At 50.3% G+C, this 57,671-nt stretch carries 42 protein-coding genes, 5 tRNA genes, 5 rRNA genes, 1 pseudogene and 1 riboswitch (2 of these 54 only partly in view); of the genes and pseudogenes, 20 read left to right on the top strand and 33 right to left on the bottom strand.

From position 1 onward, the window contains the following. The 3 genes from EO763_RS01250 to EO763_RS01240 form a co-directional block, all read right to left on the bottom strand. Positions 1-64, bottom strand: partial view of a prepilin peptidase gene (locus EO763_RS01250; protein ID WP_161527831.1) — the 5' end (the start) only. Its footprint begins 371 nt before the window's first position; the window shows 64 of its 435 coding nt (coding positions 1-64); it begins with the start codon at positions 62-64; the stop codon falls past the left edge of the window. Positions 65-140: 76 nt separating this feature from the next. Continuing rightward, positions 141-368: a Flp family type IVb pilin gene (locus tag EO763_RS01245; RefSeq protein WP_161527830.1), complete on the bottom strand. Its 228-nt coding sequence runs from the start codon at positions 366-368 to the stop codon at positions 141-143. A gap of 167 nt (positions 369-535) precedes the next feature. Beyond that, positions 536-1,111 carry a winged helix-turn-helix domain-containing protein gene (locus EO763_RS01240; RefSeq protein WP_161527829.1) on the bottom strand — a complete coding sequence of 192 codons (576 nt, stop codon included), beginning with the start codon at positions 1,109-1,111 and terminating at the stop codon, positions 536-538. A 1,275-nt stretch (positions 1,112-2,386) separates the two neighbouring features. Between EO763_RS01240 and EO763_RS01235 the strand changes: the two are divergent. The 7 genes and pseudogenes from EO763_RS01235 to EO763_RS01205 all read left to right on the top strand — a co-directional run bounded on the left by EO763_RS01235 (position 2,387) and on the right by EO763_RS01205 (position 9,735). Beyond that, positions 2,387-3,160, top strand: a pseudogene (locus EO763_RS01235) (IS30 family transposase). A 259-nt stretch (positions 3,161-3,419) separates the two neighbouring features. Next, the gene (locus EO763_RS01230) at positions 3,420-4,187 is read left to right on the top strand and encodes an amino acid ABC transporter substrate-binding protein (protein WP_039470294.1); all 768 of its coding nucleotides are present in this window, start codon (positions 3,420-3,422) and stop codon (positions 4,185-4,187) included. Positions 4,188-4,542: 355 nt separating this feature from the next. Then, positions 4,543-5,208, top strand: coding sequence for an amino acid ABC transporter permease (locus EO763_RS01225; protein ID WP_010300238.1), 666 nt, complete (start codon positions 4,543-4,545; stop codon positions 5,206-5,208). Between the two features lie 383 nt (positions 5,209-5,591). Then, positions 5,592-6,617, top strand: a complete 1,026-nt coding sequence (locus tag EO763_RS01220; RefSeq protein WP_039507240.1) for an amino acid ABC transporter substrate-binding protein — start codon at positions 5,592-5,594, stop codon at positions 6,615-6,617. A gap of 65 nt (positions 6,618-6,682) precedes the next feature. Beyond that, a complete protein-coding gene (locus tag EO763_RS01215; RefSeq protein WP_161527828.1) occupies positions 6,683-7,861 on the top strand; it encodes an amino acid ABC transporter permease in 1,179 nt (392 codons plus the stop codon). Positions 7,862-7,870: 9 nt separating this feature from the next. Then, a complete protein-coding gene (locus EO763_RS01210) occupies positions 7,871-8,965 on the top strand; it encodes an amino acid ABC transporter permease (RefSeq protein ID WP_161527827.1) in 1,095 nt (364 codons plus the stop codon). Between the two features lie 8 nt (positions 8,966-8,973). Continuing rightward, entirely contained in the window at positions 8,974-9,735 is a 762-nt protein-coding gene (locus EO763_RS01205) for an amino acid ABC transporter ATP-binding protein (protein ID WP_161527826.1), read from the top strand. Positions 9,736-10,077: 342 nt separating this feature from the next. Here EO763_RS01205 and rrf (EO763_RS01200) read toward each other — a convergent pair. From rrf (EO763_RS01200) to EO763_RS01185, 4 genes are all read right to left on the bottom strand, one after another. Continuing rightward, a 5S ribosomal RNA gene (gene rrf, locus EO763_RS01200) occupies positions 10,078-10,193 on the bottom strand. A gap of 129 nt (positions 10,194-10,322) precedes the next feature. After that, positions 10,323-13,229, bottom strand: a 23S ribosomal RNA gene (locus EO763_RS01195). Positions 13,230-13,465: 236 nt separating this feature from the next. Then, a tRNA-Glu gene (locus tag EO763_RS01190) sits at positions 13,466-13,541 on the bottom strand. Positions 13,542-13,681: 140 nt separating this feature from the next. Beyond that, positions 13,682-15,223: ribosomal RNA gene (locus EO763_RS01185) — 16S ribosomal RNA — on the bottom strand. Together the 16S, 23S and 5S rRNA genes with 1 tRNA gene alongside form the textbook arrangement of a ribosomal RNA operon. A 605-nt stretch (positions 15,224-15,828) precedes the next feature. Between EO763_RS01185 and purH the strand changes: the two genes are divergently transcribed. After that, the gene (purH, locus tag EO763_RS01180; RefSeq protein ID WP_010285525.1) at positions 15,829-17,418 is read left to right on the top strand and encodes a bifunctional phosphoribosylaminoimidazolecarboxamide formyltransferase/IMP cyclohydrolase; all 1,590 of its coding nucleotides are present in this window, start codon (positions 15,829-15,831) and stop codon (positions 17,416-17,418) included. Between the two features lie 17 nt (positions 17,419-17,435). Further along, positions 17,436-18,722, top strand: coding sequence for a phosphoribosylamine--glycine ligase (purD, locus tag EO763_RS01175; protein ID WP_161527825.1), 1,287 nt, complete (start codon positions 17,436-17,438; stop codon positions 18,720-18,722). A gap of 87 nt (positions 18,723-18,809) precedes the next feature. Here purD and EO763_RS01170 read toward each other — a convergent pair whose 3' ends face one another. The 6 genes from EO763_RS01170 to nudC form a co-directional block, all read right to left on the bottom strand. Continuing rightward, on the bottom strand, positions 18,810-19,496 hold the full coding sequence (locus EO763_RS01170) for a DUF1481 domain-containing protein (protein WP_161527824.1): 687 nt from the start codon (positions 19,494-19,496) through the stop codon (positions 18,810-18,812). A gap of 4 nt (positions 19,497-19,500) precedes the next feature. Beyond that, positions 19,501-19,773, bottom strand: a complete 273-nt coding sequence (hupA, locus tag EO763_RS01165; protein WP_005970302.1) for a nucleoid-associated protein HU-alpha — start codon at positions 19,771-19,773, stop codon at positions 19,501-19,503. Between the two features lie 204 nt (positions 19,774-19,977). Further along, complete coding sequence (locus EO763_RS01160) at positions 19,978-20,568, bottom strand: YjaG family protein (RefSeq protein WP_161527823.1); 591 nt, start codon at positions 20,566-20,568, stop codon at positions 19,978-19,980. Positions 20,569-20,645: 77 nt separating this feature from the next. After that, complete coding sequence (gene nfi, locus EO763_RS01155; protein ID WP_161527822.1) at positions 20,646-21,335, bottom strand: deoxyribonuclease V; 690 nt, start codon at positions 21,333-21,335, stop codon at positions 20,646-20,648. Positions 21,336-21,350: 15 nt separating this feature from the next. Continuing rightward, positions 21,351-22,415, bottom strand: coding sequence for a uroporphyrinogen decarboxylase (gene hemE / locus EO763_RS01150; protein ID WP_039494829.1), 1,065 nt, complete (start codon positions 22,413-22,415; stop codon positions 21,351-21,353). 99 nt (positions 22,416-22,514) lie between these two features. After that, positions 22,515-23,297, bottom strand: a complete 783-nt coding sequence (nudC, locus tag EO763_RS01145; protein ID WP_161527821.1) for an NAD(+) diphosphatase — start codon at positions 23,295-23,297, stop codon at positions 22,515-22,517. 108 nt (positions 23,298-23,405) lie between these two features. Between nudC and EO763_RS01140 the strand changes: the two genes are divergently transcribed. The 7 genes from EO763_RS01140 (at position 23,406) to thiH (ending at position 29,756) form a co-directional block, all read left to right on the top strand. Beyond that, entirely contained in the window at positions 23,406-23,867 is a 462-nt protein-coding gene (locus tag EO763_RS01140) for an Rsd/AlgQ family anti-sigma factor (protein ID WP_010301755.1), read from the top strand. A 121-nt stretch (positions 23,868-23,988) separates the two neighbouring features. Then, a riboswitch (TPP riboswitch) is annotated at positions 23,989-24,143 on the top strand. A 113-nt stretch (positions 24,144-24,256) separates the two neighbouring features. Continuing rightward, positions 24,257-26,236: a phosphomethylpyrimidine synthase ThiC gene (thiC, locus tag EO763_RS01135; protein WP_161527820.1), complete on the top strand. Its 1,980-nt coding sequence runs from the start codon at positions 24,257-24,259 to the stop codon at positions 26,234-26,236. Beyond that, positions 26,233-26,874 carry a thiamine phosphate synthase gene (thiE, locus tag EO763_RS01130; RefSeq protein ID WP_161527819.1) on the top strand — a complete coding sequence of 214 codons (642 nt, stop codon included), beginning with the start codon at positions 26,233-26,235 and terminating at the stop codon, positions 26,872-26,874. The genes thiC and thiE overlap by 4 nt, the downstream gene beginning before the upstream one ends. A gap of 1 nt (position 26,875) precedes the next feature. Then, the gene (locus tag EO763_RS01125) at positions 26,876-27,670 is read left to right on the top strand and encodes a HesA/MoeB/ThiF family protein (protein ID WP_161527818.1); all 795 of its coding nucleotides are present in this window, start codon (positions 26,876-26,878) and stop codon (positions 27,668-27,670) included. Then, on the top strand, positions 27,651-27,851 hold the full coding sequence (thiS, locus tag EO763_RS01120) for a sulfur carrier protein ThiS (protein ID WP_039494840.1): 201 nt from the start codon (positions 27,651-27,653) through the stop codon (positions 27,849-27,851). The genes EO763_RS01125 and thiS overlap by 20 nt, the downstream gene beginning before the upstream one ends. A gap of 1 nt (position 27,852) precedes the next feature. After that, positions 27,853-28,638, top strand: coding sequence for a thiazole synthase (locus EO763_RS01115; RefSeq protein ID WP_138256298.1), 786 nt, complete (start codon positions 27,853-27,855; stop codon positions 28,636-28,638). Next, entirely contained in the window at positions 28,635-29,756 is a 1,122-nt protein-coding gene (gene thiH, locus EO763_RS01110; protein WP_161527817.1) for a 2-iminoacetate synthase ThiH, read from the top strand. Before EO763_RS01115 ends, thiH begins: the two co-directional genes overlap by 4 nt. Positions 29,757-30,150: 394 nt before the next feature. On the opposite strand, the gene EO763_RS01105 is transcribed toward thiH, so the two are convergent. Continuing rightward, entirely contained in the window at positions 30,151-31,587 is a 1,437-nt protein-coding gene (locus tag EO763_RS01105) for an aminotransferase-like domain-containing protein (RefSeq protein WP_161527816.1), read from the bottom strand. 173 nt (positions 31,588-31,760) lie between these two features. Here EO763_RS01105 and EO763_RS01100 point away from each other — a divergent pair, with 173 nt between their 5' ends. Continuing rightward, complete coding sequence (locus EO763_RS01100) at positions 31,761-31,952, top strand: DUF1127 domain-containing protein (protein ID WP_010301731.1); 192 nt, start codon at positions 31,761-31,763, stop codon at positions 31,950-31,952. Between the two features lie 94 nt (positions 31,953-32,046). Here EO763_RS01100 and shiA read toward each other — a convergent pair whose 3' ends face one another. The 15 genes from shiA to EO763_RS01025 all read right to left on the bottom strand — a co-directional run bounded on the left by shiA (position 32,047) and on the right by EO763_RS01025 (position 49,291). Continuing rightward, the gene (shiA, locus tag EO763_RS01095) at positions 32,047-33,444 is read right to left on the bottom strand and encodes a shikimate transporter (protein ID WP_161527815.1); all 1,398 of its coding nucleotides are present in this window, start codon (positions 33,442-33,444) and stop codon (positions 32,047-32,049) included. Positions 33,445-33,980: 536 nt separating this feature from the next. Continuing rightward, positions 33,981-34,985 carry an IS110 family RNA-guided transposase gene (locus EO763_RS01090; protein WP_039494846.1) on the bottom strand — a complete coding sequence of 335 codons (1,005 nt, stop codon included), beginning with the start codon at positions 34,983-34,985 and terminating at the stop codon, positions 33,981-33,983. Positions 34,986-35,118: 133 nt separating this feature from the next. Then, a complete protein-coding gene (rpoC, locus tag EO763_RS01085) occupies positions 35,119-39,342 on the bottom strand; it encodes a DNA-directed RNA polymerase subunit beta' (protein ID WP_161527814.1) in 4,224 nt (1,407 codons plus the stop codon). Between the two features lie 124 nt (positions 39,343-39,466). Further along, positions 39,467-43,495 (bottom strand): DNA-directed RNA polymerase subunit beta, encoded by a 4,029-nt coding sequence (gene rpoB / locus EO763_RS01080; RefSeq protein WP_039494848.1) that lies wholly within the window; start codon positions 43,493-43,495, stop codon positions 39,467-39,469. Between the two features lie 326 nt (positions 43,496-43,821). Next, positions 43,822-44,187 carry a 50S ribosomal protein L7/L12 gene (gene rplL, locus EO763_RS01075; RefSeq protein ID WP_010285496.1) on the bottom strand — a complete coding sequence of 122 codons (366 nt, stop codon included), beginning with the start codon at positions 44,185-44,187 and terminating at the stop codon, positions 43,822-43,824. Between the two features lie 66 nt (positions 44,188-44,253). After that, positions 44,254-44,751 carry a 50S ribosomal protein L10 gene (gene rplJ, locus EO763_RS01070; protein ID WP_010285495.1) on the bottom strand — a complete coding sequence of 166 codons (498 nt, stop codon included), beginning with the start codon at positions 44,749-44,751 and terminating at the stop codon, positions 44,254-44,256. Positions 44,752-45,068: 317 nt separating this feature from the next. After that, a complete protein-coding gene (gene rplA, locus EO763_RS01065) occupies positions 45,069-45,773 on the bottom strand; it encodes a 50S ribosomal protein L1 (RefSeq protein ID WP_039494851.1) in 705 nt (234 codons plus the stop codon). 3 nt (positions 45,774-45,776) lie between these two features. After that, the gene (gene rplK, locus EO763_RS01060) at positions 45,777-46,205 is read right to left on the bottom strand and encodes a 50S ribosomal protein L11 (protein ID WP_039348150.1); all 429 of its coding nucleotides are present in this window, start codon (positions 46,203-46,205) and stop codon (positions 45,777-45,779) included. A gap of 162 nt (positions 46,206-46,367) precedes the next feature. Further along, entirely contained in the window at positions 46,368-46,913 is a 546-nt protein-coding gene (nusG, locus tag EO763_RS01055; protein WP_005970339.1) for a transcription termination/antitermination protein NusG, read from the bottom strand. 1 nt (position 46,914) lies between these two features. After that, positions 46,915-47,298 (bottom strand): preprotein translocase subunit SecE, encoded by a 384-nt coding sequence (secE, locus tag EO763_RS01050; RefSeq protein ID WP_010285488.1) that lies wholly within the window; start codon positions 47,296-47,298, stop codon positions 46,915-46,917. 237 nt (positions 47,299-47,535) lie between these two features. Further along, complete coding sequence (gene tuf / locus EO763_RS01045; protein ID WP_010277443.1) at positions 47,536-48,720, bottom strand: elongation factor Tu; 1,185 nt, start codon at positions 48,718-48,720, stop codon at positions 47,536-47,538. 107 nt (positions 48,721-48,827) lie between these two features. Beyond that, positions 48,828-48,903 (bottom strand) — tRNA-Thr (locus EO763_RS01040). A gap of 6 nt (positions 48,904-48,909) precedes the next feature. Beyond that, positions 48,910-48,984 (bottom strand) — tRNA-Gly (locus EO763_RS01035). Between the two features lie 131 nt (positions 48,985-49,115). Beyond that, a tRNA-Tyr gene (locus EO763_RS01030) sits at positions 49,116-49,200 on the bottom strand. Positions 49,201-49,215: 15 nt separating this feature from the next. Continuing rightward, positions 49,216-49,291, bottom strand: a tRNA-Thr gene (locus tag EO763_RS01025). A gap of 331 nt (positions 49,292-49,622) precedes the next feature. Here EO763_RS01025 and EO763_RS01020 point away from each other — a divergent pair. From EO763_RS01020 to coaA, 3 genes are all read left to right on the top strand, one after another. Then, positions 49,623-50,198 carry a GNAT family N-acetyltransferase gene (locus EO763_RS01020; protein ID WP_161527813.1) on the top strand — a complete coding sequence of 192 codons (576 nt, stop codon included), beginning with the start codon at positions 49,623-49,625 and terminating at the stop codon, positions 50,196-50,198. Positions 50,199-50,215: 17 nt separating this feature from the next. Beyond that, positions 50,216-51,441, top strand: a protein-coding gene (locus EO763_RS01015) for an IS3 family transposase (RefSeq protein WP_244321988.1) whose coding sequence is annotated in 2 segments (ribosomal slippage) — positions 50,216-50,558 and positions 50,558-51,441 — 1,227 coding nt in all. Because the reading frame shifts where the segments join, the coding sequence is not laid out codon by codon here. 257 nt (positions 51,442-51,698) lie between these two features. Continuing rightward, positions 51,699-52,649: a type I pantothenate kinase gene (gene coaA, locus EO763_RS01010; RefSeq protein WP_103183820.1), complete on the top strand. Its 951-nt coding sequence runs from the start codon at positions 51,699-51,701 to the stop codon at positions 52,647-52,649. 37 nt (positions 52,650-52,686) lie between these two features. On the opposite strand, the gene birA is transcribed toward coaA, so the two are convergent. The 4 genes from birA to EO763_RS00990 all read right to left on the bottom strand — a co-directional run. Next, positions 52,687-53,646: a bifunctional biotin--[acetyl-CoA-carboxylase] ligase/biotin operon repressor BirA gene (gene birA, locus EO763_RS01005; protein ID WP_161527811.1), complete on the bottom strand. Its 960-nt coding sequence runs from the start codon at positions 53,644-53,646 to the stop codon at positions 52,687-52,689. Further along, positions 53,643-54,680: a UDP-N-acetylmuramate dehydrogenase gene (murB, locus tag EO763_RS01000; protein WP_161530312.1), complete on the bottom strand. Its 1,038-nt coding sequence runs from the start codon at positions 54,678-54,680 to the stop codon at positions 53,643-53,645. The genes birA and murB overlap by 4 nt, the downstream gene beginning before the upstream one ends. 155 nt (positions 54,681-54,835) lie before the next feature. Continuing rightward, positions 54,836-54,951, bottom strand: a 5S ribosomal RNA gene (gene rrf, locus EO763_RS00995). A 129-nt stretch (positions 54,952-55,080) separates the two neighbouring features. Continuing rightward, positions 55,081-57,671: ribosomal RNA gene (locus EO763_RS00990) — 23S ribosomal RNA — on the bottom strand (it continues 315 nt past the right edge of the window).

Genomic DNA, 57,671 nt, shown 5'->3' with positions numbered 1-57,671 from the left:
GAAAAGATATAAACCCCAGCACTAAAAAAAACAATAAAAAGTGAATAGATGCCCAATTTTCCATGGCTATCAACATTTATAGAGTGAATGTTAAAAGTGCAAGTAACTTTATCCCTTGCACTTTGTAGTAGTAGAAAATATTATTTAGACACCGTCACAGTTTTAATTGCCTCAGATATTTTATCAAATGTACTTTTCAGCGAACCGAGGAAGCCAGAATTCTGGTCACCCAATACAAAAGCCAGCAACGTTGCCATCGCAACACCAATCAATGCATACTCAATAGCCGTCACACCACGAGTATCTTTAAAGAACTTCTCCATGCTAAGTTGAGCCGCGATAAAATATTTAGTAGTTAACTGGTTCATAAACAATTCCTCAATAAAATAGATTAATCTTCTGCTAAAAAGACACATACACAATGTAACATAGATGTATAAACCAGAGATTGGTTTATACATCTAATGCTACTTTACAAATCATGTAATTGTCCTTTTTGCTTTCACATTAAATTTTAATAATTATCATCTAAACATTATTTATGAAAAAGAAGAATAAAAAAAACAGTCAATGTCGTAAGCCAACATACTGATGATATTGCCAGAATACTTATTATTTTGTTCCAGGTTGGCGAGTTGCACCATTCAGATAATTTCTTCTTTTTAGGAGAAGTACTGTGATTCTCTAAAGAAAACACCTTTGATCTTACTGGTGAAACCACTGTCATCTCATCAGGAAGAGGATGTTCGATAAGATATTCATCCAACGATCCCTCTTGTACAGCTTTCCCTAGGAAAATAACGCCTTTTCGGGGAACCGTCTTGATCAACTCACCAGATAGACCAACAAGCTCAAGGGCTTTTCTGAGGATATATATCTGGCCATAGTAGCTGCTATCCGTCACCAAGCCACGCTGTTCATGCCAGACCTGACTAATAATCTCCTGCTTATCAGTTTCCCCCGTTACTAATAAAACAAGAAACCGATAGCTATTTTCAGACAAACTGGCAACGATCCCTGACTCGCTAATAACACAACGTTTTCCAGGCATAAACCGTACTCCGTTATCAAGAGTAAAAATAACATCATCGTATTTCTTTAACTGCCACATCTTATACGGCTCCATGTTTTCTCATGTGATTGAGTTTGTTCATTGAGTAAGGACTGGTGTCAGTTCTAATGGGCATTAGATCTAATGATACGCATACTTTACTCTTGGTAAAAACAGAAAACCCTCATTTAGTCCCAAGAAAACTCATTAATAGAAAATATAAGCATTCCGAGACAAAATTAAACCACCGTTTTAAATATATGGATGATATCGAAATGAAATAAAAATCAATAATATAACCAAATAACAAATGAGATAGAGAATACAACGATGTCACAATCACAATAATAAAGAGGATTGTAAGACCACCTTCAATATCGTGTGCTACGGTAAATACGTTTATATAATCACTACAGTTTTTAATGATGGCGGGTTCCAGCAGTGCAGGCACGAGAAGAACGCCATCTACGGATGGGTGCAGATACACCAGATATGTCAGCCACTGTGAGAGATCATCGTTACAGTGGCTCCATATGCTACACATAAAGAAAAGAATTATGTTGAATGAGTGGCAGTGATAGCATCAATTCATTTAGTAAATATCATAATCCCCTTAATGACGAATAATAATAAGTGTAAGCAGTTAACATAATTCTCTACCAAGTATCAGAAATAATTGGAAAAAACCAACACGCTTAGCCACATATCCACTGTCATTGGATAAGAACAACGCCCATTTTTACATCGTTGACTTGCTATCCGGATGGTTAACATTATGCGATTACAAAAGTGACCATCAAAATAAGGTTTATATACATAATTTTTAATATTTTACTCGTAACACCTTGTCTATCATCTTATTTCTATATTTTACGTTTCCCTTGCCATCAGTTCACTTTCCTTGTGCTGAGTAATACAGTGACGTGTATCCACACTCACCGTCGATAACACGCTGCCCTCGGCGCTTCTCTCGTGTATCGTGCATCTCTGGTCTTGAGCATACAATTTTTATATTTATTTGACTGTGGCACATTAAAAACTGGGTACGAGCAAGTCACTAACAACCAAATTAATGTAACAGTATTAAAAGGATTATTTTTAAACAAAGAATAAACAGTCACACCGCGAGGTGTAACAAAAAATTTCAAAAAATAAGGATATCCTTTTAAAAGCACAGAAACCGTTGTCTCAACCGACCATACCCATTCATAATTTCTATTGTTCGTGAATTCAGATAATAAGTGCACCGCTCGGTCTTGACTGGCTGGGAGTGAGGAATAGAAGTTAACTGCCGATAAGTTATCTCATTCTTCCGACCAAAGGCGAGCGAGTAACATGAAGTATCGGCAGTTAACCGAAGGCACAAGATACCAGATTGCCCTGTTATATAAAGAAAATAACAGCCTCAGTGAGATTGCCAGGCGTGTTGGCGTCAACAAGTCCACGGTATCCCACAAGGTCCGGCGAAACACGACTGGGCTAGAAGTGGAGCACAGAGCAGATTAGCGCTATCGATAAGCGCGTTGGCAAGCCTGTCAGCCATGAATGGATTTACCAGTATGTTCAGTGGCGGCGAGCTGTACAGGCATTTGCGACAAGGTAAGCGGCGTTACCGCAAGGGATACGGGAAGAAGCGCAACCCGATACCGGATGCGGTCTCTATCGAACAGCACCCGGCTGTCGTTGATGAGCGTAGCCGCCAAGGAGACGGGGAAGCGGCTCTGGTACTGGGTAACCAAGGCACGGGTGCGATAGTGATACTGGCCGAACGTAAGAGTCGTATTTATCTGACGAAAAAGGTGTTTTCGAAAGACGCAAGGGAGGTCAGCGAAGCGATTATTGCCCTGCTCAGCGACTATAAAGAGGTCTGCCACACCCTGACGTTTGACAACGGACGGGAGTTCAGTGAACACAAGGCAATCGGGGTGGCGCTGGAAGCAGAAACCGACTTTGCCCATCCTTATGCACCACATGAAAGTGAGTTGAATGAGAATACAAACGGCCTTTTAAGGCTGTTTATTCCGAAAGGAACAGACCTGAGAACAGTGTCAGAAGAAGACTTAAAAAGCTATCAGGGTGCGCTGAATAGCAGGCAGGCCGCGTAAATGACTTGGGTTCAGGCAACCATCGAAAGTGCTTGAGGAATTAAGAATAGGGCTTAGCGTTGCACTTCAGTGTTGAATTCACCGTTTTCCCTCTGGCATGGCTAAAACCAAGACGTGGAACCATATTCTCAACATATGCACTATATTCACTTCTGATATAAATCATCACACAACGTGATTTATACACAGATGTTTTGTAGCGTAGATTCATTATCAGCAAAAGTTATAAGCGCATCACTGCACACTACTCACAGGAATTCATAATGAAAAAAATACGTTTTGCTTTACTGACCAGCGCCTTGCTTGCTACCAGCGTATTCGCTCATGCAGATGACCTTAGCGCCATCAAGTCCGCAGGGGTTATCAAGATCGGCACAGAAGGCACCTACGCGCCTTACACCTATCATGATAAATCAGGCCAGTTGGTTGGCTTCGATGTGGATATTGGCCGCGCAGTGGCGGAAAAACTTGGCGTGAAAGCCCAGTTCATTGAAGGACGTTGGGACGGTTTAATCGCCGGTATTGATGCCAAACGCTACGATGCGGTCATCAATCAGGTTGGCGTAACCAAAGAGCGTCAGGCTAAATATGATTTCTCCAAGCCTTATATTGATTCCAAAGCGGTGCTGGTTGTCCGTGGCGATAACACCACTATCAAAGATTTCAGCGATCTGAAAGGCAAAAAATCTGCCCAGAGCCTGACCAGTAATTACTCTAAACAAGCCACCAGCTACGGTGCGGAAATTGTACCAACGGACGGCTTTAACCAGTCTCTGGATCTGGTTCTCAGCGGCCGTGCCGATGCCACGTTGAACGATAACCTGTCATTCCTGGATTTCAAAAAGCAGAAGCCGGATGCCAACGTGAAGATTGCAGCAACCTCAAAGGACGGTGAGCCTTCCGCCATTCTGGTACGTAAAAATCAGGCGCCACTGGTGGAAGCATTGAATAAAGCTCTGGATGAAATCAAAGCAGACGGCACCTATAAAACGATATCTGTGCGATACTTCGGGGAGGATGTTTCTCAATAATCGCACGGTTACCAGAGCGCGTTGTGATAAACAGGACTGTTATATACCCTAAATAATTCGAGTTGCGTGACAAAATGTTAGCGTTTTGAACAACGCTATGCGTTGACCCTTTAGGGCAAGGCTCATTTATGGCCTTGTAACGCGGCAACCGCACGAGTCCTCAGGAGCTTACAAAAGTAAGTGACTGTGGCGAGTAAGGACAAATTGGCTTAGTCAATTTGAACGCCGCTTGCGGCGGCCCTTCAGAGCGAGGCTCAGAGATAAGCCGAGTATTGCCAACGCACAAGCAGCTTGAAGTATGGCGGGTATCAGCGCGCTCTGTAATTAGAGCATATCTTTATCGGAGCTCGTTTTCATGCCGCCTTGGCTACAACTCATGGCAGACTCCTTCTGGAGCCTGCTGTCTGCGGGACTGAAATTTACCGTCCCTCTGGCTATCCTGTCTTTCATCTTTGGCTTAGCTCTCGGCATTATCATCGCGCTGGTTCGCCTCTATGGCCCAAAGCCGCTGAAATGGGTGGGTGATTTCTACGTTTGGGTTATTCGTGGAACGCCATTATTGGTTCAGCTTTTCCTGATTTTTTATGGACTACCCAGCGCGGGGATTACTCTGGATGCCTTTCCGGCTGCCCTTATTGGTTTCACTATCAGCGTGGGTGCCTATAGCTCGGAGATCGTCCGTGGGGCAATATTGTCTGTCCCAAAAGGCCAATGGAATGCCGCCTATTCTCTCGGTATGAACGGAAGGCAGGCGATTCGTTGGGTCATCTTCCCGCAATCCGTTTTCGTGTCGCTGCCGCCGCTCTCCAATACGTTTATTTCCTTAATCAAGGATACGTCACTGGCCGCCGTCATCACCGTGCCAGAGATGTTTTTATCCGCTCAGCGTATCGTTTCGGTTACCTATGAACCCTTGATTCTGTATGTTGAGGCTGCGCTGATTTATCTGATGTTCAGCACGGTGCTAAGCCAGCTACAGGTTAAGCTCGAAAAGTACTATCAGCGCCACATCACACAGTAACGCCTCCTGCATCAGCCCACGCAATCCGCTGGGCTGATGACACTTACCACTTACCACATTTCTCATTTCTCATTTCTCCCTGCTTAACAGTAATCCCACACCTGAAAACATGCGTACAGGCTGAAGATGCCCCACTCTCTCCATTTTGACGCACCAAAAAAGGGCGCGCTGCCCTCTTTGCATTTGTCACGGTGCGCACATACCCACTTAGAATTACCTACTTAGATCAATAAGCCTTTCCTTTCGTCTTCATTATCAAGCAAATAGAAAATTGGCATTTTATTTGCTTCGCTCTGCTCACGTCGGCATCCCGACAGACAGGTATGGTGCACCTTATTGTGTACTTCAAAAAACAGCAAATAACTCTAGACGCTAGGATGATTATGAAAAGAATAGTGATTTCTACTCTGGTTGCTGGCGCGTCACTCTTTGCCGCCATCAACCAAGCCCATGCAGGTGCAACGCTGGACGCCATTCAGAAGAAAGGATTTGTGCAGTGTGGTATCAGCGATGGCTTGCCCGGCTTTTCCTATGCGGATGCCAGTGGCAAATACTCCGGTATTGATGTTGACGTGTGTCGCGGCCTTGCCGCAGCCGTATTCGGCGATGCCAATAAAGTCAAATACACGCCGCTAACGGCGAAAGAGCGCTTCACTGCGCTGCAATCCGGCGAAGTTGACGTGCTGTCACGCAACACCACCTGGACGTCCTCCCGCGACGGCGGCATGGGCATGCTTTTTACTGGCGTCACCTACTACGATGGCATTGGCTTCCTGACGCACAACAAAGCAGGCTTAACCAGCGCCAAAGAGCTGGATGGCGCAACCGTTTGTATTCAGGCCGGCACCGATACCGAGCTGAACGTCGCTGACTACTTCAAAACGCATAAAATGCAGTACACACCCGTCACGTTCGACCGCTCCGATGAAAGCGCCAAAGCGCTGGAGTCTGGCCGCTGCGATACGCTGGCATCAGACCAGTCACAGCTGTACGCACTGCGTATCAAGTTGAGCAAACCTGCTGAGTTTATCGTCCTGCCAGAAGTGATTTCTAAGGAACCTCTGGGTCCGGTGGTACGCCGTGGTGATGAGGAGTGGTTCGCAATTGTACGCTGGACGCTGTTCGCCATGCTGAATGCCGAAGAGATGGGTGTGACCTCGAAAAACGTCGACCAACTGGCAGCAAAACCTACCACGCCAGATATGTCTCACCTGCTTGGTCATGAAGGCAGCTACGGTAAAGATCTCAAATTACCGAACGATTGGGCATTCAAAATCATCAAACAGGTCGGCAACTACGGCGAAGTCTTTGAACGTAATGTCGGCATGGGCAGCGAGCTGAAAATTAAGCGCGGCCTGAACGAACTGTGGAACAAAGGCGGGATCCAGTACGCGCCAGCGGTACGTTAATTATCAGAAAAAACCGGGCGCAGTGTATGGCTGCGCCCCTCAGTACCCCGTATCGAGGTTCCAGCATGCTACAACGCCCAACCGTAAAAGGTGATTTATCACTGACTAATCCAGCGGTGCGCGCCTGGCTGTATCAAATTGTCGTTGTTATCGCGGTATTGGCTGTCGCAGCCTACCTGTTGCACAACACCGTGACCAATCTGGCACAGAGGGGCATCACCTCTGGCTTCGATTTCCTGAATAAAAGCGCTGGCTTTGGTATCGTCCAGCACCTGATTGACTATCAACAAGGTGACACCTACGCCCGCGTTTTTCTTGTTGGGTTATTCAACACGCTGCTGGTTTCGGCGTTGTGCATCGTGTTTGCGTCGATTCTCGGCTTCACTGTTGGTCTCGCTCGACTGTCCGACAACTGGCTATTACGGAAAATATCCAATATTTACATTGAGATATTCCGTAACATTCCGCCGTTATTGCAGATCTTCTTCTGGTACTTTGCCGTATTGCGGAATCTGCCGGGGCCGCGCCAGTCAATCAGCGCGTTTGATGTCGCCTTCCTCAGCAACCGGGGCTTTTATCTGCCCTCCCCAGAATTGGGGCCCGGTGCGGCGGCATTTTTCCTTTCTCTGTTGATCACCGCGATTGTGACATGGGTCGTCTTTCGGCGTAATAAGCGTTATCACGCCTTAACCGGTCAACCGCGTAAAACCTGGCCGCTGACGTTAGGCCTGTTTCTTGTGCTGTGCGCACTCAGCCACCTGATTTTCGGCCCCGCTTTTCACTGGGATATGCCGGAATTAAAAGGGTTTAACTTCCGCGGAGGTATGGTGCTGATCCCCGAGCTGGCAGCGTTAACCGTTGCGCTTTCGGTCTACACCTCATCGTTTATTGCCGAGATTATTCGTTCAGGTATCCAATCGGTTTCCCACGGTCAGCACGAGGCGGCGCGTTCTCTCGGCTTACCGAATCCCGTTACGTTACGCAAAGTGATCCTCCCACAAGCGCTGCGCGTCATCATTCCCCCCCTGACCAGCCAGTATCTCAACATCGTGAAGAATTCATCGTTGGCGGCTGCGATTGGCTACCCCGATATGGTGTCACTATTCGCGGGAACCGTGCTGAATCAGACCGGTCAGGCCATCGAAACCATCGCGATTACCATGTCGGTCTACCTCATTATCAGCCTGCTGATCTCGCTGCTGATGAATCTGTATAACCGAAGAATCGCGTTAGTCGAACGCTAAGAGGACGTCATGACGATGAACCATTATACGCAAGGCCGTCAGTCCCCTCTTTTCAGAACGATACAGTGGGCACGGCGTAATCTCTTCTCAAGTATCGGCAATAGCCTGTTAACACTGTTTTGCCTCTGGCTATTGTGGGTTGCCATACCGCCGCTGCTCAATTGGGCGATCTTTCAGGCGAACTGGATCGGTACAACCCGGAATGACTGTACGCGCGACGGTGCCTGTTGGGTCTTCATTCATGCCAGATTTAGTCATTTCATGTATGGACTGTATCCGGCAGAGGAAGTCTGGCGCATCAACTTTGCACTCGCTATCGGGCTGCTTAGTATCCTGCCGATGTTCCTGAAAAGCATCCCCTATCGCGGACGTTATATCGCCGTCTGGACGGTAGCTTATCCACTCATTGCCTGGTGGTTGCTTTACGGTGGTTTTGGCGGGATCAGCCGAGTGGAAACGTATCAATGGGGCGGGTTAACCTTGACCTTGATTATAGCCGCTGTCGGTATCGCTGGCGCATTACCGCTTGGCATCTTACTCGCGTTAGGCCGCCGTTCCACACTGCCTATCGTCCGTATGCTTTCTGTCGTGTTCATCGAATTCTGGCGTGGCGTACCGCTTATCACCGTCCTTTTTATGTCATCCGTGATGCTACCGCTGTTTTTAACGGAAGGCACCACTATCGACAAACTGCTAAGAGCATTAGTTGGCGTGATTTTATTCCAGTCCGCTTATGTCGCCGAAGTAGTTCGCGGTGGCTTACAAGCACTTCCCAAAGGACAGTATGAAGCCGCTGAATCCCTGGGCTTAGGCTATTGGCGCATGCAAGGGCTGGTCATCCTCCCGCAAGCGCTAAAAATGGTTATCCCAGGTCTGGTGAATACCATTATTTCTCTCTTTAAAGACACAAGTCTGGTGATCATCATCGGTCTTTTCGATCTCTTCAGCAGTATCCAGCAGGCAACCGTCGACCCCACCTGGCTAGGTATGTCGACAGAAGGTTATGTCTTTGCCGCCATGGTTTATTGGGTTTTCTGTTTCAGCATGTCGCGCTATAGCCAACATCTGGAAAATCGTTTTAACACCGGACACAAGTCACACTGAGGCCATCCATGAATCAGACTGCATTCACTCAATCAACCGATCACATGATTACCTTAGAAAATGTGAATAAGTGGTACGGACAATTTCACGTGCTCAAAGACATCAATTTGCAAGTCAGGCAGGGGGAACGCATTGTATTGTGCGGCCCTTCCGGCTCGGGTAAATCAACCACCATACGTTGTATTAATCACCTCGAAGAACATCAAGCAGGGCGAATTGTTGTTGATGGTATTGAATTGAATAATGATTTGCGCAACATCGAAAAAGTTCGTACTGAAGTTGGCATGGTTTTTCAACACTTCAACCTTTTCCCGCACTTAACTGTGTTGCAGAACTGCACGCTGGCACCGTCCTGGGTACGCCACACGCCGAAAAAAGAAGCGGAAGAGCTGGCTATGCACTATCTGGAACGCGTGCGTATCGCCGCACATGCGCATAAATTTCCGGGGCAGCTATCTGGAGGCCAGCAACAACGTGTGGCCATCGCCCGTTCACTGTGCATGAAGCCCAAGATTATGCTGTTTGACGAGCCGACATCTGCGCTGGATCCTGAAATGGTAAAAGAGGTGCTAGATACTATGCTTGGGCTAGCTCAGGATGGAATGACGATGCTTTGCGTCACGCATGAAATGGGATTCGCGAGAACCGTCGCTGATCGGGTGATCTTTATGGATCAAGGTGAGATCGTAGAACAAGCCCCACCGGATATCTTCTTCTCCAGCCCTCGTTCAGAGCGTACTCAGGCATTTCTCTCACAAATCCTGCACTAATCTGAAGCATCTTGCCTGCGTGTCCTACGCAGGCCTTCCCCACTATCGCCATTATGATGGCTATCACAGTTCGCGTTATCACATAACTAACGCGAACTGGATAAGGTAGGAAGGTTTCTGCATCCTAAAAAACATCCTCATCTTCCATGACTGTCATGGTTATATGCCATATACACCGCAATAAATGCACAGCGAGCAAATCTAATTCAGATATCACATAGTCTACCTGATCTACGCAAGATACCGACTGCCTTTTACCACTGGTAAGGCATAAACAACATACACCAAACGCCCATAGCAAAAAGCCCCTGTCTTTCGACAGGGGCTTTCCACTTATTTGATGCTTGGCAGTTCCCTACTCTCACATGGGGAAGCCCCACACTACCATCGGCGCTACGGCGTTTCACTTCTGAGTTCGGCATGGGGTCAGGTGGGACCACCGCGCTATCGCCGCCAAGCAAATTCTGTTTCATCCCAACCGTTGCACTTAAGTTGCTTTCGCTTCTTATCTGTACAACCATCAGAACCAATCTTTGAACAAGCTGAGTATTGTCTTTTGAGTCATCTCAAAACACCTTCGGTGTTGTAAGGTTAAGCCTCTCGGGTCATTAGTACTGGTTAGCTCAACGTATCGCTACGCTTACACACCCAGCCTATCTACGTCGTCGTCTTCAACGGCCCTTCAGGGGCATCTAGTGCCCAGGGAAGACTCATCTCGAGGCAAGTTTCCCGCTTAGATGCTTTCAGCGGTTATCTCTTCCGCACTTAGCTACCGGGCAATGCAATTGGCATCACAACCCGTACACCAGTGGTGCGTTCACTCCGGTCCTCTCGTACTAGGAGCAACCCCTCTCAATCTTCCAACGCCCACGGCAGATAGGGACCGAACTGTCTCACGACGTTCTAAACCCAGCTCGCGTACCACTTTAAATGGCGAACAGCCATACCCTTGGGACCTACTTCAGCCCCAGGATGTGATGAGCCGACATCGAGGTGCCAAACACCGCCGTCGATATGAACTCTTGGGCGGTATCAGCCTGTTATCCCCGGAGTACCTTTTATCCGTTGAGCGATGGCCCTTCCATTCAGAACCACCGGATCACTAAGACCTGCTTTCGCACCTGCTCGAGCTGTCACTCTCGCAGTCAAGCTAGCTTATGCCTTTGCACTAACCTCCTGATGTCCGACCAGGATTAGCTAACCTTCGTGCTCCTCCGTTACGCTTTGGGAGGAGACCGCCCCAGTCAAACTACCCACCAGACACTGTCCGCAACCCGGATTACGGGTCTACGTTAGAACATCAAACATTAAAGGGTGGTATTTCAAGGTTGGCTCCACGCAGACTGGCGTCCACGCTTCAAAGCCTCCCACCTATCCTACACATCAAGGCTCAAGGTTCAGTGTCAAGCTATAGTAAAGGTTCACGGGGTCTTTCCGTCTTGCCGCGGGTACACTGCATCTTCACAGCGAGTTCAATTTCACTGAGTCTCGGGTGGAGACAGCCTGGCCATCATTACGCCATTCGTGCAGGTCGGAACTTACCCGACAAGGAATTTCGCTACCTTAGGACCGTTATAGTTACGGCCGCCGTTTACCGGGGCTTCGATCAAGAGCTTCGCCTTGCGGCTGACCCCATCAATTAACCTTCCGGCACCGGGCAGGCGTCACACCGTATACGTCCACTTTCGTGTTTGCACAGTGCTGTGTTTTTATTAAACAGTTGCAGCCAGCTGGTATCTTCGACTGATTTCAGCTCCATGAGCAAGTCACTTCACCTACCATCAGCGTGCCTTCTCCCGAAGTTACGGCACCATTTTGCCTAGTTCCTTCACCCGAGTTCTCTCAAGCGCCTGAGTATTCTCTACCTGACCACCTGTGTCGGTTTGGGGTACGATTTGATGTTACCTGGAGCTTAGAGGCTTTTCCTGGAAGCGTAGCATTGGTTACTTCATCACCGTAGTGACTCGTCATCACGCCTCAGTGTTAACAATGACCCGGATTTACCAAAGTCATCCACCTTCACGCTTAAACCGGGACAACCGTCGCCCGGATAACCTAGCTTTCTCCGTCCCCCCTTCGCAGTAACACCGAGTACAGGAATATTAACCTGTTTCCCATCGACTACGCTTTTCAGCCTCGCCTTAGGGGTCGACTCACCCTGCCCCGATTAACGTTGGACAGGAACCCTTGGTCTTCCGGCGTGCGGGTTTTTCACCCGCATTATCGTTACTTATGTCAGCATTCGCACTTCTGATACCTCCAGCAGCCCTCACAGGCCACCTTCGACGGCTTACAGAACGCTCCCCTACCCAACAACACCTAAGTGTCGCTGCCGCAGCTTCGGTGCATGGTTTAGCCCCGTTACATCTTCCGCGCAGGCCGACTCGACCAGTGAGCTATTACGCTTTCTTTAAATGATGGCTGCTTCTAAGCCAACATCCTGGCTGTCTGTGCCTTCCCACATCGTTTCCCACTTAACCATGACTTTGGGACCTTAGCTGGCGGTCTGGGTTGTTTCCCTCTTCACGACGAACGTTAGCACCCGCCGTGTGTCTCCCGTGATAACATTCTTCGGTATTCGTAGTTTGCATCGGGTTGGTAAGTCGGGATGACCCCCTAGCCGAAACAGTGCTCTACCCCCGAAGATGAATTCACGAGGCGCTACCTAAATAGCTTTCGGGGAGAACCAGCTATCTCCCGGTTTGATTGGCCTTTCACCCCCAGCCACAAGTCATCCGCTAATTTTTCAACATTAGTCGGTTCGGTCCTCCAGTTAGTGTTACCCAACCTTCAACCTGCCCATGGCTAGATCACCGGGTTTCGGGTCTATACCCTGCAACTTAACGCCCAGTTAAGACTCGGTTTCCCTGCGGCTCCCCTATACGGTTAACCTTGCTACAGAATATAAGTCGCTGACCCATTATACAAAAGGTACGCAGTCACCTAACAAGTAGGCTCCCACTGCTTGTACGTACACGGTTTCAGGTTCTATTTCACTCCCCTCGCCGGGGTTCTTTTCGCCTTTCCCTCACGGTACTGGTTCACTATCGGTCAGTCAGGAGTATTTAGCCTTGGAGGATGGTCCCCCCATATTCAGACAGGATGTCACGTGTCCCGCCCTACTCATCGAACTCACAGCTTGTGCATTTTTGTGTACGGGACTATCACCCTTTACTGTGCGACTTTCCAGACGCTTCCACTAACACATAAACTGATTCAGGTTCTGGGCTCCTCCCCGTTCGCTCGCCGCTACTGGGGGAATCTCGGTTGATTTCTTTTCCTCGGGGTACTGAGATGTTTCAGTTCCCCCGGTTCGCCTCATGACACTATGTATTCATGTCATGATAGTGTGTCGAAACACACTGGGTTTCCCCATTCGGGTATCGTCGGGTATAACGCTTCATATCAGCTTACCGACGCTTATCGCAGATTAGCACGCCCTTCATCGCCTCTGACTGCCTAGGCATCCACCGTGTACGCTTAGTCGCTTAACCTCACAACCCGAAGGTGTCTTTGATTAATCAAAGTCACTGTCGTGCTGCGATTATTTGAGAGACTCATTGACAGACTGACGCATCACTCACATGACATAAATGTCATATCAGTATGTTCAGCTGTCATGTTTCAATTTTCAGCTTGTTCCAGATTGTTAAAGAGCAATATCGTAAACATGACTCCGAAGAATCATCTTTAAGATATTCATGATAATGTCTTTCACTCATTATCGGATTGGCGTCCCCAAGGGGATTCGAACCCCTGTTACAGCCGTGAAAGGGCAGTGTCCTAGGCCTCTAGACGATGGGGACACGAAAAATCCGTACCGGATCATAAACCCGGCACTATCGCGTCAGCATGAGTTTACACTCATCGCATCAACAGGTGCGCTTGCTCAGTATTTTCATCAGACAATCTGTGTGAGCACTTCACTTAACACACATCTTCTTGGTAAGGAGGTGATCCAACCGCAGGTTCCCCTACGGTTACCTTGTTACGACTTCACCCCAGTCATGAATCACAAAGTGGTAAGCGCCCTCCCGAAGGTTAAGCTACCTACTTCTTTTGCAACCCACTCCCATGGTGTGACGGGCGGTGTGTACAAGGCCCGGGAACGTATTCACCGTAGCATTCTGATCTACGATTACTAGCGATTCCGACTTCATGGAGTCGAGTTGCAGACTCCAATCCGGACTACGACGTACTTTATGAGGTCCGCTTGCTCTCGCGAGGTCGCTTCTCTTTGTATACGCCATTGTAGCACGTGTGTAGCCCTACTCGTAAGGGCCATGATGACTTGACGTCATCCCCACCTTCCTCCGGTTTATCACCGGCAGTCTCCTTTGAGTTCCCGACCGAATCGCTGGCAACAAAGGATAAGGGTTGCGCTCGTTGCGGGACTTAACCCAACATTTCACAACACGAGCTGACGACAGCCATGCAGCACCTGTCTCAGAGTTCCCGAAGGCACTCAGCTATCTCTAGCTAATTCTCTGGATGTCAAGAGTAGGTAAGGTTCTTCGCGTTGCATCGAATTAAACCACATGCTCCACCGCTTGTGCGGGCCCCCGTCAATTCATTTGAGTTTTAACCTTGCGGCCGTACTCCCCAGGCGGTCGATTTAACGCGTTAGCTCCGGAAGCCACGCCTCAAGGGCACAACCTCCAAATCGACATCGTTTACAGCGTGGACTACCAGGGTATCTAATCCTGTTTGCTCCCCACGCTTTCGCACCTGAGCGTCAGTCTTTGTCCAGGGGGCCGCCTTCGCCACCGGTATTCCTCCAGATCTCTACGCATTTCACCGCTACACCTGGAATTCTACCCCCCTCTACAAGACTCTAGCCTGTCAGTTTTGAATGCAGTTCCCAGGTTAAGCCCGGGGATTTCACATCCAACTTAACAGACCGCCTGCGTGCGCTTTACGCCCAGTCATTCCGATTAACGCTTGCACCCTCCGTATTACCGCGGCTGCTGGCACGGAGTTAGCCGGTGCTTCTTCTGCGAGTAACGTCAATCAGCCGTGCTATTAACACGACTGCCTTCCTCCTCGCTGAAAGTGCTTTACAACCCGAAGGCCTTCTTCACACACGCGGCATGGCTGCATCAGGCTTGCGCCCATTGTGCAATATTCCCCACTGCTGCCTCCCGTAGGAGTCTGGACCGTGTCTCAGTTCCAGTGTGGCTGGTCATCCTCTCAGACCAGCTAGGGATCGTCGCCTAGGTGAGCCATTACCTCACCTACTAGCTAATCCCATCTGGGCACATCTGATGGCGAGAGGCCCGAAGGTCCCCCTCTTTACTCTTGCGAGGTTATGCGGTATTAGCTACCGTTTCCAGTAGTTATCCCCCTCCATCAGGCAGTTTCCCAGACATTACTCACCCGTCCGCCGCTCGTCACCCAGAGAGCAAGCTCTCCTGTGCTACCGCTCGACTTGCATGTGTTAGGCCTGCCGCCAGCGTTCAATCTGAGCCATGATCAAACTCTTCAATTTAAGATTTGTTTGATTTGCTGAACTCGTCAGCGATGCTCAAAGAATTAGTAACTGTTTATTCGTAATGAATTTACTGTTGTTCACTCTTCAAGACTTTTTATATCGTTAAGATACGGTCTTGTGAGTGCCCACACAGATTGTCTGATTAAATTGTTAAAGAGCAGTGCCACTTCATCGGTGGCGCGGGCTGCATATACTATGCTTTTCCGCTGTGAAGTCAAGTCATTACTGACCGCCTTCGTTGAATCTTTTTTCCTGTCACCACAACCGCGTGTCGCTGTTGCCGTGTCAGTGGAGGCGCATTATAGGGACTTCTCGTCAGGCCGCAATAGGTGTTTTAAAGAAAAATGACTGTTTGCTGCATTCCACAGCAAAACCCCGCTTTATACCTATTTTTGCACAAACTTATCCACAGAAAGCATTCTACTCAAAAATTGACGAGCATCACGCAAACGTTTTCGCTACAATTCACCCCGTTCAAAATCGTCGTATTTTTGCGAACGCTAACTGAATATTTCTCTTTATTCCGCAATTATTGCTCTTACAAAGACGATATTCACATACCGTTCTTTACTGACTACCCAAATCCAGGGGATAACATCATCATGCAACAACGCCGTCCAATTCGCCGCGCTCTGCTCAGCGTTTCTGACAAAGCAGGTATTGTCGAATTTGCTCAAGCTCTGTCCCACCGTGGTGTCGAGCTCCTTTCAACGGGTGGAACCGCCCGTTTGCTGGCCGATGCTGGGTTAGCGGTGACTGAAGTCTCTGACTACACCGGTTTCCCGGAAATGATGGATGGGCGTGTGAAGACCCTGCACCCAAAAGTACATGGCGGCATTCTGGGACGGCGCGATCAAGATGATGCAATCATGACACAGCACGACATCAAGCCGATTGATATCGTCGTTGTGAATTTGTATCCGTTTGCTCAGACCGTCGCTCGTGAGAACTGCACGTTAGAAGATGCGGTTGAGAATATCGATATCGGTGGCCCGACGATGGTCCGCTCCGCCGCCAAGAACCATAAAGATGTGGCTATCGTGGTCAAGAGCAGCGACTACAGCGCCATCATTAATGAAATCGACGCCAACGAAGGTTCACTGACCTACGAAACCCGTTTCGATTTAGCCATTAAAGCCTTCGAACACACTGCCGCTTACGACAGTATGATTGCCAACTACTTTGGTGCACTGGTTCCGCCTTACCACGGTGAAACCGATAAACCATCAGGTAACTTCCCACGCACGTTAAACCTGAACTACATCAAAAAGCAGGACATGCGCTACGGTGAGAACAGCCATCAGCAAGCTGCCTTCTATATAGAAGAGAATATTCACGAGGCCTCTGTCGCCACTTCTACACAGTTACAAGGCAAAGCGCTGTCTTATAACAACATCGCCGACACCGATGCGGCGCTGGAATGTGTGAAAGAATTTGCCGAGCCAGCCTGCGTTATCGTTAAACACGCGAATCCCTGCGGCGTAGCGATTGGCGGCTCAATTCTTGATGCCTACGAACGCGCCTATAAAACTGACCCGACCTCTGCATTCGGCGGTATTATCGCTTTCAACCGCGAGCTGGATGAAGAAACGGCGCAGGCCATCATCAGCCGCCAGTTTGTCGAAGTCATTATTGCCCCATCTGCCAGTGATGCCGCATTGAAGGTGACCGCTGCAAAACAAAACGTACGTGTCCTGACCAGCGGTAGCTGGCAGCAACGCGTTCCTGGTCTGGACTTCAAACGCGTCAACGGCGGTTTGCTGGTACAGGACCGCGATCTGGGCATGGTTGATGCATCTCAACTGCGTGTCGTCACAGAGCGCCAGCCGAGCGAACAGGAATTACGTGATGCCCTTTTCTGCTGGAAAGTCGCTAAGTTCGTTAAATCCAATGCAATTGTTTATGCACGCGACAATATGACCATCGGGATAGGGGCAGGCCAGATGAGCCGCGTTTACTCAGCGAAAATCGCCGGGATCAAAGCGAGCGATGAAGGACTGGAAGTAAAAGGTTCCGCCATGGCATCTGATGCGTTCTTCCCATTCCGTGATGGTATTGATGCCGCAGCTGCCGTTGGCATTACCTGCGTGATCCAACCGGGCGGATCTATTCGTGATGATGAAGTCATTGCCGCCGCCAACGAACACGGCATTGCGATGATCTTTACCGACATGCGCCATTTCCGCCATTAATTCTGGAGCTGACCGAAATGAACATTTTAGTAATTGGTAATGGCGGGCGCGAACACGCGCTGGCCTGGAAAGCCTCACAGTCACTGCTGGCGAAACACGTTTATGTTGCTCCGGGAAACGCGGGCACCGCACTTGAACCTACGCTGACCAACGTCGATATCGCCGCCACTGATATTCCAGCGTTAGTCGCTTTTGCGCAGGCAAACCACATCGCTCTAACCATCGTTGGCCCAGAAACACCGTTAGTTATCGGTGTTGTGGATGCGTTTCAGAGCGCTGGTCTAAAAATCTTTGGTCCAACGCAAGGCGCTGCACAGTTAGAAGGCTCTAAAGCCTTTACTAAAGATTTCTTGGCACGCCATAACATCCCGACAGCGGAATACCAGAACTTCACCGAAGTGGAACCCGCGCTGGCCTATGTACGCAGTAAAGGCGCACCGATCGTCATCAAGGCCGACGGATTAGCCGCTGGCAAAGGCGTGATTGTCGCCATGACGTTGCAGGAAGCGGAAAACGCCATTCAGGATATGCTAGCGGGGAATGCATTCGGTGATGCCGGACACCGTATCGTGGTGGAAGAGTTCCTTGATGGCGAAGAGGCTAGCTTCATCGTTATGGTGGATGGCAAGAATGTGCTGCCGATGGCAACCAGTCAGGATCATAAACGCGTCGGGGATAAAGACACTGGCCCGAATACCGGTGGCATGGGCGCTTATTCGCCGGCTCCGGTCGTGACCGATGAAATCCACCAGCGAGTGATGGATCAGGTAATTTGGCCGACCGTGAACGGCATGGCCGCTGAGGGAAATACCTACGTCGGTTTCCTGTATGCCGGTCTGATGATTTCTGCCGATGGCCAGCCAAAAGTGATCGAATTCAACTGCCGCTTTGGCGATCCAGAAACACAGCCAATTATGCTGCGCCTGCGTTCCGATCTGGTGGAGTTGTGTCTGGCAGCCTGTGACGGCACGCTGGATCAGAAAGATTCTGTCTGGGATGAACGTCCGTCTCTGGGTGTGGTATTGGCTGCAGGCGGTTACCCGGCTGACTACAATACGGGCGATGTGATTTCCGGTTTACCACAGCAGGATGCCGAAGATGGCAAAGTCTTCCACGCTGGCACCAAGTTGAACGGCATTGATGTCGTCACCAACGGTGGCCGCGTACTGTGCGTCACTGCATTAGGTAATACCGTCGCTGAAGCGCAACAACGCGCTTATGAAATAGCAGCAGTCATTCAGTGGCAAGGGGTATTCTGTCGAAAAGACATCGGCTACCGTGCCATTGAGCGCGAGCAAGCCTGATAAGTGATGCGATAACGATTGTCTGATAAATACTGAAGCCCGGAGAAATTCGGGTTTTTTTATAGCCAGATTTTTTATGGCTAATAGCTATTTGGGCTGCCACTGGCAGACATCATCTTCCACCACCAGCAATAACTGCGTCCCTTCTAGTGCTTCCAGCCATGAGACGTTGAGCAGGCGTGTTGCATGCGCTTTTTGCTGCACAATCCATTCACGTGAATCGCTGTCAAAATCAGGGCGAACCACTGTACCGTCACAAGACTGCACCTGCCCTTCCAGCCATTTCCCTTGCTTCAGCCTTACCTTGCCTGCACGCAGCACATCGCTCAATTCCAGCATGCGCTTCGCATCGAACTGGTAGAGCGCGATTTCATCATCAGAAACCGATTCACGTCTTTCGGCAAGCTGCCGCTGCATAAAGCTGACGGTTCCATCTTCTGCAAAGCGCAAACGCATATCTTCTTGCTGCGCCCCGATCTGATTACGCTGTATCTCGCGTAGCTTATCCTGCTGGAACATATAGCGCGTCACCACCAGAGCATTGCCCTGAAGCGGGTTGTACACGGTGGTCAGTGCCGTCGTATTCTGCGCATCATCCTTACGCCACAAACGCACAACACCACGATCGGCAACGTAACCACTGGCGAACACTTCCGGCGGTGCGGTGCGGCTACTACAAGCTACCACGGCTATCAGCACGAGGCCTGCGCCACACAAACGTCGTAAAAGCAAAAGGGGCGAAAACGCCCCTCTGCTTAAACTTTTAACCGGCATGGGCTTATTTAACAGCGTCTTTCAGAGCCTTGCCAGAAACAAACGCTGGCACGTTGGCAGCAGCAATTTTGATTTCTTTACCGGTTTGTGGGTTGCGGCCAGTGCGCTCATTACGATGGTTCACTTTAAACGTACCAAAACCAACTAATTGTACTGCATCACCTTCTTTCAGAGACTCGGTAATTGCCGCCAAAGTTGATTCCAGAGCTGCTTTAGCCTGTGCTTTTGACAGATCAGCTTTGTCCGCAATTACATCAATCAGTTGAGTCTTATTCATAAGTTATCCTTACAGTGTGTTTATCGCTTGCTAAGCATCGAGTGCGACGGATATGCCCTTTCCCGTTTCAGGGTGTAATAGCACTCTCCTGCATACACGCACCGACAGCCACTTTTTTTACGCCCCCCAAATGTAGACCAGACAGGGTGCGAATGTGAAGCCTTAAGACAGGCCATTTCAGGCCTTAAATCACGTTTTATCGCGTTATTGATGCAAATTTATCCCGATGTTACTACTTCCGGCCTCACGCAGATCGGAACGGAGCCCTTTGATCAGCTCAATATCGCGTTCTTCGCAGGCCGCCAACAGGCGAAAAATCTCCCATTGGATGTCCCATTCTTCTTCAACTGCAGGCAAAACCTTGAGCTCATCGTCGGTCATTTCTTTGCCTGCTTGCGTCATTTCCAGCATGGCAACCGTGCGGATAGACGTTTCGCTAATCGCTATCGCATGTTCCAGCGTTTCACCGCTTAAGCGCGAATGAATCAGCTCGCCCAGTGCGATACAGGCATCAATAGCCGGGTAGACGCCATAAAGATCGTAATCTTCAGCAGCGGGAACCGCTTCTTCCAGCTTTTCCAACTGGCTATCGAAATTGACCTTAGCATCTTTAACAACCAATGTTTCCCATACGAGATCGAGAATGCGACGGTAAACCATCGCGTCGCCGAATTCTGTTTGACGACAAAACTCGTGGTAATTTGGATACATACGTTCACAAAGACATGACATGAAAGTGACATGTTGCCAGCTCGCCAGCTTTTCCAGACGTAAATGAATGGGATTACGTAACATTTTTATGCTCATTAACGGCGACGGACGGCAGTGTACCTGAAATCACAGTGACGCCCTATGCCTGAATTCCTAAAGTTTTACGACAATACGTTAGCGGCTTGCTGCCGTTGCCAACGCACAAATGCGGGACGATTTGATGCGACAGCATCAGCCCAACGGGTCGGCTCCGGTAAACGGTAGCCACGCATACAAGATTGTACCCAGTGCAATGCACTATCCCGACTGACTCGATGCCCCGTCGCCACAAACAGCGGATTACAGCGCGCTTTACTGCGCCATACCCAGCCAATCTGCTCGCCCTTATCCAGTAACGGCTGCTGGCTACCGACGCCCTCCGCCAATGGCTCAAACCGGCCACAAAGCCGACTTTTCGCCACGCCAATCGTCGGGACATCAACTAGCAGACCAAAATGGCTGGCAACGCCGAGACGACGCGGATGGGAAATCCCATGCCCATCGACAAACAGCAGATCCGGTTTCTGTTCAAGCAACGCCCACGCAGCGAGCAGCCCAGGACATTCACGAAACGAAAGAAAGCCGGGGATATAAGGCATTGTCGTGCTGATACGCGCAATCTTGTATTCTATCAGTTCCAACGAAGGATAGCGCATTACCGCAATCGCAGCGCGGGTTACTGAGCCTTCTTGCTCAAAGCCAACATCCGCACCCGCGATAAACGCGGGCTGCTCAAAAGGTAAATCGTCGTGGCGAATCACATCAGAAGCGCGGGCCAACTGCTCAGCCCGCAGCTGTTGTGTATCAATCACATCACCTCCTGTGAATCATGCATGATAAGCGCGGGACAACCGATGCACAGCTTCAACAAAAACGCCCGCATGCTCCGGCGGCACATCCTGATGAATGCCGTGACCCAGATTGAAAACATGGCCGTTGCCTTGTCCAAATCCAGCCAGGATCGATGCGACTTCCTGCTCGATCCGTGCCGGATCGGCATACAGCATCGACGGATCCATATTTCCCTGTAGCGCGACTTTATCACCTACGCGACGACGTGCATCAGCAATATCGCTCGTCCAGTCCAGCCCCAGCGCGTCGCAGCCGGTTTCCGCCATCGCTTCCAGCCACTGGCCGCCACCTTTAGTGAAGAGCGTCACGGGCACACGGCGACCTTCATTCTCGCGCTGTAAACCATCAACGATCTTGTGCATGTAATGCAGAGAGAATTCTTTGTAGTCGCGTCCGCTCAGCGCGCCGCCCCAGGTATCGAAGACCATCACCGCTTGCGCACCCGCGCGAATCTGCGCGTTGAGATAAAGAATGACACTATCAGCCAGCTTATCCAGCAACAGGTGTAACGTTTTAGGCTCGGCGAACATCATTTTCTTGATGACGGTAAACGCTTTGCTGCTACCGCCTTCAACCATATAGGTCGCCAGCGTCCACGGGCTGCCCGAGAAACCAATAAGCGGCACTTCACCCGCGAGGTTTTTACGGATCGTCCGCACCGCGTTCATCACATACCCGAGTTCCTGTTCTGGATCGGGGACAGGCAGGTTAACCACATCGGCATGCGACGTGATCGGGGAGTGAAAGCGTGGGCCTTCCCCCGCTTCAAAATAAAGCCCTAAGCCCATGGCATCAGGGATCGTGAGAATGTCAGAGAACAGGATCGCAGCGTCTAACGCATAGCGCCGTAAAGGTTGTAACGTGACTTCACAAGCCAGCTCTGCGTTTTTACACAGCGACATAAAATCACCCGCCTGCGCGCGCGTTGCCTTATATTCCGGCAGATAACGCCCCGCCTGACGCATCATCCACACCGGGGTGACATCAACGGGTTGGCGTAATAACGCCCGCAAATAGCGATCGTTTTTCAGATCAGTCATGTTCTTTTCCTTTCAACCTCACGGCGGTTCTACACCGGATAGATGTGATGAAACGGATGCGTTATAAGGCAAACGCTTTATGACGCAAATAGTACCACGTCAGCCTTCGTTCTCGTGATAAGTGCGGCACAGTACCACCGTATCTTCGATAAGCCGACGCGCCACGGTGCCCGGCGGAGGTAACTGCGGGAGTTGGTCATAGCGGAACCAGCCTGCATCACGCAGCTCTTTCGGATCGTGCTTGATGTCTCCACCCGCATAATCGGCCATAAACGCCATCATCAGAGAATGAGGGAATGGCCAGGGCTGCGAACTCACGTAACGCAGGTTTTTTATCTGAATTTGGCTCTCTTCCATGACCTCACGCACGACCGTCTGTTCCAGCGTTTCGCCGACTTCTACAAACCCAGCCAGCACGGTGTACATGTTTCCGCGATGTCGATTGTGCTGCGCCAGCAAAATTTCCTCGCCACGGCGAATCGCGACGATGATGCAAGGCGCGATCTGCGGATAATAGCGTTCTTTGCAGTGGTGACATAAGCACGCCAGCTCCGTTTTGCTCCGCACCATTTCATGGCTGCAGTAACCACAAAAACGATGAGAACGATAGAACTCAGCCAACTGTACGCCTCGCCCCGCGAGCTGGAATAACCCCACGTCCTGATCGAGCAACTGGCGAACTGATGCCATATCGGAATCTCGTCCCTGACAGACCAGCCAGACAGGCAACCCTTGCCATTCGCCGATTTGGCGAGCCGTTTTCCCCTGCAGCGACCACTCTATTGCCGTTCCGCGCGGCAATTCTCCCTGAGGTAGCCAGATTTGTACCGCGTCGCTAACCACCCACCAGCCGGTTTCATCACCTTTTAGCGTCTGTTCCATATCTTTTTATTGCTCCACTGCCACTTCACTGGCATTTTACATTCAGAGTGATTACATAAGTTTTATAACTGGGATTTCAGTTATTTCTTACCGTTCACGGAGTCAACAATGCTAAACCAGCTACAAAGTCTAACTGAATACGTTGGTGGCAATAATGCGTTAATCGACCAATGGCTACAAGCGCGTAAGCAGCTTCTGGTGGCTTACTATCATCTGGTTGGCATCAAGCCGAACAAGGAAGCGCTTTCTCTTTTGGATGAAGAGGCATTGGATAATTTTTGCCAGAATCTGGTGGACTATCTTTCTACCGGCCACTTTCATTTATACGAAAAAATGCTGCATGAAGCAGCGACGCACAGCGAACAAGTATTAGCGCTTTCCACCCAGCTCGACCTCGCCCTGCAAAATAACACGCAGCAAATTATGGCGTTTTACGATAGCCACCTGGCGGCAGCCATCGACCATGATAACTGCCTCGAATTCCAGCACGCACTCTCCCACGTCGGCGAAGCCTTGGAAGAGCGTTTTACGTTGGAAGACAGAATGATCCAGCAGGTTTACGACAAATAGCCGTCATTTGACGTTATTTCAGGACATCATCACACACTGTAAAGGCAACGCGGCACGCTTTGACATCTGCGTTTTGCCGACATACAGTGTAGGGGTTTTATTGGCCCGTTTAAGAGACGGGCATATCTTGTCGGAGTGCCTAGCGTGCTCGTGTTTTGTTTTACGAAATCAATCGTTATGACGAAACTTATGAGCGCACAGGCTGAGACCGTTAATTCGGGATCCGCGGAACCTGATCGGGTTAATACCTGCGAAGGGAACAAGAGTAATGCACCTCATTGAGCCCAAGGCTGTGTATTCCCACATACCTGCTCTGACGCTCAATATCATTATTACTCCCTCCGGCTCCAGACAAGCAATCTTCCCTTTACGTCTTACAGGAACTTGCTATGTCTACAGAACCCTTGTCTATAAAAACCTCGTCGGTAAAGACAGAGTTATCTACAGCATCCAAATCCGGTCGCCGTGAACAGCGTGCCGCCGCCCAGCAGTTTATTGAAACCTTACAGGGAACCGCCTTTCCCAATTCCAAACGCATTTACCTTACAGGTTCACGCGATGACATCCACGTACCGATGCGGGAGATTCAGCTTAGCCCGACGTTACTTGGCGGCAGTAAAGACAACCCCCAATACGAACCCAATGAGCCAATCCCGGTTTACGATACTTCAGGGCCTTATGGCGATCCGGCTGCGCAACCCGATGTCCGCATTGGGCTAGCGAAGCTGCGCGCCAGCTGGATTGCAGAACGTCACGACACCGAAGCGTTATCCGGCGTCAGCTCCGATTTCACCCAACAGCGTCTGGCGGATGCGGGTCTGGATCATCTGCGTTTCGAACACCTGCCACGACCTTTGCGTGCTAAAGCGGGCCAACGCGTCACCCAGCTCCACTATGCGCGACAGGGCATGATTACGCCCGAAATGGAATTTATCGCCATTCGTGAAAATATGGGGCGCGAGCGTATTCGCGGCGAGGTACTGCGCCAGCAGCATCCGGGGCAAAGTTTTGGCGCCCTTCTGCCAGAAAACATCACGCCGGAATTTGTCCGTCAGGAAGTGGCTGCCGGGCGCGCTATTATTCCCTCAAACATCAATCACCCTGAATCAGAGCCGATGATTATCGGGCGCAATTTTCTGGTGAAAGTTAACGCCAATATCGGTAACTCCGCCGTGACGTCTTCCATCGAAGAAGAGGTGGAAAAGCTGGTCTGGTCTACCCGCTGGGGCGCGGATACGGTGATGGATCTCTCAACCGGCCGCTATATTCACGAAACCCGCGAGTGGATTCTGCGTAACAGCCCCGTACCAATCGGGACAGTACCGATTTATCAGGCGCTGGAAAAAGTGAACGGCGTGGCGGAAAACCTGAACTGGGAAATGTTCCGCGATACGCTGCTGGAACAAGCAGAACAGGGTGTGGACTATTTCACCATCCACGCTGGCGTGCTATTGCGCTATGTTCCGATGACGGCCAAACGCCTGACTGGCATCGTCTCACGCGGCGGTTCCATTATGGCGAAGTGGTGCCTGTCGCATCACAAAGAGAGCTTCCTGTACGAACACTTCCGGGAAATTTGTGAAATTTGTGCCGCTTACGATGTCGCGTTGTCGCTGGGTGACGGTTTACGTCCGGGCTCCATTCAGGATGCCAACGACGAAGCCCAGTTTGCCGAACTGCATACGTTAGGTGAGCTGACCAAGATTGCCTGGGAATACGACGTACAGGTGATGATCGAAGGCCCCGGCCACGTTCCGATGCAGATGATCCGCCGCAACATGACCGAAGAGCTGGAACACTGCCATGAAGCACCATTCTATACGCTCGGCCCGCTGACTACCGATATCGCACCAGGTTACGATCATTTCACCTCTGGCATCGGTGCCGCCATGATCGGCTGGTTCGGCTGTGCAATGCTCTGTTACGTCACGCCGAAGGAACATCTTGGCTTGCCGAACAAAGAAGACGTCAAACAGGGGCTGATTACCTACAAGATCGCCGCTCACGCCGCTGATTTGGCGAAAGGCCACCCCGGTGCGCAGATCCGTGATAACGCCATGTCAAAAGCACGTTTCGAATTCCGCTGGGAAGACCAGTTCAATTTGGCACTCGATCCCCAAACCGCCCGTGCCTACCACGATGAAACGCTGCCGCAGGAATCCGGCAAAGTCGCCCACTTCTGTTCCATGTGCGGCCCTAAATTCTGCTCGATGAAAATCTCACAGGAAGTACGCGACTACGCCGCGAAACAGGAAGCGGAAGCCAAACCGGTTGAAGTGGGTATGGCGCAGATGTCGCAAGAATTCCGCTCGCGCGGCAGCGAGCTTTATCACAGCGCCACCAGCCTGCAAACCGAGGAAAGCAAATGACGGACTCGACGCCTTTTGCCCCAACGGCACAGCGGCTGGGGCTGTATCCCGTCGTTGATAGCGTGGAGTGGATCGAGAGACTACTCAGCGTTGGGGTGAAAACGATCCAGCTCAGAATAAAAGATCGGTCAGATGAACAAGCCGAAACCGATGTGATCCAGGCGATCGCATTGGGTCGCCGTTATCAGGCGCAGCTCTTCATCAATGACTACTGGAAATTAGCAGTAAAACATCAGGCATACGGTGTACATCTGGGTCAGGAAGATCTGGATACTGCCGATCTGGCCGCCATTAAAAAAGCGGGTCTGCGCTTAGGCGTCTCCACGCATGACGATCGTGAACTGGCACGCGCGGTAGCGATAAACCCGTCCTATATCGCACTGGGGCATATTTTTCCCACGCAAACCAAGGATATGCCATCAGCGCCGCAGGGGCTGGCCGAGTTGACCCGACACATTGCCGATCTGCAAGACCGTTTTCCTACAGTTGCCATTGGCGGCATCAGCATCGACAGAGTACCTGCGGTGCTGGCAACGGGCGTCGGCAGTATTGCCGTCGTCAGCGCCATTACTCAGGCACCAGACTGGCGGCAGGCCACCACGACGCTGCTCAAAATGATTGAAGGACGGGAGGCATGACATGGTAACGACTCACCATCCAACGCCTGCCGGACTGAGCGATAGCGAATTCATGCGCTATAGCCGCCAACTGATGCTGGAAGATATTGGCCCGGAAGGTCAGGAGAAACTCAAAGCCGCCCGCGTTTTGCTCGTTGGGCTGGGTGGGCTGGGGGCGCCCGCCTCGCTCTATCTGGCTGCCGCTGGGGTCGGCACGCAACTGCTTGCCGACGATGACTCACTGCACATCAGCAACCTGCAACGCCAGATTCTGTATCGCACCAGCGACACCGACAAACCCAAAGCCGTGTTGGCGCAGCGTCAGCTACAGGCATTAAATCCGCACTCAGAAGCGATTGCGATTACCGAAAGGCTCAGCGGTGACGTGTTATACCGCGCCGTCAGCCGCGTCGATCTGGTGCTGGATTGCAGCGACAACATGGCCACTCGCCATGCAGTTAACGCCGCCTGTTTTAGCGCAGGCAAGCCGCTCATCAGCGGGAGCGCCGTCGGTTTCAGCGGCCAGCTCGCGGTCTTCGCACCGCCTTATCACGCTGGCTGCTACGCCTGCCTGTATCCCGATACGGCCGAACCACAGCGCAACTGCCGTACCGCCGGCGTGCTGGGTCCGGTGGTCGGCGTGATTGGCACGCTTCAGGCGCTGGAAGCGATAAAACTGCTGGCCGGTATACCGTCCGCGCTAGACGGCAAGCTGAGGATGTTCAATGGTAAACAGCAGAGCTGGAACACGCTCCAGCTGACGCGCGCGCCCCATTGCCCGGTATGTGGAGGGGTGCATGAAAATCACGCTGAATGATGAACCCTTTGAATGCCCAGAGGCCACCACGGTTGAAGCGCTGCTGAGCCAGATAAATCGGCTCCAGCCTGGCACAGCGCTGGCCATCAACCAAACCATTATCCCGCACGCCACCTGGTCACAGCATCAGGTGCAAGACGGTGATGATATTTTGCTTTTTCAGGCAATCGCGGGAGGATGACATGCTGCACATTGCCGATACGACATTAACTTCACGGCTGCTGACCGGCACCGGGAAATTCGCCACGCCAGAATTGATGCTGGCAGCACTTGAGGCTTCTGGTTCTCAGTTAGTCACCATGGCGATGAAACGCGTTGATCTGAACGGCGGCAACGACGCCATTCTCGCCCCGCTACGCCAGCTCGGTATTAAGCTGTTGCCGAATACCTCAGGGGCCAAAACCGCAGACGAAGCCATTTTTGCGGCCCGACTGGCGCGAGAAGCGTTGGGCACTCGCTGGCTGAAGCTGGAAATTCACCCCGATGTGAAATACCTGCTGCCCGACCCTATCGAAACCCTGAAAGCCGCCGAACAGCTGGTAAAAGAGGGATTCACGGTGCTGCCTTACTGCGGTGCCGACCCTGTGCTGTGCAAACGGTTGGAAGAGGTCGGCTGCGCGGCGGTGATGCCACTGGGCGCACCAATCGGCTCCAATCAAGGGCTGCAAACGCGTGATTTTCTTCGCATCATCATCGAACAGGCGCGCGTTCCGGTTATTGTCGATGCGGGCATTGGCGCGCCCAGTCATGCGGCTGATGCGCTGGAAATGGGAGCCGACGCCGTACTGGTCAACACGGCCATCGCCGTTGCCCGCGATCCCGTGGCGATGGCGCACGCATTCAGACTGGCAGTCGATGCCGGTGGGCTTGCCCGTCAGGCCGGCCTGGGAAGTAAGCAGTTTGTCGCCAGCGCCACCAGCCCGCTCACCGGTTTTCTGCATCAGCAAACAGAAGGGGCGGAGCGATGAGCGTCGATTTTCAAACCGTCTGGGAACAGCTCGACTGGGATGACCTGACGCTGTGCATCAACAGTAAAACCGCACGTGATGTCGAACGAGCGCTTGCTACACCACACCTGACGCGTGACGATTTCATGGCGCTCATTTCACCTGCCGCCAGCGCCTATCTGGAACCGCTAGCCCAGCGGGCACAGCAGCTCACCCGGCAACGTTTTGGCAATGCGGTGAGTTTCTATGTGCCGCTATATCTATCCAACCTCTGCTCCAACGACTGCACCTACTGCGGCTTTTCAATGAGCAATCACATCAAGCGAAAAACGCTGGATGAGGCAGAGATCCTACGTGAATGCGCCGCCATCAAAGAACTGGGGTTTGAGCACCTGCTGCTTGTGACTGGCGAACACCAGCGTAAAGTAGGCATGGATTATTTTCGCCACGTCTTTCCACTCATCCGACCGCGCTTCAGTTCGCTGATGATTGAAGTTCAGCCGCTGTCGCAAGACGAGTACGCCGAGTTGAAAACGCTGGGGTTGGATGGCGTGATGGTCTATCAGGAAACCTATCATCCAGCGACCTACCAACTGCATCATCTAAAAGGACAAAAGCAGGATTTCCATTGGCGACTCGCCACGCCGGATCGACTTGGGCGTGCGGGGATCGACAAGATCGGGCTGGGCGCTTTAATCGGCCTGTCCAATAGCTGGCGAACCGACTGCTACATGGTGGCGGAACATCTGTTGCACTTACAGCGGAACTACTGGCAGAGCCGTTATTCTATCTCGTTCCCTCGTCTGCGCCCCTGTACGGGCGGCATTGAACCGGCATCACTCATGGATGAAGCGCAGCTCATGCAGGTTATTTGTGCATTCCGGTTGCTGTCGCCGGATATTGAGCTGTCGCTTTCCACGCGTGAATCGCCTTTCTTTCGCGATCATGCCATTCCTATCGCGATTAACAACGTCAGCGCATTTTCCAAAACCCAGCCAGGTGGCTACGCCGACGACCATCCTGAACTGGAACAGTTTTCGCCGCATGATTCACGACGTCCTGAAGACGTGGCGCAAGCCATCATACGAGCAGGTCTCCAGCCCGTATGGAAAGACTGGGACGGTTATTTAGGCAGGTAGTCATTGAGCGGGTAACGCGGTGGTATGCCTGATATTGGTCACTGAAGCGTGAAGTGAGAGGGAAACACGGTGATGAGGTTCCCGCAGGGACACCTCGCACCGTGGTAGCCCTCGGCTCTTAAACGATCGGTATGCGTGATACGCATGATTTGGGATGCAGCTCGCAAGCTGAAATGAGAATTACACGGAAGGTGACATTCTCAGGATAGCGCCGCGCAACATGGCATTCGGCCTATCGTCACGGCCTGCGACGAAGGATACAGTAGCGTCGTTGGCAAGCCTGAGCATGATTACAGAGCGTGCTGGCCGGAGCTGTTTGCTACTTATCGGCTCTGCACATCAACCCGCCGATACGGGGCTTATCCTTACCCGTATCGGCCCTTCCCTAAGATTATCAGGTTACGTTTTGGTCAGGAAAAGTGTGCATCATCTTCGCGACTTCACTGCCCACAATGCGAAGCCCTTCCCTTATTTCTTCCGTAAAGCGATTGGCATAATTGAGTCGAATACAATTGCGGTATTTGCCTGAGGCGGAGAAGAGCGAGCCAGCGGCTATCTGTATGCCTGCTTTTCTGACCTCACGACTGAGCTTGAGCGAATCAAAATATTCGGGCAGCTCAATCCACATCAGAAAGCCCCCCTGTGGACGGCTCACACAGATGTTTGACGGAAAATACTCACGAACCCAGCAAGTAAACGTATCCAGATTCGCTTTGTACTGAGCACGCATGCGGCGTAGGTGAGGTTGATAGTGTCCGTTACGAATAAATTCCGCCACGGCTAGCTGGGGCTGCACCACCGTCGATCCTGTACTGATGTATTTTGTATGAATCACCCGTTCCAGATAGCGCCCTGGAGCAATCCAACCAACGCGCAAACCGGGAGCCAGGTTCTTTGAAAACGAGCTGCACAAGAGTACACGTCCATCTTCATCAAATGATTTTATCGCGCGGGGACGCGGATATTCATAGGCTAGCTCGCCATAGGCATCATCTTCAATAATCGCGATATCAAAATGCTGCGCCAACGTCACCAGCGATTTCTTACGGGCGTCAGGCATGATGAAGCCAAGTGGGTTGTTACAGCTCGGCACCAGAAGTACGGCTTTGATCGGCCACTGATCCAACGCCAGTCTTAACGCTTCAAGGCTGATCCCCGTCACAGAGTCGGTCGGGATCTCGATCGCTTTGATATCCATCCCACGGAGGATCTGCATCGTACCCGGAAAAGCTGGTGACTCAACGGCCACGATGTCGCCGGGTTGGCAAACAGCCCGGACGGCCACAAATAAGGCTTCCTGACAGCCGGTCGTGATCACAATATCATCTTGCGTTAACTGGCAGCCGCAGTCGACGGTAAGACGAGCAATCTGTTCGCGCAACGCAGGCACGCCATACACGCTGTCATATTGTAAGACCCTAGGATCCTGATATTGGCAGAGGCGGCTCATCTCTTTCCATAGTGGTTTGATGGTCGGCTGGCTCACATCCGGCATTCCGCTACCAAATTTCAACACGTTGGTTTCCAGACGCACGTTCACCAGTTCCAGCACCGATTCCCACTGCGTAATTTCAACCGGACGTTGGGCAGGACGCGTCAGCGCAGGTACGGGCGGCGTTGCCTTGCGCGGCGTGACAAAATACCCCGAACGCGGCTGCGGCATAATCAACTGTCGGGTTTCCAGCAGATGATAGGCTTGCTGTACGGTACTGATGCTCACACCATGTTCTGTACTCAGCGCCCGCACAGAAGGCAGGCGTTCCCCGCTTTGGTACAACCCTTGTTCGATCCGTTGCTCTAACAGCCCAGCCAGGTGTTGATAACGCGTCATCAGTATCATTCCCTATCAAGATTCACAGCAGTAACCAGTACAGATTCAAATAAAAATCACCATTCAGATGCAATATCACACAATCTGTATGCTAAAAAAATGAATTTTTTGAGTCTGTATTGAAAATAGCTTTCGCCTCATCATAGCGATCATTCACTGGCGAGGGGGAAAATATGGAATTTCATGAGAATCGATCACAAAAACCGTTCCGCGAGTCACCGTTTTGGCTCATGCTGATTTTGCCATACCGCTTGTGGAAAGCCTGGCGAGCAAGAGTGAACACGCTGAAGATACTACGAAATATGAGTGATGACGGACTCAAGGATATTGGGCTAAAGAGAAGCGATCTTGATCGGTTCAGATAGTGCCGCGGCAAAAAAAGCAGACAAAAAACAGTAGAAGTGTGCCGATACAAACATTGTATCTGTATCGGCACGCTAGATTGATGAGGCGAGGAGGCTAGTGAGGTAAAGCGTCCGTCGGTGTGGCTTTCATCCGCATCCCGACAATCGCCGACAGCAAGCAGCCAATGGCAAGGTAAGCCGCCACTGCATGCCATGAACCATCCATAAACTGCACCAGCAGAACGGCGATAAAAGGCGTAAACCCGCCGCCAACTACGCTGGCGACCTGATAACCCACACCCGCCCCGCTATAGCGGTACGCCGTGCCAAATAGCTCGGTAAACATCGGTTGCTGTACGCTAACAATCATATCGTGGGCAATATTCGCCAGCATGATGGCAAAGAATAGAATCATCAGCGTGTTATGGCTTTCCAGCGCCATAAAGAATGGCACCGCACTCGCAGCCCCAATCAGCGCACCGGTAACATAGATACGACGGCGGCCAAAGCTATCTGCCAGATAGGCAAAGCAAGGAATGGATACGCAACTGATCGCCCCTACCAGCAGCCCGATATTCAGGAAAATATCCCGCGATAGCCCAAGATGGGTGGTGGAGTAATTGAGGGCAAACGCGGTGACGATATACATCGTTAACAGTTCGCCAAGCCGTAGCGCAATAATCAGCAAAAATGCCTTAGGATGCTGGCGCAGTGCTTCCATGATAGGGAACGAACGCAGTTTGCTTGCTCTTTCTCCCAGCGTTTTATTCGCCTCAAATTCCTGAGACTCATCCATCCCGTTACGCACCCACCAGGCGATAGCCACCAGAATCAGGCTGAATAAGAACGGCAAACGCCAGCCCCAGGTGGTAAATTCTTCATTGGTCGTCAGATTGCTCACTACCGATACCGACCCAGTAGCCAATAACAGCCCAACCCCAAAGCCAACCTGTACACCGCTGCTATAAAACGCTTTCTTCTTCTTAGGCGCATTCTCTACCGCCAACAGCGCCGCCCCGCCCCATTCACCACCGACCGCGAATCCTTGAATTGCCCTCAGCGTAACCAGCAGCACCGGTGCCCACCAGCCAATGGAATCAAACGACGGCAACAGGCCAATCAACGCAGTAGAAATGCCCATCATCCAGACCGTGATCATCAACATCCGTTTACGGCCCAGCTTATCGCCAAAGTGGCCGAACACCATTCCACCCAACGGACGGAACAGGAAACCAACGCCAAACGTACCAAATGCCGCCAGCGTCCCCATCGTCGGGCTAATTTGTGGGAAAAATTCGGTATTAAATACAAGAGCGGCAACAATTCCGTACAGCAGGAAATCGTACCAGTCAACAACGGCACCCACAAAACTGCCCCATGCTGCGCGTTTTGCTCGATGTTGAGAATGGCTTACTGACTGTGTTTGTCGGGTTTTATCAGAAGAAAGTGAGTTATCTTGCTGAGGTAATGAGCCGCCAGGCTGTGAGAGTGTTGGCGTAGTTGAGGTGTCCATGTCGGTTCCGTTCTATTTACTTTACACTACTGTACAACAAAAAATTTCAGGGAAGAAATTTTTAACGTCGCTTGCGACGGCCTTTAGGTAGCGCACAGGGATGTGCGCTATAAAAAATTTCAGGAAGAAATAAAACGCCGGGAGCGTTTTATAACAACGCACAGCGTTGGCCCGCCAGGGTGGAAGGCAGGACGCCTTCCATAAATTTTTAACGTCGTTTACGACGGGGCGTCCGCTGGGAATCAGCCATAAAAAAAATCTATGGTCACCCCCGTTTTTGCAACACCGATTTTGATTTATGATGGGCTTGCTTAAATCTATACGGCGTCTGATAGGCAACCTTACGTTGCCCGCGCCACGATGAAGTCCGCGCCTGCAGAACCTTAAAAACCGGACGGCTTCAAAGAGCCATTTTTTATGTCAGGTTCATCCACAGGTCGCTGTGCCGTTCATGTCATCAATAATCAGTCATCGCAAAACCAGAAAGTCACTGCGTAACACCTAAGCGCTAACTGTTCGTCGCTGTTGGCTCTTTTTTATTGGATAAAAGCTGTCCGATGGGTTGTCACCGACCAGGCTATTCGGGCTAGTTTGTTCGCCAACCCGCAGGCCACCACGTTCGAATGATGCCGCGTTAGCTGCCCCTTTACCCAGTCAGCCAGACGCCCTCGGTTATGTTCCAGCCGCTGCATAAATACTCGGGCACATTGCACCAGCAACCGTCGCAGATTCTTATCCCCGCGCTTACTTATTCCCATTAGCGTATTTTTTCCACCCGTGCTGTACTGACGCGGGACTAACCCCGTTGATGCAGCAAAGTCCCGGCTGCAGGCATAACTTTTTCCGTCGCCGAGCTTCGTGGCTAAAAAGCTGGCCGTGATAAGCCCGACGCCGGGAATAGTCAATAAACGCTGGGCTGTATCGTCTTCAGCCATATGGATTTTTAGCTCTTGTTCGACCTCCTCAATTTGTTCTGTGAGGTAGGCGTAGTGTTGGTGGAGTCGCATAAGCAACCGCGCTAAATAAGGCGGCAGTTCGTGCTCTTCAAGCACCACGGCAAGACGCCTGATAACCGCGATGCCGCGCGGCATGCTAATGCCAAACTCCAGCAGGAAAGCATGCATCTGATTGGTGGTTTTAACCCGGTCCCTGACGAGAGCATCACGAACGCGATGCAAAGCTGACATCGCCTGCTGGTCTTCCGTTCTCGGGGTCACGAAGCGCATAGAAGGTCTTGACGCGGCTTCGCAAATAGCCTCGGCATCAATAAAATCGTTCTTATTACTCTTAATAAAAGGGCGAACGAACTGAGGTGAAATGAGCTTGACCTGATGCCCAAGCTGGCTGATGTGTCGTGCCATAAAATGCGCGCCAGCACAGGACTCCATAACAACGGTAGAAGCGGTACAGGTAGAGAGAAAGGTGGTTAACTGGGTACGTGAGAACTTCTTACGTAGCAATGCATTGCCGTTTTTATCCTGAGCGTGGAGATGGAACGAATGCTTGCCGAGGTCGATACCGATGAGCGTAACGTTTTGCATGATGAGCCCCTTCAGAAAGAAAAACACCCTGTCAGCGTACCGCTCACAGGGTGGGGGTGACCATCTCATTAACCCCGACCATAATAGCCGGGGTTTCTGTTATTTACCGCATGATAGCGCAGCGCAAAAAGACTTATTCGTCGTCACGGCTACCAAAGCCTGCGTTCAGCAGTTCGGCCAGGTTAGCAGAAGCTTCATCGGCACTCACCTGAGGCACGACAGGCGCTTCACCCGCCTGACGGCGGCGCATACGATCCTGATGGTACGCATAACCCGTACCCGCTGGGATCAGACGACCTACGATAACGTTCTCTTTCAGGCCACGCAGTTCATCACGCTTACCAGCAACAGCGGCTTCGGTCAGTACGCGAGTGGTTTCCTGGAACGATGCCGCAGAAATGAAGGACTCGGTCGCCAGAGATGCTTTGGTGATACCCAGCAGATCGCGGCTGTACGTTGCCGTGATCTTGCCATCCGCTTCCAACTGACGGTTGGCAATCTTGATGCGAGAGAATTCTGCCTGTTCACCTTCCAGGAACTCCGTGCCACCTGCGCTAACGATGGTGCCTTTACGCAACATCTGACGAACGATAACTTCGATATGTTTATCGTTAATCTTAACGCCTTGCAGACGGTAAACTTCCTGAACTTCGTTGGTGATATAACGCGTTACTGCATGTACACCACGCAGACGCAGAATATCGTGCGGAGACTCTGGGCCGTCGGAAACAACGTCACCACGCTCCACCACTTCACCTTCGAATACGTTGAGCTGACGCCATTTCGGAATCATCTCTTCGTAAGCATCGCTGCCATCCAACGGAGAAATTACCAGACGGCGCTTGCCTTTGGTTTCTTTACCGAAGGAAATGATACCGCTGATCTCTGCCAGAATAGCCGGCTCTTTCGGACGACGGGCTTCGAACAGGTCGGCTACGCGTGGCAGACCACCGGTAATATCTTTGGTACCACTGGATTCTTGAGGGAGACGCGCCAATGTATCACCGGCACCAATCTGCACTCCATCTTCCAACTGAACAATCGTTTTACCCGGCAGGAAGTATTGAGCAGGCATATCAGTACCTGGGATCAGTACATCTTCACCTTTGCCGTCAACGATTTTCAGTGCTGGACGCAAGTCTTTACCGCTACCAGTACGCTCTGCGCTATCCAGAACGACGATAGAAGACAAACCAGTCAGTTCATCGGTCTGGCGAGTAATGGTCTGACCGTCAATCATATCAGCAAAGCGGATGAAGCCGCTTACCTCGGTCACCACTGGCATGGTATGCGGGTCCCAGTTTGCGACGGTTTCGCCACCGCTAACTTCTGAGCCGTCACCCTTCGCCATCACTGCACCGTAAGGCACTTTATAGCTTTCTTTGGTACGTCCGAATTCGTCGATCAGTTTCAGTTCGGTATTACGTGAAGTAATAACCAGTTTACCGTTGCTGTTCATAACGAACTTCGCGTTGTTCAGTTTCAGGCTACCTTTGTTTTTCACCTGAATGCTGGACTCAGCTGCCGCACGCGATGCCGCACCACCGATGTGGAACGTACGCATGGTTAACTGTGTACCCGGTTCACCGATGGACTGTGCCGCGATAACCCCGATGGCCTCACCTTTGTTGATGATATGACCACGAGCCAGATCGCGACCGTAGCAATTGGCGCACACGCCAAAGTCGGTTTCGCAGCTTACGACTGAACGTACTTTAACGGCGTCAACGGAGTTCTCTTCCAACATGTCACACCACTGCTCGTTCAGCAGCGTGTTACGTGGAACCAGAATATCCGCCGTGCCCGGTTTGATCACGTCTTCAGCCGTTACACGGCCCAGTACGCGCTCACGCAGTGGCTCTTTAACATCACCACCCTCGATAACCGGCGTCATCATGATACCTTCATGGGTACCACAATCGTCCTCGGTCACAACCAGATCCTGCGCAACGTCAACCAGACGACGCGTCAGATAACCGGAGTTCGCCGTTTTCAGTGCGGTATCCGCCAGACCTTTACGCGCACCGTGCGTCGAGATGAAGTACTGGAGTACGTTCAGACCTTCACGGAAGTTTGCGGTAATCGGCGTCTCGATGATGGAACCATCTGGTTTCGCCATCAGACCACGCATACCCGCCAACTGACGAATCTGTGCCGCAGAACCACGCGCACCGGAGTCGGCCATCATAAAGATGCTGTTGAAAGAAACCTGCTGCTCAACCACACCATCACGGTTAACCACATCCTCAACGGACAGGTTTTCCATCATCGCTTTCGCAACACGTTCGTTCGCCGCTGCCCAGATATCGATCACTTTGTTATAGCGTTCGCCCGCAGTAACCAGACCAGACTGGAACTGCTCCTGAATCTCGGCAACTTCGGTTTCGGCTTCTTCGATAATCTCGGCTTTTTTCTCTGGGATAACCATGTCATCGATACCTACGGAAGCACCAGAGCGCGCCGCGTAAGCAAAACCGGTGTACATAGTCTGGTCAGCGAAGATAACTGTCGGCTTCAGACCCAAAATGCGGTAACAGGTGTTCAGCATTTTGGAGATCGCTTTCTTGCCCAAAGGCTGGTTAACGATCGAGTACGGCAGACCTTTCGGTACGATCATCCAGAGGATGGCGCGACCGATAGTCGTATCGATAATCGAAGTCTGATGCGTAACCTCGCCTTCGATGTTTTTGATCTCTTCCGTGATACGCACTTTAACGCGCGCATGCAGAGAGGCCAGACCAGCGCGATAAACGCGTTCAGCTTCTTTCGGACCCGTGAGCACCATGCCTTCGCCTTTGGCGTTAACACAGTCACGCGTCATGTAATACAGACCCAATACCACGTCCTGAGAAGGAACGATGATTGGCTCACCATTCGCAGGGGACAGGATGTTGTTGGTCGACATCATCAACGCACGCGCTTCCAACTGGGCTTCCAGCGTCAGCGGTACGTGTACAGCCATCTGGTCACCATCGAAGTCGGCGTTATATGCCGCACAAACCAGCGGGTGCAGTTGGATCGCTTTACCTTCGATCAGTACCGGTTCAAATGCCTGGATACCCAAACGGTGCAGTGTTGGTGCACGGTTCAGCAGTACTGGGTGTTCGCGGATGACTTCATCCAGGATATCCCATACGACGGCTTCTTCACGCTCAACCATTTTCTTGGCGGCTTTGATGGTGGTAGCAAGACCACGCAATTCCAGCTTGCCGTAGATGAACGGTTTGAACAGCTCCAGTGCCATTTTCTTCGGCAGACCACACTGGTGCAGACGCAGGTATGGACCAACGGTGATGACGGAACGACCGGAGTAGTCAACACGCTTACCGAGCAGGTTCTGACGGAAACGACCCTGTTTACCTTTGATCATATCAGCCAAAGATTTCAGAGGACGTTTGTTAGAACCGGTGATCGCACGACCGCGACGGCCGTTATCCAGCAGGGCATCAACCGCTTCCTGCAACATACGTTTTTCGTTACGTACGATGATATCTGGCGCAGCCAGATCCAGCAGACGTTTCAAACGGTTGTTACGGTTGATCACGCGACGATACAGATCGTTCAGGTCGGAAGTCGCGAAACGACCACCATCCAGCGGAACCAACGGACGCAAATCTGGTGGCAGTACTGGCAGAACGGTCAGGATCATCCACTCTGGCTTGTTACCAGACTGTACGAATGCTTCCAGCAGCTTAATGCGCTTAGTCAGCTTCTTACGTTTGGTTTCAGAGTTGGTTTCGGTCAGCTCTTCACGCAGCTGCTCGCATTCCTGCTCCAGATCCATGTTCTTCAGCAGAGCCTGGATCGCTTCGGCGCCCATTTTCGCGTCGAACTCATCACCAAACTCTTCCAACGCATCCAGATACTGCTCTTCAGTCAGGATCTGACGGCGCTCAAGGTTGGTCATGCCGCCTTCAACCACGACATAAGATTCAAAATAAAGCACGCGCTCAATATCACGCAGCGGCATATCTAACAGCAAACCGATACGGGAAGGCAGTGACTTCAGGAACCAGATGTGCGCAGTCGGAGAAGCCAGCTCGATGTGACCCATACGCTCACGACGCACTTTAGTTTGGGTCACTTCAACGCCACACTTCTCACAAATAACACCGCGGTGTTTCAGGCGCTTATACTTACCGCACAAGCACTCATAATCTTTTACTGGCCCAAAGATACGGGCGCAGAAAAGGCCGTCACGCTCAGGCTTGAACGTACGGTAGTTGATGGTTTCTGGCTTTTTAACTTCACCAAAAGACCACGAACGGATCATGTCTGGCGAGGCCAGAGCAATTTTGATCGCATCAAACTCTTCGGTCTTAGTTTGCGCTTTCAGAAACTTTAATAAGTCTTTCACGGATTGGCTCCTGTCGGAGTTAGACCTGATAGACACCTGATCTATGCCGTTAACAACAATATTGTCGTTAAAAACAACGTTCAGGTGTCCCTATGACGAATGCCAGCAATACAACGAGCTGGGATTACTTTTCTTCCAGCTCGATGTTGATACCCAGCGAACGGATTTCTTTCAACAATACGTTGAAGGATTCCGGCATGCCTGGTTCCATCTGATGATTGCCATCCACGATGTTCTTATACATCTTGGTACGGCCGTTCACGTCATCAGACTTAACGGTCAACATCTCTTGCAGGGTATAAGCTGCACCATAAGCTTCCAGCGCCCACACTTCCATCTCACCGAAGCGTTGACCACCGAACTGCGCTTTACCACCCAGCGGCTGCTGAGTAACCAAGCTGTAAGAACCGGTGGAACGAGCATGCATCTTATCGTCAACCAAGTGGTTCAGTTTCAGCATGTACATGTAGCCCACGGTAACCTGACGCTCAAATTGCTCACCGGTACGTCCATCGTACAGGGTAATCTGACCGGAGGTTGGGATACCGCCCATCTGCAACAGTTCCTTGATTTCTTTCTCTTTTGCACCGTCAAATACTGGCGTTGCAATTGGCATACCTTTCTTCAGGTTTTCAGCCAGACGCATAACTTCTTCGTCTGAGAAAGTACTTAGGTCGACTTTCTGACGCACATCGTCGCCCAGGTCATAGGCTTTCTGGATGAATTCACGCAGTTTGGTCACTTCTTCGTGCTGTTTGAGCATGGCGTTGATTTTCTCGCCGATACCTTTCGCAGCCATACCCAAGTGGGTTTCCAGAATCTGACCGATGTTCATACGTGAAGGTACGCCCAGCGGGTTCAGTACGATATCGACCGGCGTACCGTTCTCATCGTAAGGCATATCTTCGATCGGGTTGATCTTGGAGATAACACCTTTGTTCCCGTGACGACCTGCCATCTTGTCACCCGGTTGGATCTGACGTTTAACGGCCAGATAAACCTTAACGATTTTCAGCACGCCAGGTGCCAGATCATCGCCTTGGGTGATTTTACGGCGCTTAGCTTCGAGTTTTTTCTCAAACTCGTGCTTCAGCTCATCATACTGTTCTGCCAGCTGTTCCAACTGATTCTGCTTATCTTCATCAGTCAGACCCAGTTCCAACCAGCGCTCGCGCGGCAGTTTGTCCAGTTTGTCAGCTTCTACGCCGCCAGAAACCAGCACTGCGTGGATACGTCCAAACAGACCCGCTTCCAGAATTTGCAACTCTTCAGTCAGGTCTTTCTTCGCCTGCTTCAGCTGCATTTCTTCGATTTCCAACGCACGTTTGTCTTTTTCCACGCCATCGCGGGTAAAGACCTGTACGTCGATAATCGTACCGGAAACACCGTTTGGTACACGCAGAGAAGAGTCTTTAACGTCAGACGCTTTCTCACCGAAGATCGCACGCAGCAGTTTCTCTTCTGGCGTCAGTTGGGTTTCACCTTTCGGCGTTACCTTACCAACCAGAATGTCACCACCGGTCACTTCCGCACCGATGTAAACGATGCCGGACTCATCCAGTTTAGAAAGTGCTGCTTCACCCACGTTCGGGATGTCCGCAGTAATTTCTTCAGGCCCTAATTTGGTGTCACGAGACACACAGGCCAGTTCCTGAATGTGGATGGTCGTAAAGCGATCTTCCTGAACCACACGCTCGGAAACGAGGATGGAGTCTTCGAAGTTGTAACCATTCCATGGCATGAATGCCACGCGCATGTTCTGACCCAGCGCCAGCTCACCCAGATCGGTGGACGGGCCATCTGCCAGAACGTCACCACGTTCTACCGGCTCACCTAAAGACACACACGGCATCTGACTGATGCAGGTGTTCTGGTTAGAACGGGTATATTTGGTCAGGTTATAGATGTCGATCCCGGCTTCGCCCGGATACATTTCATCGTCATTAACGCGGATTACAATACGCGATGCATCCACGTACTGTACTGTACCACCACGTTTGGCTACGGCAGTTACACCGGAGTCAACCGCAACAGCGCGTTCCATACCGGTACCAACCAGCGGCTTATCAGCACGCAGGGTCGGAACGGCCTGACGTTGCATGTTCGCACCCATCAGAGCACGGTTGGCGTCATCGTGTTCCAGGAACGGAATCAGGGATGCACCGACGGAAACCACCTGCTGTGTGGAAACGTCCATGTATTCAACCTGATCGCGGCTGAACAAGCTGGACTCACCTTTGTTACGGCAGGTAACCAGTTCGTCGATGAAGCGGCCTTCTTCGTCCAAATTGGTGTTCGCCTGTGCAATAACGAAGTTACCTTCTTCAATCGCAGACAGGTAATGGATCTCATCCGTCACCACGTTTTCACGCACACGACGATAAGGGGTTTCAAGGAAACCGTATTCGTTCGTTTGCGCATAAACGGAGAGGGAGTTGATCAGACCGATGTTCGGACCTTCCGGCGTTTCGATAGGACAAACGCGACCGTAGTGAGTCGGGTGTACGTCACGAACTTCAAAGCCAGCGCGTTCACGCGTCAGACCGCCTGGGCCCAATGCGGAGATACGGCGCTTGTGCGTAATCTCAGACAGCGGGTTGTTCTGGTCCATAAACTGTGACAGTTGGCTTGAACCGAAGAACTCTTTCACCGCAGCCGAAATCGGCTTGGCGTTGATCATGTCCTGTGGCATCAGCGTATCAAGGTCGCCCAGAGATAGACGCTCTTTTACAGCACGTTCTACACGCACCAGACCAACGCGGAATTGGTTTTCTGCCATTTCGCCGACGGAACGGATACGACGGTTGCCGAGGTGGTCGATATCATCCACTTCGCCTTTACCATTACGGATATCAATGAGCTTCTTCATCACTTCGATGATGTCATCTTTGCTCAGGATACCGGAACCTTCGATCTCATCACGTAACAGAGAACGGTTGAACTTCATACGACCAACCGCAGACAGATCGTAGCGGTCTTCAGAGAAGAACAGGTTCTCAAACAGCGTTTCTGCTGCTTCACGCGTTGGCGGTTCACCAGGGCGCATCATGCGATAGATTTCAACCAGCGCGCTCAGACGATCGTTTGACGGATCGACACGCACGGTTTCAGACATGTATGCACCGTGATCAAGATCGTTGGTGAACAGGGTCTCAATACGTTTGTGACCAGACTGGCTCAGTTTAGCCAACAGATCCAGCGACAGCTCCATGTTGGCTGCGCCGATCAGTTCACCAGTGCTCTCGTCGATATAATCTTTGGACAGTACTTTGCCAGCGATATATTCAACAGGCACTTCAATACGCTCAATACCGTCTTTCTCTAACTGACGGATATGACGCGCAGTGATGCGGCGACCTTTTTCGATATAAACTTTACCGTTCGCTTCAATATCAAACGATGCGGTTTCACCACGCAGACGCTCAGGAACCAGATCCATCTGCAATTTATTGCCATTGATTTCATAGACAATTTTATCGAAGAAAAGATCGAGAATCTGTTCGGTGGAATAACCCAGCGCGCGCAGGATAATGGTCGCAGGCAATTTGCGGCGACGGTCGATACGAACAAACAGGTTATCCTTCGGATCAAACTCGAAATCCAGCCAGGAACCACGGTAAGGAATAATACGTGCGTTATACAGCACCTTACCTGAAGAGTGGGTTTTACCTTTGTCGCTATCGAAGAACACACCTGGACTACGGTGCAACTGAGACACGATTACACGCTCAGTGCCGTTGATCACGAAGGTACCGTTATCGGTCATGAGCGGAATTTCACCCATGTAAACTTCTTGTTCTTTGATGTCTTTAACGGTGCCTTCAGGCGCTTCGCGCTCGTAGATCACCAGGCGCAGTTTTACGCGTAGCGGCGCAGAGAACGTCACACCACGGATTTGACATTCTTTAACGTCAAACACTGGCTCGCCCAAGCGATAGCTAACATATTGCAGCTCTGAATTACCGCTATAGCTTTTTATAGGGAAAACAGAACGGAATGCAGCTTCCAAACCGTACTGACCTTCCGGGTCTTGCTCGATAAACTTCTGGAACGAGTCAAGTTGGATAGAAAGGAGATAAGGTATGTCCAAAACCTGTGGACGTTTACCAAAATCCTTACGAATGCGTTTTTTCTCGGTATAGGAGTAAACCATAGGGTTCCTCAGCTAGCTGACAAGTCGAACCACTCTGTCTGCCCTAACAAGGACAGTTCATGCAACACTATTTATGTTGGTCGGAAAATAGAGAACTTTCCGTAATACGTTTTTCTATTACTCTTAAACCATTTCGTTGCTCTTGCTTAGGCATGGAGCCCATGCAGGAAAGCAGTATATTAAGTCGTCAATAGAAAAAATATTTCGAGAAATCAATGGCTAAACAGTGTGAAACCCCATTGACACCCTACAGCGCAAAAAGGCTGGTGACTAAAAAGTCACCAGCCATCAGCCTAATAAATCAGGCTGCAACCGGAAAGGTTGGCTTATTTAACTTCAACTTCTGCGCCAGCTTCTTCCAGTGATTTCTTCAGTGCTTCAGCGTCATCTTTGCTCACGCCTTCTTTCAGAACTGCAGGTGCAGATTCAACCAGATCTTTGGCTTCTTTCAGGCCCAGACCAGTTGCGCCGCGAACAGCTTTGATTACAGCAACTTTGTTAGCGCCGATAGCTTTCAGCACAACGTCGAACTCAGTTTTTTCTTCAGCAACTTCAGCTGGACCAGCAGCAACAGCTACAGCAGCAGCAGCAGAAACACCGAATTTTTCTTCCATAGCAGAAACCAGCTCAACAACATCCATTACAGACATAGCTGCTACTGCTTCCAGAATTTGATCTTTAGTGATAGACATAACAATTGTTCCTAAGAATCAGAAATAGTTTATACGTTAGCAAGTACGTTAGAAAAAAAAGTGCTATTACGCAGCTTCTTTTGCATCGCGAACAGCAGCCAGAGTGCGGACCAGTTTGCCTGCAGCGGCTTCTTTCATGGTCGACATCAGACGTGCCAGTGCTTCTTCGTAAGTCGGCAGCGTTGCCAGACGGTCAATTTGAGCCGCCGGGATCAGCTCACCTTCAAAGGCTGCAGCTTTGACCTCGAATTTTGCATTCGCTTTCGCGAACTCTTTGAACAAACGAGCAGCAGCGCCCGGGTGTTCCAGAGAATATGCAATCAGGGTCGGACCGACAAACGTGTCTTTCAGGCACTCAAATTGAGTACCTTCAACAACGCGGCGCAGCAAGGTGTTACGAACAACACGCATGTAAACGCCAGCTTCACGCGCTGCTTTACGCAGTTCGGTCATTTTATCAACGGTAACGCCACGAGAATCCGCAACAACCGCAGACAGCGCACCTTTGGCTACTTCGCTGACTTCAGCAACAATCGCTTGTTTGTCTTGAAGATTTAATGCCATTAGCTTTTGCTCCTGGATTTAGCCGGAGAAACTCTCCGGAACTCACTTCACTTATCGCCAAAATTAGAGATAAGCGTTGAAACACGGTGAGCAGAATCCAGTAAAAAATTATTCTTTATAAAAAAGAAAAACGTTATTTAGGCTCTGTCACCGTCTACGCAGGAAAATTAAGCTTCTTACGAAACACCTGCGGTCTTGGACGGAGGCCTGGATAGGCCAGGCTCCAACCGAAAAATTCTTGCATCATTCCACTTGAGGAACAACGGGCGTAAAATTATAGGTAAATCTCACACCCGAGTAAAGCGGAACAAAAGCTATTAGTTAGCAGCAGCGTTCAGACCGCTCTGGTCGATGGCAACGCCAGCACCCATAGTGGTAGACAGGCTAACTTTCTTGATGTACACGCCTTTCGCCTGAGATGGTTTTGCTTTTTTCAGCGCAACCAGCAGAGATTCCAGGTTTTCTTTCAATTTGTTAGAATCGAAATCAACCTTACCGATAGTGGTATGGATGATACCGTTCTTGTCGTTACGGTAACGAACCTGACCCGCTTTAGCATTGTTAACAGCTTCAGCAACGTTAGGAGTTACAGTACCTACTTTCGGGTTTGGCATCAGGCCACGTGGACCCAGAACCTGGCCTAACTGGCCAACAACGCGCATTGCATCTGGAGATGCAATAACAACGTCAAAGCCCATTTCGCCTTTTTTGATCTGATCAGCCAGATCTTCCATGCCCACGAACTCAGCGCCAGCTGCTTTAGCAGCTTCAGCGTTTGCACCTTGGGTGAAGACAGCTACGCGAACAGAACGACCGGTGCCGTGTGGCAGTACGGTTGCACCGCGAACGTTTTGGTCAGATTTACGTGCATCGATGCCGAGGTTAACAGCTACGTCTACACTTTCTACGAACTTAGCAGTGGCCAGCTCTTTGAGCAGAGCAACAGCTTCGTTGATGTCATACTGTTTAGTTACATCAACTTTGTCACGGATCACGCGCATGCGCTTGGTCAGCTTAGCCATTTATTAATCCTCCACTACCAGGCCCATGGAACGAGCGGTACCTGCGATAGAACGCGCCATGGCGTCTACATCAGAACCAGTCATGTCCGCAGCTTTAGTTTCTGCGATTTCACGAACCTGAGCGCTCGTTACTTTACCTACTTTGTCTTTGTTCGGCTTACCGGAACCAGACTTGATACCAGCCGCTTTCTTCAGCAGAACAGCTGCTGGGGGCGTTTTGGTAACGAAGGTGAAAGAACGGTCAGAATAAACGGTAATAACAACCGGAGTCGGCAGGCCTTTCTCAATGCTTTCAGTTTTAGCATTGAACGCCTTACAGAATTCCATGATGTTAACACCTTGCTGACCCAGAGCCGGACCTACCGGTGGGCTCGGGTTAGCCATACCAGCTGCAACTTGCAGCTTGACGTAGGCTTGTACTTTCTTGGCCATTTAACTTTCCTCAATTGGGTAATAACGCCTACTGAAAGGCTCCCCGTGGTTTTTATTACGTTTCAGTCGCCATTAAGGCCACTGAAAAACTAAAGGCGCGAAATTATAGGTTAATTTCGCGCCATAGGCAAGTCGCTATTTTCAGTAAGCCTTATCAGGCAATTAGCCTTTTTCGACCTGAGCAAAGTCCAGCTCAACAGGGGTTGCACGACCAAAGATAGAGACAGACACCTTCAGGCGGCTCTTCTCATAGTCAACTTCTTCGACAACACCGTTGAAGTCGGCAAATGGACCATCGTTGACGCGAACCATTTCACCTGGTTCAAACAGCGTTTTCGGACGAGGCTTGTCACCAACCTGCTGGAGACGATTCATAATCGCATCCACCTCTTTGTCACTGATTGGAGCAGGACGGTCAGATGTGCCGCCAATGAACCCCATAACACGAGGTACGCTGCGCACAAGATGCCAACTAGCATCTTCCATCACCATCTGTACCAAAACATAACCAGGGAAAAACTTGCGTTCGCTCTTGCGACGCTGACCACCACGGATCTCAACAACTTCTTCAGTAGGAACCATGACTTCGCCAAACAATTCTTCCATATTATGGAGTTTGATATGCTCACGCAGTGATTGTGCTACGCGACCTTCAAAACCAGAAAACGCCTGAACGACGTACCAACGTTTTTTTGGAGCTTCAGACATCTTAGAACCTCAGGCCAGTGATAAACGATACCAGACGGACCAGAATACCATCCAGTCCCCACAAAATCAGTGACATCACGGCTGTCACCGCGGCAACGATTAACGTGGTGTGTAACGTTTCCTGACGAGTCGGCCAAATTACTTTGCGCACTTCGGTACGCGCTTCACGAGCAAACGCTACGGTTGCTTTGCCTTTCGTGGTCAGCAGTGCCACGCCACCGGCTGCGGCGATCAGGATAACAACGGCTAATGCACGCAGAGGAAGACTAAATTCACGGTAATAATAATTGCCAACAATCGCAACGACCAGCAAGGCACCTACTACTAGCCACTTAATCACTTCCAGGCCACGCCCACTATCCTGAGCTTCGGTATTCGCACTCATAAACCAACCTGTCACAATGATTCAGACAAATAACTTTGCCCCGCAACCGCGGGGCAACCAAACCGAAAGATGTTCTGTAAAACGAATAATTCGGTATTTACGCCGTATCTACAGAGCCTATCTCACCAATGATTATATCTCACAATCGCTGATGAGATAGGTTCTACCATGACAGCGTAGAAAAAGGGCATCAAATGATGCCCTTTTATCGCGTGTCGCGTCAAACGTTATCAGCGATTAAGCGATAACTTTAGCAACAACGCCCGCGCCTACTGTACGGCCGCCTTCACGGATTGCGAAACGCAAACCGTCATCCATCGCGATTGGGTGGATCAGGGTAACAACCATTTTGATGTTGTCGCCCGGCATTACCATCTCTACGCCTTCTGGCAGTTCGATGGTGCCCGTTACGTCAGTCGTACGGAAGTAGAACTGAGGACGGTAGCCTTTGAAGAACGGAGTATGACGGCCGCCTTCATCTTTGCTCAGGATATACACTTCGGATTCGAACTGAGTGTGCGGCTTGATTGAACCCGGCTTAGCCAGTACCTGACCACGCTCGATTTCTTCACGCTTGATACCACGCAGCAGAACACCAACGTTCTCGCCTGCACGACCTTCGTCCAGCAGTTTGCGGAACATTTCTACGCCGGTACAGGTAGATTTCGCGGTATCTTTGATACCAACGATTTCAACTTCTTCACCGACTTTAACGATACCGCGCTCTACACGACCGGTAACAACGGTACCACGACCGGAGATGGAGAATACGTCTTCGATTGGCAGCAAGAACGGCTTGTCAATGGCACGCTCTGGCTCTGGGATATAAGAATCCAGGTGCTCTGCCAGTTCGATGATTTTTGCTTCCCACTCAGCTTCGCCTTCCAGCGCTTTCAGAGCAGAACCACGAACCACTGGGGTGTCGTCGCCTGGGAAGTCGTACTGAGACAGCAGCTCACGCACTTCCATCTCAACCAGTTCCAGCAGCTCTTCGTCATCAACCATGTCACATTTGTTCAGGAACACGATGATGAAAGGAACGCCAACCTGACGACCCAGCAGGATGTGCTCACGGGTCTGAGGCATTGGGCCGTCAGTCGCAGCAACAACCAGGATCGCGCCGTCCATCTGGGCAGCACCGGTGATCATGTTTTTCACATAGTCGGCGTGTCCCGGGCAGTCAACGTGCGCGTAGTGGCGAGACGGAGTATCGTATTCAACGTGGGACGTGTTGATGGTGATACCACGTGCTTTTTCTTCTGGTGCGTTATCGATCTGGTCGAATGCACGTGCGCTACCACCGTAGGTTTTAGCCAGAACGGTAGTGATTGCAGCGGTCAGCGTTGTTTTACCATGGTCAACGTGGCCGATAGTACCGACGTTAACGTGCGGTTTTGTACGTTCAAATTTTTCTTTAGACATCGATTGTCCCTCTAAGACACGGATAAATCGGTGGTATCACCACATCAACCAAGCGACAGCTTGCTGAATTTATTCACAGAAAGAAAATCAGGAGGAGGAAAAGGAAGTGGTGCTGATAGGCAGATTCGAACTGCCGACCTCACCCTTACCAAGGGTGCGCTCTACCAACTGAGCTATATCAGCACATCTTGGAGCGGGCAGTGGGAATCGAACCCACATCATCAGCTTGGAAGGCTGAGGTAATAGCCATTATACGATGCCCGCATCCTGGAACTCGGCTACCTAATTTTTCTGTAGATTTTGAATTTGGGGGAATAAGATTTTATAGACCCCGCCTTCATCGATCCGGCTCAGTCTTACTACCGTATCGAATATCCTGTTACCAGGATTGAATTTGGTGGTGGGGGAAGGATTCGAACCTTCGAAGTCTGTGACGGCAGATTTACAGTCTGCTCCCTTTGGCCGCTCGGGAACCCCACCTGATTGTGTACTTGATGGTGCCGGCTACCGGAATCGAACTGGTGACCTACTGATTACAAGTCAGTTGCTCTACCTACTGAGCTAAGCCGGCTTCAAGTGCTGCGCATTCTAGGTAGACAGAGCGCTCGATGCAACAAAAAAATTGCGTAAAATGCGCTATCGCTTAGATTTTATCCAAATTCAGCTATAAATCCAGAGTAGCAGTAAGAATTAGCGCAAAGAACCACCAGTTCCATCCAACAAAATGGAGATTTCGCCATCAAACTACCTCCTGTTTCTTTTGCACCAAAAATACGGTTTTGCCCTTTAGAAGAGCAGACGCTGCACTGAGCGATGCTATTTTGCTCGTTTTTCTAAGGAAATAGGTCTGGAACGCATTTTGCTTGGTTAGACATAAATTTCTGTCGAAGGGGTAAAATACGATGAAAACCGTTCAACTCAATGCAGCAACTTTGCCTGTCTATCGTGAAGAACTGGCTAATCTATTGATAGATGCTGTAGAAAAAGGCGCCTCTGTTGGATACCACTCGCCACCGTCCCACAACGAAGCCACAGAATATTTTCATAGTTTGCAAACGTCCGTTGCCAACGGTGAACGCATGCTATGGGTAGCGCGCAATGAGGAGGGTATCGTCGGAAGCGTACAGCTCGAGTTGTGTGAAAAACCAAACGGGAAAAATAGAGCTGAAATTCAAAAATTATTGGTTCATAGCCGCATAAGAAGAGCGGGAATAGGACGACTGCTCATTCAGCTATTGGAAAAAAGCGCGCTTTTACAGCAGAGGGGATTGCTCTACTTAGATACTCAGGCAGGTTCCCCCGCAGAAGCGTTCTACCGTGCCTTGGGTTATCGCCATCTGGGAGAATTGCCAGACTATGCTTGCACACCCGATGGCTATTACCACCCAACGGCTATCTATTATAAGCGTCTCTTTGCCGTGAACGGTTTAGGCAAAGCCTGTAGTAGCCCCCATTTAAACCGGACACTTCATCAATAAGACATAGGCATAGACCTATGTTTAAGGAGTGTCTTGTGCAAAGAATCGAAGTGATCACTGGCGAGCAGAAGCGACGCCGTTATACTGCCGAAGAAAAATCCCGTTTTGTTGCGCTGTCCATGCAACCCGGCTATTCCGTTTCTCTGGTTGCCCGGCAATATGGCATTACACCCAGTCTGCTTTTTAAATGGAAACGACTTATGAACGAAGGTGGCCAATCTGCGATCGCTGCTGGCGATGACGTTGTCAGTGTTGCTGAAGTTAAGGCACTGGAAAAAAAGGTAAAACAGCTTGAGCAGATGCTGGGACGTAAAACAATGGAAGCCGAAATCCTCCGCGATGCGCTGGAGATAGCGCAGTCAAAAAAGTTGATATCGCGCATGCCATTGCTGCCACCGGACGATATCCCCTAATCCGGATAACACAGGTACTGCAGGTATCACGCTCTAATCTTTATGAACGCCTGAGTGGGCAGCGACTGCCCCGTATGGCGCGTTACAGCAAAGAAGCGGATGAGGAATTATTGCCATCAATCAGACAGATATGCAGCCAGCGCTCGACAAATGGCTATCGCAGGGTCACCGCACATCTGAATCGCAGGTTAAAGGAAGACGGTCGCCGGGTAAATCCAAAGCGGATATACCGGATCATGAAACACCATAACCTGCTGCTGGCAAAATCGGGTCATGAGAAAAAACACCGCAACCATACCGGTAGTGTGATCACACTGAAACCGGATACCCGGTGGTGCTCTGACGGCTTTGAAATCCGCTGCTGGAACCGTGAAGTGGTACGAGTGGTGTTCAGCCTGGACTGCTGTGACCGAGAGGTTATCGGCTGGAGTGCCACCACAGGGGGTATCAGCAGTGTAATGGTACAGGATCTGCTGACAGAAAGTCTGGAGAAGCGGTTCGGTAACGCACTGATGGTCCCACATGCAGTAGAATGGCTGACTGATAACGGCAGTTGCTACATAGCCGATGCCACGCGTACGTTCGCCAGTTCACTGGGGTTCATCGTGTGTACCACCCCAGTACGTAGCCCGGAAAGCAACGGCATGGCAGAATCGTTCGTCAAGACGTTCAAGCGGGATTACGTCTACGTAAATGACCTGCCGGATGCAGTATCAGTGATGGAAAAAATGGCAGAATGGATGGAGGACTATAATAACCTGCATCCGCACAAGGGGCTGAATATGAAATCCCCACGCGAATATCGCGATGCCATGTTAGCTGCTAATTAGCCGTGTCCGTTTTAGTAGGGGCAACTCCAAAGCCATCGCTAGCTAGCGAGTACCCGATGCGTAAACATAGAAGCATCGGGTACAGCACCGATTTTCTCTTCTTCTTTCTAGTAGCAAAGTGTTAACCTGCCCATTATCAAAAATTTATTACATAAGAGAAGGTGCCGCGATCATCGCGTTGGCTAAACTAATAGCCCGTTTTCTTCGCTGGGCTGAGAGTCCCTTTTCTTACCTGTGAAGCAGGCAGAACACGACTTATGAGCAATAGAGAGCAATCCTTGGCCACGCCATATCTACAATTTAACCGCAGCCAATGGGCCGCCTTGCGCGATTCCGTCCCGTTAACGCTGACAGAGGAAGAAATCGTTAAGCTCAAAGGGATTAACGAAGACCTTTCATTAGATGAAGTCGCAGAAATTTATCTGCCGCTATCTCGCCTGCTCAATTTCTATATAAGCTCTAATTTACGTCGTCAGGCTGTGCTTGAGCAGTTTTTAGGAACCGATGGCCAAAAAATACCTTACATAATCGGCATCGCAGGTAGCGTAGCTGTAGGAAAAAGTACTACAGCCCGTGTGCTCCAGGCGTTATTAAGCCGCTGGCCGGAGCACCGCAGTGTAGAACTTATTACAACCGATGGATTTCTTCATCCCAATAAGGTGCTAAAAGAGCGCGATTTGATGAAGAAAAAAGGCTTTCCGCAATCATACGATATGCACAGTCTGGTAAAATTTGTTTCTGATATAAAGTCAGGAACACACCAAGTCACAGCCCCAACATATTCCCATTTAACATACGACATTGTTCCTAATAATAATAAAGTGTTGGAACAGCCTGATATTTTAATATTGGAAGGCTTAAACGTTTTACAAAGCGGAATGGACTATCCACATGATCCACATAGAGTTTTTGTTTCTGACTTTGTGGATTTTTCTATCTATGTCGATGCTCCTGAAACACTGCTACAAACATGGTATATAAATCGCTTTTTGAAATTTAGACAAGGTGCATTCTCAAATCCAAATTCATACTTCCATAATTATGCAAAATTAACGAAAGAGGAAGCCGTCGGTATTGCATCTCAATTATGGAAGGAAATTAATGGACTTAATCTAAAAGAAAATATTCTTCCCACACGGGAGAGAGCTAGTCTTATTATGACTAAAAGCGCTAATCATGCCGTTGAATGTGTTCGATTAAGAAAATGAAAAATGAATATGTAAAAAGGGGGACTTCCCCCCTTTTTTATGCACCGCGCAAAGAAATTTCTCCACCAATATACGACGTTATCAAACCGTCGCTTTCTAATAACAATGCACCCTGACGATCTATCCCTCGGTCGACACCATGTATTTCGCGGTTACCGATAATCAAACGAACCGAGCGATTAAAATAATTATCCAATTTTTCCCATCTGGGAATAAATGGTTCAAGGCCTTGTAGCTCAAAAACAGCCAAAGCGCTTCTTAATTCAGAAATAAGAGTCGAAGCGAGTGTATTACGATTAATATCTATACCTGCCTCTTGTAAATTTATCCAGCCTTGATTAATCGTATCTGGAGCTGGTTCTCTCATTTGTAAATTAATGCCTGCACCAATGACCAAATTAGCAGCGTCACCCGTTTTCCCGGTAAGTTCAACAAGGATGCCAGCCAACTTTCTATCCTTCAGATATAAATCATTGGGCCATTTGACTCGAACACCATCAGCACCAAGCTTATGTAGCACTTCGGCCATTACGATACCGATGACCAGACTCACGCCAACAGCCGCAGCTGGCCCCTGCTCTAGACGCCAATATAAGGACAAATATAAATTCGCACCAAAGGGCGAAAACCATTGCCGTCCCCGACGACCACGCCCAGATTTTTGATATTCAGCAAGGCATGCATCGCCGGAGGATAGTGTATCCAATCGTTCTAAAATATACTGGTTAGTAGAATCAACGACAGGTAAAACCGTTACCCCACCTTCCGGTAGTTGCTTGAGGATAACGTCTTCATCTAATAACTGCATCGGCACCGGTAAAGAATAGCCCTTACCGGTTACGGTAAATACGTCAATTCCCCAATCGCGTATAGTTTGAATATGTTTATTAATTGCAGCTCGACTCATCCCCATCATTTCACCCAGTAATTCACCGGAATAAAATTCACCATCAGAGAGAATATTTATTAATTTAAGAGGGACCGTAATATCTTTCATGATAACACCTCGATGGCATTGACCTCTCCATGCGTAGCAATGAAACGCACTTCGGGCTCCAAAAATATGGAGAATTTTTCAGCAACTTGATTGCGGACATAACGCGCTAATTCGACAATATCCGAGCTTTTTGCATTATTTTTATTGATTAGAACTAATGCTTGTTTATCGTGAACAGCTGCACCACCAAGCTGAAACCCTTTAAGCTTGCACTGATCAATTAACCATCCAGCTGCCAGTTTAACGTTACCATCAGTTTGCATATACTGAGGCGCATTCGGATACTCTCGTAAAATACTCTCAGCATGCTGTTGTGTAATTATCGGGTTTTTGAAGAAGCTACCCGCATTACCTGTCACTGTAGGATCAGGGAGCTTGCTTCGACGCATATTGCATACAGAATCAAATACCTGCTGCGGAGTGACGGTTTCAGGATTCAGTTTTGCCAAATCGCCGTAGTTGAGTACTGGATTCCATTCTTTCTTTAAAAAAAGCCCTACAGCGGTAATCGCAAACCCAGATCGGTATTGATGCTTAAATATGCTTTCACGGTAACCGAACTGGCATTCCTCAGAAGTAAGGCGCATGACTTTACCTTCTGTCAGATCCAACAATTCAACATAATCACAGATATGTTGTAATTCGACACCATACGCACCAATATTCTGTATCGGTGCAGATCCCACACATCCAGGAATTAACGCCAGATTTTCTAACCCAGCAATACCACACTTAAGCGTGTATTCGACTAATTGATGCCAATTCTCACCAGCACCAATATGAAGATACCAACCATCGCTTTCTTCACGAATATCTATACCTTTGAGTCGGTTTAGCAGAATGGTGCCTAAGAAATCCTCAAGAAAAAGAACATTGCTCCCTTCTCCTAGCAACAAAACAGGTTCTTGTGATGCGCTGGCGACGTGCCATCCTTCGATCAATTTATCTTGAGTATCCGCAACCGTAATGCGAGATGCAGAAACAGATAATGAGAAAGAGTTATGAGACTTCAATGAAATAACGCTCGACGCCATGATAGAAATACCTACTAATTCAGATATCACATAGTCTACCTGATCTACGCAAGATACCGACTGCCTTTTACCACTGGTAAGGCATAAACAACATACACCAAACGCCCATAGCAAAAAGCCCCTGTCTTGCGACAGGGGCTTTCCACTTGTTTGATGCCTGGCAGTTCCCTACTCTCACATGGGGAAGCCCCACACTACCATCGGCGCTACGGCGTTTCACTTCTGAGTTCGGCATGGGGTCAGGTGGGACCACCGCGCTATCGCCGCCAGGCAAATTCTGTTTCATTCCAACCGTTGCACTTAAGTTGCTTTCGCTTCTTATCTGTACAACCATCAGAACCAATCTCTGAACAAGCTGAGTATTGTCTTTTGAGTCATCTCAAAACACCTTCGGTGTTGTAAGGTTAAGCCTCTCGGGTCATTAGTACTGGTTAGCTCAACGTATCGCTACGCTTACACACCCAGCCTATCTACGTCGTCGTCTTCAACGGCCCTTCAGGGGCATCTGGTGCCCAGGGAAGACTCATCTCGAGGCAAGTTTCCCGCTTAGATGCTTTCAGCGGTTATCTCTTCCGCACTTAGCTACCGGGCAATGCAATTGGCATCACAACCCGTACACCAGTGGTGCGTTCACTCCGGTCCTCTCGTACTAGGAGCAACCCCTCTCAATCTTCCAACGCCCACGGCAGATAGGGACCGAACTGTCTCACGACGTTCTAAACCCAGCTCGCGTACCACTTTAAATGGCGAACAGCCATACCCTTGGGACCTACTTCAGCCCCAGGATGTGATGAGCCGACATCGAGGTGCCAAACACCGCCGTCGATATGAACTCTTGGGCGGTATCAGCCTGTTATCCCCGGAGTACCTTTTATCCGTTGAGCGATGGCCCTTCCATTCAGAACCACCGGATCACTAAGACCTGCTTTCGCACCTGCTCGAGCTGTCACTCTCGCAGTCAAGCTAGCTTATGCCTTTGCACTAACCTCCTGATGTCCGACCAGGATTAGCTAACCTTCGTGCTCCTCCGTTACGCTTTGGGAGGAGACCGCCCCAGTCAAACTACCCACCAGACACTGTCCGCAACCCGGATTACGGGTCTACGTTAGAACATCAAACATTAAAGGGTGGTATTTCAAGGTTGGCTCCACGCAGACTGGCGTCCACGCTTCAAAGCCTCCCACCTATCCTACACATCAAGGCTCAAGGTTCAGTGTCAAGCTATAGTAAAGGTTCACGGGGTCTTTCCGTCTTGCCGCGGGTACACTGCATCTTCACAGCGAGTTCAATTTCACTGAGTCTCGGGTGGAGACAGCCTGGCCATCATTACGCCATTCGTGCAGGTCGGAACTTACCCGACAAGGAATTTCGCTACCTTAGGACCGTTATAGTTACGGCCGCCGTTTACCGGGGCTTCGATCAAGAGCTTCGCCTTGCGGCTGACCCCATCAATTAACCTTCCGGCACCGGGCAGGCGTCACACCGTATACGTCCACTTTCGTGTTTGCACAGTGCTGTGTTTTTATTAAACAGTTGCAGCCAGCTGGTATCTTCGACTGATTTCAGCTCCATGAGCAAGTCACTTCACCTACCATCAGCGTGCCTTCTCCCGAAGTTACGGCACCATTTTGCCTAGTTCCTTCACCCGAGTTCTCTCAAGCGCCTGAGTATTCTCTACCTGACCACCTGTGTCGGTTTGGGGTACGATTTGATGTTACCTGGAGCTTAGAGGCTTTTCCTGGAAGCGTAGCATTGGTTACTTCATCACCGTAGTGACTCGTCATCACGCCTCAGTGTTAACAATGACCCGGATTTACCAAAGTCATCCACCTTCACGCTTAAACCGGGACAACCGTCGCCCGGATAACCTAGCTTTCTCCGTCCCCCTTCGCAGTAACACCGAGTACAGGAATATTAACCTGTTTCCCATCGACTACGCTTTTCAGCCTCGCCTTAGGGGTCGACTCACCCTGCCCCGATTAACGTTGGACAGGAACCCTTGGTCTTCCGGCGTGCGGGTTTTTCACCCGCATTATCGTTACTTATGTCAGCATTCGCACTTCTGATACCTCCAGCAGCCCTCACAGGCCACCTTCGACGGCTTACAGAACGCTCCCCTACCCAACAACACCTAAGTGTCGCTGCCGCAGCTTCGGTGCATGGTTTAGCCCCGTTACATCTTCCGCGCAGGCCGACTCGACCAGTGAGCTATTACGCTTTCTTTAAATGATGGCTGCTTCTAAGCCAACATCCTGGCTGTCTGTGCCTTCCCACATCGTTTCCCACTTAACCATGACTTTGGGACCTTAGCTGGCGGTCTGGGTTGTTTCCCTCTTCACGACGAACGTTAGCACCCGCCGTGTGTCTCCCGTGATAACATTCTTCGGTATTCGTAGTTTGCATCGGGTTGGTAAGTCGGGATGACCCCCTAGCCGAAACAGTGCTCTACCCCCGAAGATGAATTCACGAGGCGCTACCTAAATAGCTTTCGGGGAGAACCAGCTATCTCCCGGTTTGATTGGCCTTTCACCCCCAGCCACAAGTCATCCGCTAATTTTTCAACATTAGTCGGTTCGGTCCTCCAGTTAGTGTTACCCAACCTTCAACCTGCCCATGGCTAGATCACCGGGTTTCGGGTCTATACCCTGCAACTTAACGCCCAGTTAAGACTCGGTTTCCCTGCGGCTCCCCTATACGGTTAACCTTGCTACAGAATATAAGTCGCTGACCCATTATACAAAAGGTACGCAGTCACCTAACAAGTAGGCTCCCACTGCTTGTACGTACACGGTTTCAGGTTCTATTTCACTCCCCTCGCCGGGGTTCTTTTCGCCTTTCCCTCACGGTACTGGTTCACTATCGGTCAGTCAGGAGTATTTAGCCTTGGAGGATGGTCCCCCCATATTCAGACAGGATGTCACGTGTCCCGCCCTACTCATCGAACTCACAGCTTGTGCATTTTTGTGTACGGGACTATCACCCTTTACTGTG

It is taken from the genome of Pectobacterium odoriferum (assembly GCF_009931295.1).
Classification (GTDB): domain Bacteria; phylum Pseudomonadota; class Gammaproteobacteria; order Enterobacterales; family Enterobacteriaceae; genus Pectobacterium; species Pectobacterium odoriferum.
The sequence above is the reverse complement of the archived record's forward strand: the minus strand, read 5'-3'. Positions and strand labels throughout refer to the sequence as shown.

What these genes read in the sequence shown, in the direction of transcription:
- hupA (WP_005970302.1), bottom strand. Translation starts at nt 19,773, where the DNA reads ATGAATAAGACTCAACTGATTGATGTAATTGCGGACAAAGCTGATCTG.
- EO763_RS01230 (WP_039470294.1), top strand. Translation starts at nt 3,420, where the DNA reads ATGAAAAAAATACGTTTTGCTTTACTGACCAGCGCCTTGCTTGCTACC.
- EO763_RS01220 (WP_039507240.1), top strand. Translation starts at nt 5,592, where the DNA reads ATGAAAAGAATAGTGATTTCTACTCTGGTTGCTGGCGCGTCACTCTTT.
- EO763_RS01245 (WP_161527830.1), bottom strand. Translation starts at nt 368, where the DNA reads ATGAACCAGTTAACTACTAAATATTTTATCGCGGCTCAACTTAGCATG.
- birA (WP_161527811.1), bottom strand. Translation starts at nt 53,646, where the DNA reads ATGAAAGATATTACGGTCCCTCTTAAATTAATAAATATTCTCTCTGAT.
- EO763_RS01125 (WP_161527818.1), top strand. Translation starts at nt 26,876, where the DNA reads ATGGTAACGACTCACCATCCAACGCCTGCCGGACTGAGCGATAGCGAA.
- rpoB (WP_039494848.1), bottom strand. Translation starts at nt 43,495, where the DNA reads ATGGTTTACTCCTATACCGAGAAAAAACGCATTCGTAAGGATTTTGGT.
- secE (WP_010285488.1), bottom strand. Translation starts at nt 47,298, where the DNA reads ATGAGTGCGAATACCGAAGCTCAGGATAGTGGGCGTGGCCTGGAAGTG.
- EO763_RS01140 (WP_010301755.1), top strand. Translation starts at nt 23,406, where the DNA reads ATGCTAAACCAGCTACAAAGTCTAACTGAATACGTTGGTGGCAATAAT.
- purD (WP_161527825.1), top strand. Translation starts at nt 17,436, where the DNA reads ATGAACATTTTAGTAATTGGTAATGGCGGGCGCGAACACGCGCTGGCC.
- shiA (WP_161527815.1), bottom strand. Translation starts at nt 33,444, where the DNA reads ATGGACACCTCAACTACGCCAACACTCTCACAGCCTGGCGGCTCATTA.
- murB (WP_161530312.1), bottom strand. Translation starts at nt 54,680, where the DNA reads ATGGCGTCGAGCGTTATTTCATTGAAGTCTCATAACTCTTTCTCATTA.
- thiS (WP_039494840.1), top strand. Translation starts at nt 27,651, where the DNA reads ATGAAAATCACGCTGAATGATGAACCCTTTGAATGCCCAGAGGCCACC.
- EO763_RS01170 (WP_161527824.1), bottom strand. Translation starts at nt 19,496, where the DNA reads ATGCCGGTTAAAAGTTTAAGCAGAGGGGCGTTTTCGCCCCTTTTGCTT.
- EO763_RS01115 (WP_138256298.1), top strand. Translation starts at nt 27,853, where the DNA reads ATGCTGCACATTGCCGATACGACATTAACTTCACGGCTGCTGACCGGC.
- EO763_RS01020 (WP_161527813.1), top strand. Translation starts at nt 49,623, where the DNA reads ATGAAAACCGTTCAACTCAATGCAGCAACTTTGCCTGTCTATCGTGAA.
- EO763_RS01105 (WP_161527816.1), bottom strand. Translation starts at nt 31,587, where the DNA reads ATGACGCGTTATCAACACCTGGCTGGGCTGTTAGAGCAACGGATCGAA.
- rplA (WP_039494851.1), bottom strand. Translation starts at nt 45,773, where the DNA reads ATGGCTAAGCTGACCAAGCGCATGCGCGTGATCCGTGACAAAGTTGAT.
- EO763_RS01215 (WP_161527828.1), top strand. Translation starts at nt 6,683, where the DNA reads ATGCTACAACGCCCAACCGTAAAAGGTGATTTATCACTGACTAATCCA.
- rplL (WP_010285496.1), bottom strand. Translation starts at nt 44,187, where the DNA reads ATGTCTATCACTAAAGATCAAATTCTGGAAGCAGTAGCAGCTATGTCT.
- EO763_RS01225 (WP_010300238.1), top strand. Translation starts at nt 4,543, where the DNA reads ATGCCGCCTTGGCTACAACTCATGGCAGACTCCTTCTGGAGCCTGCTG.
- nudC (WP_161527821.1), bottom strand. Translation starts at nt 23,297, where the DNA reads ATGGAACAGACGCTAAAAGGTGATGAAACCGGCTGGTGGGTGGTTAGC.
- thiE (WP_161527819.1), top strand. Translation starts at nt 26,233, where the DNA reads ATGACGGACTCGACGCCTTTTGCCCCAACGGCACAGCGGCTGGGGCTG.
- EO763_RS01210 (WP_161527827.1), top strand. Translation starts at nt 7,871, where the DNA reads ATGACGATGAACCATTATACGCAAGGCCGTCAGTCCCCTCTTTTCAGA.
- hemE (WP_039494829.1), bottom strand. Translation starts at nt 22,415, where the DNA reads ATGACTGATCTGAAAAACGATCGCTATTTGCGGGCGTTATTACGCCAA.
- rplJ (WP_010285495.1), bottom strand. Translation starts at nt 44,751, where the DNA reads ATGGCATTAAATCTTCAAGACAAACAAGCGATTGTTGCTGAAGTCAGC.
- tuf (WP_010277443.1), bottom strand. Translation starts at nt 48,720, where the DNA reads ATGTCTAAAGAAAAATTTGAACGTACAAAACCGCACGTTAACGTCGGT.
- rplK (WP_039348150.1), bottom strand. Translation starts at nt 46,205, where the DNA reads ATGGCCAAGAAAGTACAAGCCTACGTCAAGCTGCAAGTTGCAGCTGGT.
- EO763_RS01100 (WP_010301731.1), top strand. Translation starts at nt 31,761, where the DNA reads ATGGAATTTCATGAGAATCGATCACAAAAACCGTTCCGCGAGTCACCG.
- thiH (WP_161527817.1), top strand. Translation starts at nt 28,635, where the DNA reads ATGAGCGTCGATTTTCAAACCGTCTGGGAACAGCTCGACTGGGATGAC.
- thiC (WP_161527820.1), top strand. Translation starts at nt 24,257, where the DNA reads ATGTCTACAGAACCCTTGTCTATAAAAACCTCGTCGGTAAAGACAGAG.
- nusG (WP_005970339.1), bottom strand. Translation starts at nt 46,913, where the DNA reads ATGTCTGAAGCTCCAAAAAAACGTTGGTACGTCGTTCAGGCGTTTTCT.
- EO763_RS01090 (WP_039494846.1), bottom strand. Translation starts at nt 34,985, where the DNA reads ATGCAAAACGTTACGCTCATCGGTATCGACCTCGGCAAGCATTCGTTC.
- coaA (WP_103183820.1), top strand. Translation starts at nt 51,699, where the DNA reads ATGAGCAATAGAGAGCAATCCTTGGCCACGCCATATCTACAATTTAAC.
- EO763_RS01205 (WP_161527826.1), top strand. Translation starts at nt 8,974, where the DNA reads ATGAATCAGACTGCATTCACTCAATCAACCGATCACATGATTACCTTA.
- EO763_RS01160 (WP_161527823.1), bottom strand. Translation starts at nt 20,568, where the DNA reads ATGTTACGTAATCCCATTCATTTACGTCTGGAAAAGCTGGCGAGCTGG.
- EO763_RS01240 (WP_161527829.1), bottom strand. Translation starts at nt 1,111, where the DNA reads ATGTGGCAGTTAAAGAAATACGATGATGTTATTTTTACTCTTGATAAC.
- purH (WP_010285525.1), top strand. Translation starts at nt 15,829, where the DNA reads ATGCAACAACGCCGTCCAATTCGCCGCGCTCTGCTCAGCGTTTCTGAC.